Source organism: Neotabrizicola sp. VNH66, from assembly GCF_049445895.1.
Classification (GTDB): Bacteria; Pseudomonadota; Alphaproteobacteria; order Rhodobacterales; family Rhodobacteraceae; genus Pseudogemmobacter.
In genome coordinates this window covers 273,302-328,271 of sequence record NZ_JBMSDW010000002.1, presented here as the reverse complement: position 1 = coordinate 328,271, position 54,970 = coordinate 273,302, and the positions used below count along the sequence as shown (strand labels likewise).

54 protein-coding genes and 1 tRNA gene (2 of these 55 cut by a window edge) are annotated in these 54,970 nt (G+C 64.7%); 23 read left to right on the top strand and 32 right to left on the bottom strand.

Annotated elements, in window-relative coordinates; all coding sequences use genetic code 11:
- Both ACO2Q5_RS04125 and ACO2Q5_RS04120 read left to right on the top strand, forming a co-directional pair.
- Positions 1-375 carry the 3' end of an amidohydrolase family protein gene (locus ACO2Q5_RS04125; RefSeq protein ID WP_423288334.1) on the top strand. Its footprint begins 636 nt before the window's first position, so only the last 375 of its 1,011 coding nucleotides appear in the window; its start codon lies beyond the left edge, outside the window; its stop codon occupies positions 373-375.
- On the top strand, positions 372-1,430 hold the full coding sequence (locus tag ACO2Q5_RS04120; protein WP_423288333.1) for an Ldh family oxidoreductase: 1,059 nt from the start codon (positions 372-374) through the stop codon (positions 1,428-1,430). The genes ACO2Q5_RS04125 and ACO2Q5_RS04120 overlap by 4 nt, the downstream gene beginning before the upstream one ends.
- Here the strand turns inward: ACO2Q5_RS04120 and ACO2Q5_RS04115 are convergent.
- From ACO2Q5_RS04115 to ACO2Q5_RS04085, 7 genes are all read right to left on the bottom strand, one after another.
- Positions 1,427-2,044 (bottom strand): chloramphenicol acetyltransferase, encoded by a 618-nt coding sequence (locus tag ACO2Q5_RS04115; protein ID WP_423288332.1) that lies wholly within the window; start codon positions 2,042-2,044, stop codon positions 1,427-1,429. The genes ACO2Q5_RS04120 and ACO2Q5_RS04115 overlap by 4 nt on opposite strands.
- Positions 2,044-3,378, bottom strand: a complete 1,335-nt coding sequence (gene phnE, locus ACO2Q5_RS04110; protein WP_423288331.1) for a phosphonate ABC transporter, permease protein PhnE — start codon at positions 3,376-3,378, stop codon at positions 2,044-2,046. Before phnE (ACO2Q5_RS04110) ends, ACO2Q5_RS04115 begins: the two co-directional genes overlap by 1 nt.
- 4 nt (positions 3,379-3,382) lie before the next feature.
- Positions 3,383-4,258 carry a phosphonate ABC transporter, permease protein PhnE gene (phnE, locus tag ACO2Q5_RS04105; protein WP_423288330.1) on the bottom strand — a complete coding sequence of 292 codons (876 nt, stop codon included), beginning with the start codon at positions 4,256-4,258 and terminating at the stop codon, positions 3,383-3,385.
- A gap of 65 nt (positions 4,259-4,323) precedes the next feature.
- Entirely contained in the window at positions 4,324-5,223 is a 900-nt protein-coding gene (phnD, locus tag ACO2Q5_RS04100; RefSeq protein WP_423288329.1) for a phosphonate ABC transporter substrate-binding protein, read from the bottom strand.
- 30 nt (positions 5,224-5,253) lie between these two features.
- Positions 5,254-6,072 (bottom strand): phosphonate ABC transporter ATP-binding protein, encoded by an 819-nt coding sequence (gene phnC, locus ACO2Q5_RS04095; RefSeq protein WP_423288328.1) that lies wholly within the window; start codon positions 6,070-6,072, stop codon positions 5,254-5,256.
- Positions 6,073-6,238: 166 nt separating this feature from the next.
- On the bottom strand, positions 6,239-7,474 hold the full coding sequence (locus tag ACO2Q5_RS04090) for a saccharopine dehydrogenase NADP-binding domain-containing protein (RefSeq protein WP_423288327.1): 1,236 nt from the start codon (positions 7,472-7,474) through the stop codon (positions 6,239-6,241).
- A 40-nt stretch (positions 7,475-7,514) separates the two neighbouring features.
- On the bottom strand, positions 7,515-8,609 hold the full coding sequence (locus tag ACO2Q5_RS04085) for a carboxynorspermidine decarboxylase (protein WP_423288326.1): 1,095 nt from the start codon (positions 8,607-8,609) through the stop codon (positions 7,515-7,517).
- 216 nt (positions 8,610-8,825) lie between these two features.
- Between ACO2Q5_RS04085 and ACO2Q5_RS04080 the strand changes: the two genes are divergently transcribed.
- The gene (locus ACO2Q5_RS04080; RefSeq protein WP_423288325.1) at positions 8,826-10,037 is read left to right on the top strand and encodes a flavin-containing monooxygenase; all 1,212 of its coding nucleotides are present in this window, start codon (positions 8,826-8,828) and stop codon (positions 10,035-10,037) included.
- On the opposite strand, the gene ACO2Q5_RS04075 is transcribed toward ACO2Q5_RS04080, so the two are convergent.
- Both ACO2Q5_RS04075 and ACO2Q5_RS04070 read right to left on the bottom strand, forming a co-directional pair.
- A complete protein-coding gene (locus tag ACO2Q5_RS04075; protein WP_423288459.1) occupies positions 10,034-10,687 on the bottom strand; it encodes a winged helix-turn-helix domain-containing protein in 654 nt (217 codons plus the stop codon). The genes ACO2Q5_RS04080 and ACO2Q5_RS04075 overlap by 4 nt on opposite strands.
- A 22-nt stretch (positions 10,688-10,709) precedes the next feature.
- Entirely contained in the window at positions 10,710-10,994 is a 285-nt protein-coding gene (locus tag ACO2Q5_RS04070) for a hypothetical protein (protein ID WP_423288324.1), read from the bottom strand.
- Positions 10,995-11,237: 243 nt separating this feature from the next.
- Here ACO2Q5_RS04070 and ACO2Q5_RS04065 point away from each other — a divergent pair, with 243 nt between their 5' ends.
- A complete protein-coding gene (locus tag ACO2Q5_RS04065; RefSeq protein WP_423288323.1) occupies positions 11,238-11,726 on the top strand; it encodes a hypothetical protein in 489 nt (162 codons plus the stop codon).
- A 111-nt stretch (positions 11,727-11,837) separates the two neighbouring features.
- On the opposite strand, the gene gph is transcribed toward ACO2Q5_RS04065, so the two are convergent.
- Together gph and rpe are read right to left on the bottom strand one after the other, a co-directional pair.
- A complete protein-coding gene (gene gph, locus ACO2Q5_RS04060; protein ID WP_423288322.1) occupies positions 11,838-12,482 on the bottom strand; it encodes a phosphoglycolate phosphatase in 645 nt (214 codons plus the stop codon).
- Complete coding sequence (rpe, locus tag ACO2Q5_RS04055) at positions 12,479-13,168, bottom strand: ribulose-phosphate 3-epimerase (protein WP_423288321.1); 690 nt, start codon at positions 13,166-13,168, stop codon at positions 12,479-12,481. The genes gph and rpe overlap by 4 nt, the downstream gene beginning before the upstream one ends.
- Positions 13,169-13,273: 105 nt before the next feature.
- On the opposite strand from rpe, the gene ACO2Q5_RS04050 reads away from it, so the two are divergent.
- Together ACO2Q5_RS04050 and ACO2Q5_RS04045 are read left to right on the top strand one after the other, a co-directional pair.
- Positions 13,274-13,906, top strand: a complete 633-nt coding sequence (locus ACO2Q5_RS04050; protein ID WP_423288320.1) for a ribonuclease HII — start codon at positions 13,274-13,276, stop codon at positions 13,904-13,906.
- Between the two features lie 87 nt (positions 13,907-13,993).
- Positions 13,994-15,115 (top strand): site-specific DNA-methyltransferase, encoded by a 1,122-nt coding sequence (locus ACO2Q5_RS04045; RefSeq protein WP_423288319.1) that lies wholly within the window; start codon positions 13,994-13,996, stop codon positions 15,113-15,115.
- Positions 15,116-15,258: 143 nt separating this feature from the next.
- Here ACO2Q5_RS04045 and ACO2Q5_RS04040 read toward each other — a convergent pair whose 3' ends face one another.
- The 5 genes from ACO2Q5_RS04040 to ACO2Q5_RS04020 all read right to left on the bottom strand — a co-directional run bounded on the left by ACO2Q5_RS04040 (position 15,259) and on the right by ACO2Q5_RS04020 (position 18,744).
- Entirely contained in the window at positions 15,259-15,426 is a 168-nt protein-coding gene (locus tag ACO2Q5_RS04040; RefSeq protein WP_423288318.1) for a hypothetical protein, read from the bottom strand.
- Positions 15,427-15,459: 33 nt separating this feature from the next.
- Positions 15,460-16,539 carry a tRNA epoxyqueuosine(34) reductase QueG gene (gene queG / locus ACO2Q5_RS04035; protein WP_423288317.1) on the bottom strand — a complete coding sequence of 360 codons (1,080 nt, stop codon included), beginning with the start codon at positions 16,537-16,539 and terminating at the stop codon, positions 15,460-15,462.
- Positions 16,540-16,597: 58 nt separating this feature from the next.
- Positions 16,598-17,263 carry a glutathione S-transferase family protein gene (locus ACO2Q5_RS04030; RefSeq protein ID WP_423288316.1) on the bottom strand — a complete coding sequence of 222 codons (666 nt, stop codon included), beginning with the start codon at positions 17,261-17,263 and terminating at the stop codon, positions 16,598-16,600.
- A 66-nt stretch (positions 17,264-17,329) separates the two neighbouring features.
- Positions 17,330-18,139, bottom strand: coding sequence for a monofunctional biosynthetic peptidoglycan transglycosylase (gene mtgA, locus ACO2Q5_RS04025; RefSeq protein WP_423288315.1), 810 nt, complete (start codon positions 18,137-18,139; stop codon positions 17,330-17,332).
- Positions 18,140-18,204: 65 nt separating this feature from the next.
- Complete coding sequence (locus ACO2Q5_RS04020) at positions 18,205-18,744, bottom strand: DUF1269 domain-containing protein (RefSeq protein ID WP_423288314.1); 540 nt, start codon at positions 18,742-18,744, stop codon at positions 18,205-18,207.
- 179 nt (positions 18,745-18,923) lie between these two features.
- Between ACO2Q5_RS04020 and ACO2Q5_RS04015 the strand changes: the two genes are divergently transcribed.
- Positions 18,924-19,325 carry a hypothetical protein gene (locus ACO2Q5_RS04015; RefSeq protein ID WP_423288313.1) on the top strand — a complete coding sequence of 134 codons (402 nt, stop codon included), beginning with the start codon at positions 18,924-18,926 and terminating at the stop codon, positions 19,323-19,325.
- 49 nt (positions 19,326-19,374) lie between these two features.
- Here the strand turns inward: ACO2Q5_RS04015 and gltB are convergent, their stop codons facing one another.
- The 6 genes from gltB to ACO2Q5_RS03985 all read right to left on the bottom strand — a co-directional run bounded on the left by gltB (position 19,375) and on the right by ACO2Q5_RS03985 (position 28,570).
- Positions 19,375-23,913: a glutamate synthase large subunit gene (gltB, locus tag ACO2Q5_RS04010; RefSeq protein ID WP_423288312.1), complete on the bottom strand. Its 4,539-nt coding sequence runs from the start codon at positions 23,911-23,913 to the stop codon at positions 19,375-19,377.
- 3 nt (positions 23,914-23,916) lie between these two features.
- Complete coding sequence (locus ACO2Q5_RS04005) at positions 23,917-24,357, bottom strand: GFA family protein (protein WP_423288311.1); 441 nt, start codon at positions 24,355-24,357, stop codon at positions 23,917-23,919.
- Positions 24,347-25,105, bottom strand: coding sequence for a hypothetical protein (locus tag ACO2Q5_RS04000; protein ID WP_423288310.1), 759 nt, complete (start codon positions 25,103-25,105; stop codon positions 24,347-24,349). The genes ACO2Q5_RS04005 and ACO2Q5_RS04000 overlap by 11 nt, the downstream gene beginning before the upstream one ends.
- Before the next feature lie 74 nt (positions 25,106-25,179).
- Complete coding sequence (locus ACO2Q5_RS03995) at positions 25,180-26,616, bottom strand: NAD(P)-dependent oxidoreductase (RefSeq protein WP_423288309.1); 1,437 nt, start codon at positions 26,614-26,616, stop codon at positions 25,180-25,182.
- Positions 26,617-26,776: 160 nt separating this feature from the next.
- The gene (locus ACO2Q5_RS03990) at positions 26,777-27,580 is read right to left on the bottom strand and encodes an undecaprenyl-diphosphate phosphatase (RefSeq protein ID WP_423288308.1); all 804 of its coding nucleotides are present in this window, start codon (positions 27,578-27,580) and stop codon (positions 26,777-26,779) included.
- 3 nt (positions 27,581-27,583) lie between these two features.
- Complete coding sequence (locus ACO2Q5_RS03985; RefSeq protein WP_423288307.1) at positions 27,584-28,570, bottom strand: complex I NDUFA9 subunit family protein; 987 nt, start codon at positions 28,568-28,570, stop codon at positions 27,584-27,586.
- A 160-nt stretch (positions 28,571-28,730) separates the two neighbouring features.
- On the opposite strand from ACO2Q5_RS03985, the gene ACO2Q5_RS03980 reads away from it, so the two are divergent.
- A tRNA-Leu gene (locus ACO2Q5_RS03980) sits at positions 28,731-28,815 on the top strand.
- Positions 28,816-28,909: 94 nt separating this feature from the next.
- On the opposite strand, the gene ACO2Q5_RS03975 is transcribed toward ACO2Q5_RS03980, so the two are convergent.
- Positions 28,910-29,137 (bottom strand): helix-turn-helix domain-containing protein, encoded by a 228-nt coding sequence (locus ACO2Q5_RS03975; protein ID WP_423288306.1) that lies wholly within the window; start codon positions 29,135-29,137, stop codon positions 28,910-28,912.
- 94 nt (positions 29,138-29,231) lie between these two features.
- Here ACO2Q5_RS03975 and ACO2Q5_RS03970 point away from each other — a divergent pair, with 94 nt between their 5' ends.
- The 4 genes from ACO2Q5_RS03970 to ACO2Q5_RS03955 all read left to right on the top strand — a co-directional run bounded on the left by ACO2Q5_RS03970 (position 29,232) and on the right by ACO2Q5_RS03955 (position 32,784).
- Positions 29,232-29,603, top strand: coding sequence for a hypothetical protein (locus tag ACO2Q5_RS03970; RefSeq protein WP_423288305.1), 372 nt, complete (start codon positions 29,232-29,234; stop codon positions 29,601-29,603).
- A gap of 173 nt (positions 29,604-29,776) precedes the next feature.
- Entirely contained in the window at positions 29,777-31,000 is a 1,224-nt protein-coding gene (gene dcm / locus ACO2Q5_RS03965; protein ID WP_423288304.1) for a DNA (cytosine-5-)-methyltransferase, read from the top strand.
- Positions 30,993-31,475 (top strand): very short patch repair endonuclease, encoded by a 483-nt coding sequence (locus ACO2Q5_RS03960; RefSeq protein ID WP_423288303.1) that lies wholly within the window; start codon positions 30,993-30,995, stop codon positions 31,473-31,475. Before dcm ends, ACO2Q5_RS03960 begins: the two co-directional genes overlap by 8 nt.
- 4 nt (positions 31,476-31,479) lie before the next feature.
- Positions 31,480-32,784, top strand: coding sequence for an MvaI/BcnI family restriction endonuclease (locus tag ACO2Q5_RS03955; protein WP_423288302.1), 1,305 nt, complete (start codon positions 31,480-31,482; stop codon positions 32,782-32,784).
- A gap of 249 nt (positions 32,785-33,033) precedes the next feature.
- Here the strand turns inward: ACO2Q5_RS03955 and ACO2Q5_RS03950 are convergent, their stop codons facing one another.
- On the bottom strand, positions 33,034-33,906 hold the full coding sequence (locus ACO2Q5_RS03950) for a LysR family transcriptional regulator (protein ID WP_423288301.1): 873 nt from the start codon (positions 33,904-33,906) through the stop codon (positions 33,034-33,036).
- Positions 33,907-34,066: 160 nt separating this feature from the next.
- On the opposite strand from ACO2Q5_RS03950, the gene ACO2Q5_RS03945 reads away from it, so the two are divergent.
- The 4 genes from ACO2Q5_RS03945 to ACO2Q5_RS03930 all read left to right on the top strand — a co-directional run bounded on the left by ACO2Q5_RS03945 (position 34,067) and on the right by ACO2Q5_RS03930 (position 38,815).
- Positions 34,067-34,786 (top strand): hypothetical protein, encoded by a 720-nt coding sequence (locus ACO2Q5_RS03945; protein WP_423288300.1) that lies wholly within the window; start codon positions 34,067-34,069, stop codon positions 34,784-34,786.
- Positions 34,787-35,055: 269 nt separating this feature from the next.
- The gene (locus ACO2Q5_RS03940) at positions 35,056-36,411 is read left to right on the top strand and encodes an IS1380-like element ISKpn23 family transposase (RefSeq protein WP_423288299.1); all 1,356 of its coding nucleotides are present in this window, start codon (positions 35,056-35,058) and stop codon (positions 36,409-36,411) included.
- Between the two features lie 237 nt (positions 36,412-36,648).
- The gene (locus ACO2Q5_RS03935) at positions 36,649-38,418 is read left to right on the top strand and encodes an oleate hydratase (protein ID WP_003168742.1); all 1,770 of its coding nucleotides are present in this window, start codon (positions 36,649-36,651) and stop codon (positions 38,416-38,418) included.
- Positions 38,419-38,608: 190 nt separating this feature from the next.
- Positions 38,609-38,815 carry a hypothetical protein gene (locus ACO2Q5_RS03930; protein ID WP_082166383.1) on the top strand — a complete coding sequence of 69 codons (207 nt, stop codon included), beginning with the start codon at positions 38,609-38,611 and terminating at the stop codon, positions 38,813-38,815.
- Between the two features lie 125 nt (positions 38,816-38,940).
- Here the strand turns inward: ACO2Q5_RS03930 and ACO2Q5_RS03925 are convergent, their stop codons facing one another.
- The 5 genes from ACO2Q5_RS03925 to ACO2Q5_RS03905 form a co-directional block, all read right to left on the bottom strand.
- Positions 38,941-40,209: a reverse transcriptase domain-containing protein gene (locus tag ACO2Q5_RS03925; protein WP_423288298.1), complete on the bottom strand. Its 1,269-nt coding sequence runs from the start codon at positions 40,207-40,209 to the stop codon at positions 38,941-38,943.
- Positions 40,206-40,403: a helix-turn-helix transcriptional regulator gene (locus ACO2Q5_RS03920; RefSeq protein ID WP_423288297.1), complete on the bottom strand. Its 198-nt coding sequence runs from the start codon at positions 40,401-40,403 to the stop codon at positions 40,206-40,208. Before ACO2Q5_RS03920 ends, ACO2Q5_RS03925 begins: the two co-directional genes overlap by 4 nt.
- Before the next feature lie 102 nt (positions 40,404-40,505).
- Positions 40,506-41,123 (bottom strand): hypothetical protein, encoded by a 618-nt coding sequence (locus ACO2Q5_RS03915; RefSeq protein ID WP_423288296.1) that lies wholly within the window; start codon positions 41,121-41,123, stop codon positions 40,506-40,508.
- 155 nt (positions 41,124-41,278) lie between these two features.
- A complete protein-coding gene (locus tag ACO2Q5_RS03910) occupies positions 41,279-42,490 on the bottom strand; it encodes a tyrosine-type recombinase/integrase (RefSeq protein ID WP_423288295.1) in 1,212 nt (403 codons plus the stop codon).
- Between the two features lie 522 nt (positions 42,491-43,012).
- Positions 43,013-43,903, bottom strand: coding sequence for a LysR substrate-binding domain-containing protein (locus ACO2Q5_RS03905; RefSeq protein WP_423288294.1), 891 nt, complete (start codon positions 43,901-43,903; stop codon positions 43,013-43,015).
- Positions 43,904-43,996: 93 nt separating this feature from the next.
- On the opposite strand from ACO2Q5_RS03905, the gene ACO2Q5_RS03900 reads away from it, so the two are divergent.
- From ACO2Q5_RS03900 to ACO2Q5_RS03870, 7 genes are read left to right on the top strand one after another with little or no spacing between them, the layout of a single operon-like run.
- Positions 43,997-45,187: a trans-sulfuration enzyme family protein gene (locus ACO2Q5_RS03900; protein WP_423288293.1), complete on the top strand. Its 1,191-nt coding sequence runs from the start codon at positions 43,997-43,999 to the stop codon at positions 45,185-45,187.
- A 32-nt stretch (positions 45,188-45,219) separates the two neighbouring features.
- The gene (locus ACO2Q5_RS03895) at positions 45,220-46,785 is read left to right on the top strand and encodes an ABC transporter substrate-binding protein (RefSeq protein ID WP_423288292.1); all 1,566 of its coding nucleotides are present in this window, start codon (positions 45,220-45,222) and stop codon (positions 46,783-46,785) included.
- Between the two features lie 4 nt (positions 46,786-46,789).
- Complete coding sequence (locus ACO2Q5_RS03890) at positions 46,790-47,731, top strand: ABC transporter permease (RefSeq protein WP_423288291.1); 942 nt, start codon at positions 46,790-46,792, stop codon at positions 47,729-47,731.
- Positions 47,731-48,645 carry an ABC transporter permease gene (locus ACO2Q5_RS03885; RefSeq protein ID WP_423288290.1) on the top strand — a complete coding sequence of 305 codons (915 nt, stop codon included), beginning with the start codon at positions 47,731-47,733 and terminating at the stop codon, positions 48,643-48,645. The genes ACO2Q5_RS03890 and ACO2Q5_RS03885 overlap by 1 nt, the downstream gene beginning before the upstream one ends.
- Positions 48,642-49,646, top strand: coding sequence for an ABC transporter ATP-binding protein (locus ACO2Q5_RS03880; protein WP_423288289.1), 1,005 nt, complete (start codon positions 48,642-48,644; stop codon positions 49,644-49,646). The genes ACO2Q5_RS03885 and ACO2Q5_RS03880 overlap by 4 nt, the downstream gene beginning before the upstream one ends.
- Positions 49,643-50,605 (top strand): ABC transporter ATP-binding protein, encoded by a 963-nt coding sequence (locus ACO2Q5_RS03875; RefSeq protein ID WP_423288288.1) that lies wholly within the window; start codon positions 49,643-49,645, stop codon positions 50,603-50,605. The genes ACO2Q5_RS03880 and ACO2Q5_RS03875 overlap by 4 nt, the downstream gene beginning before the upstream one ends.
- A complete protein-coding gene (locus ACO2Q5_RS03870) occupies positions 50,602-51,921 on the top strand; it encodes an amidase (protein WP_423288287.1) in 1,320 nt (439 codons plus the stop codon). The genes ACO2Q5_RS03875 and ACO2Q5_RS03870 overlap by 4 nt, the downstream gene beginning before the upstream one ends.
- A 273-nt stretch (positions 51,922-52,194) precedes the next feature.
- Here ACO2Q5_RS03870 and ACO2Q5_RS03865 read toward each other — a convergent pair whose 3' ends face one another.
- The 3 genes in view from ACO2Q5_RS03865 to ACO2Q5_RS03855 are tightly spaced (at most 9 nt apart) and all read right to left on the bottom strand, a layout consistent with a single transcriptional unit that may run on beyond the window.
- Positions 52,195-53,454, bottom strand: coding sequence for a TRAP transporter large permease (locus ACO2Q5_RS03865; RefSeq protein ID WP_423288286.1), 1,260 nt, complete (start codon positions 53,452-53,454; stop codon positions 52,195-52,197).
- A gap of 1 nt (position 53,455) precedes the next feature.
- Positions 53,456-54,046: a TRAP transporter small permease gene (locus ACO2Q5_RS03860; RefSeq protein WP_423288285.1), complete on the bottom strand. Its 591-nt coding sequence runs from the start codon at positions 54,044-54,046 to the stop codon at positions 53,456-53,458.
- Between the two features lie 9 nt (positions 54,047-54,055).
- Positions 54,056-54,970: the 3' portion of a TRAP transporter substrate-binding protein gene (locus ACO2Q5_RS03855; protein ID WP_423288284.1), read on the bottom strand. The gene runs 84 nt beyond the window's last position; the window shows 915 of its 999 coding nt (coding positions 85-999); its start codon lies off the right edge, out of view; it ends in the stop codon at positions 54,056-54,058.

Sequence of the window (54,970 nt, the reverse complement as noted above, 5' to 3'; positions counted from 1 at the left end):
TTCGGCGGCGTGCTGGAGCGGTTTCCCGGCCTGAAGATCGTGCTCAGCCACGGCGGCGGCTTTACCCCCTATCAGGCGGCCCGCTGGATTCACGGCTGGGCCGAACGGGACGAGGCGAAGCTGCAGCTGAAGGGTGACCCCGGGCCCTCGCTGGACCGGCTGATCTATGACGCCATCCTGCATGACGGCCTGCCGCTGCAATTCCTTGTGGATTATGCCGGGTCGAAGCGCGTTCTGCTCGGGTCGGATTATCCGTTCGACATGGGGCAGTATGACCAGATCGAGGTGATCAACGGGTTGCGCCTGACCGATGCCGAACGCCGCGACCTGCTGGCTGTTGCGGCTGAGGCGCTGGTTCCGGGCGCTGCCGGATGACGGGTGACCCGTGCATTCCGGCCCCGGTGCTGCGCGGTTTCCTTGCCGCGGCGCTGGTCTCCGGCGGCCTGCCCGAAGGGGATGCCGCAACCGTGGCCCGGCTGATGGTCGAGGCGGATCTTCTGGGCGCTGAAGGTCACGGCACCTTTCGCCTGCCGCGCTATATGGCGCGGCTCCGGGCGGGCGGGTTCAACACCCTCCCCGACATCCGCCCCGTCGCGCAAAAAGGGGGTCTGGCGCTTCTGGACGGCGACAATGCCATGGGCCATCTGGTGATGGAGCGGGCGGCGCATCTGGCGGTGGATCTGGCCCGCAGCCATGGCATCGGCTGGGTCGGCACCCGCCGGTCGAACCACGCCGGCGCCGCGGGGGTCTATGCGACGATGGTGGCCGAGGCCGGGATGGCGGGTCTTTACCTGGCCGTGGGCAACGCCAACCACATGGCGCCCTGGGGCGGGACAGAGCTTCTTCTGTCCACCAACCCGATCGCCATCGCCCTTCCCGCGCCGGGCCATCCGGTGCTTCTGGACATGGCCACCACCGTTGCCGCCTATGGCAAGGTGAAACTGGCGGCGCAGCGCGGGCAGCAGATGCCCGAAGGCTGGATGATCGACGCTTCGGGCAACCCTCTGACCGATCCGGCACAGGCCGCGGGCGGGTCGCTCCTGCCCATCGGCGGGCCAAAGGGGTTCGGCCTGTCGCTGATGTTCGGCCTTCTGGCGGGAACGCTGAACGGGGCCGCCTTCGGGCGCGACGTGATCGACTTCAACGCCGATGACCGGACCGAGACCAACACCGGGCAGGCGGTCCTTGCGCTGGATCTGTCGGTGCTGGGCGATCCGGCGGTGCTGGCCGCACAGGTGGGCGCCGTCTGCGACGACATCCGCGCCTCGGCCCTGCGGCCCGGATTTGACGCGATCCGCCTGCCGGGGGACCGCTCTCTGGGCGGGCGGGAGGATCGGCTTGCCCGGGGCATTCCGCTGTCACCGGCGCTTCTCGCACAGCTGGATCAGCTGGCCGCGGAACAGGGGATCGCGCCGCTTAACCGAAGCTAGCCGCCGTATTTCTCCAGAAACGCCTCGGCCTTCATGCGGCGGAAGTCGGGCAGGGCCTCGCGCAGTGTGGCGTGGTCCCAGTCCCACCAGGCCAGCGCCAGCAGGCGTTCCCCAATCTCAGGCGGAAAGCGGCCGCGGACGGGCAGGGCAGGGCAGCCCGCCACGATCAGGAACGGCGCCACATCCTTGGTCACCACCGCCCCCGCCGCGACGATGGCGCCGGGGCCGATGGTCACGTCCGGCTTGATGATCGCACCATGGCCAATCCAGCAATCATGCCCCAAGAGCGTGCGTCGCGCCTGCCGGGCGGCGAAGAAGGCGGCATCGTCGGCCTCCTCCTCCCAGTAATAGCTGCTGCGATAGTGGAAATGGTGCAGCGCGGCATGGCCGATCGGGTGATCGGTCGGCCCGATCCGGGTCATGGCGGCGATGTTCACGAACTTACCCACCGTGGTGTTGGCGATATCCGACAGCCGGTCGCAATAGGAATAATCGCCAAAGCTGGAATGGGCGATGCGGGCACCCTGTCCCACCTCGCACCAGGCGCCGAAGGTGGAGGCGGTGATCTGCGCGCCGTCATGCAGATAAGGCGCATCGGCAGAAAGTTTCGGCATCATTCCCCCCGGATCAGCCGGCGGCGCAGCCAGCCCGAGAAGCTGTCCATCGCCATGATCGTCAGCACGATCAGCACCATGTAATAGGCCACGTCCTCCCAGTCGCGTTGGGTCTGGATGGCCTGGGTCAGCAAAAGCCCGATCCCCCCGCCCACGATGGCGCCGATCACCGTGGCGCTGCGGGTGTTGGATTCGAAGAAATACAGCACCTGGCTGAGGAGAATGGGCATCACCTGCGGCAACACACCGAACCGCGCCCGTTGCGCGGTATTGGCCCCGGTGGACCGGATGCCCTCGACCTGCTTTTCGTCGATATTCTCCAGCGCCTCGGAAAAGGTTTTGCCAAAGCTGCCGGTGTCGGTCAGCGCCATGGCCAGCGCGCCGGTCATCGGGCCGGGGCCGAAGGCGCGCGCCAGAACGATGGTCCAGATCAGCCCGTCGACCCCGCGGATGAAATCGAACACCCGGCGCATGGCAAAACGCACGGGGCCCACCGGGTTGGTGTTGCGCGCCGCCACGAAGGCCAGCGGCAGTGCCACGATGGCCGCGCCGAACGTGCCAAGGAAGGCCATCAGAATCGTCTCGAATATGGCCCAGAACACGTCCGAATGCCGCCACATCGGATTGGTCCAGAAGTCCTGTGCCACGGCAGAGATGTTCGCCTGATCCGGACGCACCCGATCCCCCCACAGCACGGCGGCGCCGATCTCAGGCCAGCTCATCCAGGCGAAGGGGCTGTCGGGCGTGAAGAAGAACAGCGGCCAGCCCGGAAAATAGCGGAAGGTTTCCAGCTTGGACCGGGTGTAGGTCACGCGGCCGGCATCGGTGGTCACAGTCACCCGGGTGTCCGAGGCATTGATCCAGTCCGGTACCGCGCCGGGCGTGGTCAGGATCAGCTTTCCGTCCGCATCGGGGCGGATGTCCAGCGTGCCATAGCCCGGAACGTCATAGCGCGCGCCAGTGGCGTCATAGGTCACAAGGTGGCCGCCGCCCAGATCGACCGTCGTCACATCGCCGGTCTGCGTCACCCAATCCGGCAGGCGTCCCGCGGGATAGCGGCCCTTGTTCTCTCCCTCGACCGCGACGGAGAGGTCGCCCGTGCGGTTGTCGCGGCTGACATGGGTCTTGTAGCTGACGAAATCAGCCAGAAGGATGCGGGCATTGTCCATCCGCGCCCGTTCGGCCAGTCCGGCCAGATCGAAGGCCACGGCGGCGTAGAGCAGATAGGCCAGAATCGCGGCAGGCACCGCAAAGGAGAACAGGCGGCGGCGGGAGAACCGGGCCAGAACCTCCTCTTGCAGGGACACAGGGGCAGAGGTGGCAAACGCGGTCATGGCATCAGCCCTTTACAAGGCGGTGGCGGGCATGATCGGACAGCCGGTCGATCGCCACGATGGTCAGGAACAGGATCAGGAAGATGGCGACGACCAGATCGAACCGGCCCTGTCCCCATTGCATGGCAATCTTCAGGTCATAGCCAATGCCGCCCGCCCCCACGAAGCCAAGGATGGCGCTGGCCCGCACATTGATTTCAAACCGCATCAGCGCATAGCTCAGCCAGTTGGGCGCCACCTGCGGCAGGACGCCCAGCCACATCTTCTGCACCCAGCCCGCGCCGACCGAGGTCAGCCCCTCGACCGGCTTCAGATCGGCGTTTTCCGCCACTTCTGAGAAGAGCTTTCCCAAGGCGCCCGCCGTATGCAGCGCGATGGCAGCCACCGCAGGCACCGGGCCGCCGCCCAGAATATAGATCAGCACCAGCGCGATCACGATTTCCGGGATGGCACGGGCGGCGTCCATCATGCGGCGGAACGTTCCGGTCAGCCGGGGCCACCGCGCCAGACCGCGGGTGGAGAGCAGCGCCAGCACCATGGCGACAAGCCCGCCCAGCAGGGTGGAGACGGCGGCGATATTGATCGTCTCGATCAGCGAGGGCAGATGCGCCAGCATATGGCCGGGCAAAGCGGCGCGTTTCTCCCACGCTTCCGCGATCATCTCGGACGGGAAGTCGAACACCCGGTGCAGCCCGTCCAGAAAACCGCCCGCGTTGCGGCTTTCGGCCAGCCGGAAGCCCGAGGCCATGAGGACGCAGAACAGGACCAGCAGGATGCCGCCATAGAGCCGCCGCCGCCGCACCAGCTCCAGATAGGCGCTGCTCCGGTCGGCCGGGTCCGGGCGGGGCCCGCGTTCCGGTCCGAATGCGATATCCACCATGTGCTGACCCCGTCAGAATGAAATTGCCCGGCCCCTGGGGGACCGGGCAGAGCGTGATGAAAGGCTTATTGGCTGGCTTCCTGCAGCTTGCGCGCGGCGACCACGCCCAGATAGGCGTCATGGGTCACCGGAACGAAGTCCTTCGCCTCGCCGGCGGCCACGCCATAGGCGCAGGCCTTGTCGGTTTCGTGCAGGTCGGCGGTCAGCTGGATGACCTTGTCCTTCACGTCCTGCGGCAGCGCCTTGCGGACGACCATCGGGCCTTCGGGGATCAGCTTCGACTTCCAGATTTCGACCAGATCGTTCATGTCGACCAGACCGGCATCGGCCGCACGGCGGAAGGCGCCGGAATTGTAGCCGTCTTCCCAGTTGCCCAGACCATCCGCCCACGAGACACCTGCCGCGAAATCGCCATTGGCGACGCCGACGATGGTCTGCTCATGCCCGCCCGAAAATTTCACTTCGCCGAAATACTGGTCCAGCGGGCCAAAGGCTTCGGTCAGCTCGGCGCCGGGAACGAGATAGCCCGAGGTCGAATTCGGCTCTGCAAAGGCGAAAACCTTGCCTTTGGCGTCTTCCATCTTGGTGATGCCCGAGTCCTTGCGCGCAAAGCCGATGGAGTAATAGCCGGTCGATCCGTCCACATTCTGCTTGGTCAGCGCGACCTCAACCGCTTCCGGGTCGGTCAGATAGGCCTTGGCATAGCCCGAGGCGCCCAGCCATGCCATGTCGATGGTCCCGCCCAGAAGGCCCTGGATCACGCCGTCGTAATCGGCCGGGGTGAAGACCTTCACCGGCACGCCGAGAGCGGATTCGATGGCGGCGCGGTAGCATTCCTGATTGGTCAGCCGGTCCTGGGCGTTTTCGCCGCCCAGAATGCCGATGTTGAAGCCGGTGATCTCTTGCGCCGAAGCGGCAGAGGCAAGCGCGGTGGTGGCAGCAAGGGCCAGAGCAAGCGTCTTCATGGACTACTCCAGGGGTAAGGGTTGGAAAGGTCAGGCCATCAGCCGGTCGGCATAGGCCGCATCGGCAGAGGTATCCGCGGGGATTGCGGTCGAGGTCGCGGCCTCGTTGAAGGTTTCATCCGCGCCATAGATGTCGCGGGCGACCCCGGTCGAAAGCTGTTCGGGCGTGCCGTCAAACACGATCCGCCCGTCGCGCATGCCGATCACCCGGTCGCAATACCGCCGCGCGGTGTCCAGCGTGTGCAGGTTGGCAATCACCATCCGCCCGTCTTCGACATTGATCCGCTTCAGCGTATCCATGACGATCTGGGCATTCATCGGGTCAAGGCTGGCGATGGGTTCGTCGGCCAGAATGATCTTCGGGTCCTGCATCAGCGCGCGGGCGATGGCGACGCGCTGCTGCTGGCCGCCCGACAGCGCCTCGGCCCGTTTCGGGGCCTGTTCGGCGATGCCAAGCCGGTCAAGGATCTCCAGCGCACGCAGGATATCGGCGCGGGACCAGAGGTTGAACATCGTGGTGAGGGTAGATCGGCGGTTCAGGATGCCGTGCAGCACGTTCGATGCCACATCCAGCCGCGGCACCAGATTGAACTGCTGAAAGATCATCGCGCATTGGCTTTGCCATTCGCGGCGGGCGGCGCCCTGCAGGGACAGGATATCGCGGCCATCAACCCGGATTTCCCCCGTGCTGGCGTCGCTCAGCCGGTTCATCATCCGCAGGAAGGTGGATTTCCCCGCGCCGGACCGGCCGATGATGCCGACAAAGGCCGGGCAGTCCACGGCAAAGCTGATGTTGTCCACGGCGGCGCGCTTGCCGAAGATCTTGGTCACGTTCTGGACAACCAGCATGCGGCCCCCGTTTCATTGCCTTCGCGGGGGTCTTAGGCGGCCTCTGTGACAGTCAGGAAACGCCGGGCTGAAACTTTTGCGGCGGAGCGCAGATTCTGCCGTCTGAGAACGGGCAAAGAAAAACGCCCGACCAATGGCCGGGCGTCTGGTCAGTTTTGCGGCAGGATCAGAAGGACAATTCGCGGTCGCCCGCGGTGTCAATGATCCGGCTGGGCAGGCCCATGGTGTTCAGAAGGTTGATGAAGGGCTTCGGGTCCAGCTCTTCGGCATTGACCATGGTGCCCACATCCCACGTCCCGTCCGCAATCAGCAGGGCCGCGGCAACGGGGGGCACACCGGCGGTATAGCTGATGCCCTGCGCGCCGACCTCTTCGTACGCCTCACGATGGTCAGCGACGTTGTAGATCGTCAGTTCGACCGGCTGGCCGTCCTTCTGGCCGCGCACCACATCTGCGATGCAGGTCTTGCCGGAATAGCCGGGCGCAAGGCTGGCCGGATCGGGCAGCACCGCCTTGACCACCTTCAGCGGCACGACCGTCTGCCCCTCGGCCGTGGTGACGGGCTTTTCGGACAGGAGGCCAAGGTTCTTCAGCACGGTGAAGACGTTGATATAGTGATCGCCAAAGCCCATCCAGAACCGCACATCCGCCTGAGGATAGCGCGCGGACAGAGAATGCACCTCGTCATGTCCGGTCAGATAGGCCTTCTGGTCGCCCACCACGGGCAGGGTCCAGGTCTGGCCCACCTCGAACATGCGGTTTTCCTGCCAGCCACCGTTCTGCCAGCTGTAGACCGTGCCGGTGAATTCGCGGAAATTGATCTCGGGGTCGAAGTTGGTGGCGAAATACTTGCCGTGGCTGCCGGCGTTGATGTCCACGATGTCGATACTGTCGATTCGGTCCAGCATCCCTTCGGCCACCCGGGCCCAGACGTTCACCACGCCGGGGTCGAACCCGATGCCAAGCACCGCCGTCACGCCCGCCGCGGCGCAACGCTCGCGCCGCTTCCATTCGTAATTGCCATACCACGGCGGCGTTTCGCAGATCTTGGCCGGGTCTTCGTGAATGGCGGTGTCCATATAGGCGGCGCCCGTCTCGATACAGGCCTCCAGCACATACATGTTCACGAAGGCCGACCCGACGTTGATCACGATCTGCGCGCCGGTCTGCCGGATCAGCGCGGCCACCTCGCTGGTGGAGGTCGCATCCACCGCATGCGCCTCGAACACGCCCTCGGTCTTCATCGCGCCTTTGGCATGCACCGATGCGATAATCGCCTCGGCCTTGGTCTTGGTGCGGCTGGCGATATGCAGATCGCCCAAGGCGTCATTGTGCTGGGCGGCCTTGTGCGCCACGACCTGCGCCACGCCGCCAGCGCCAATGATCAGAACATTGCGTTTCATGGAACCGCCTCCTCAGAATTGCGGGGAAGGGGGGACTGCCTCAGCCAAGGCTGTCCCGGTAATCGGCATAGCCGAATTCGCGCGCGACGGTCAGGCTGCCGTCCAGCTCTTTCACCACGATCGACGGCATTTTCACGCCGTTGAACCAGTTCTTCTTGACCATCGTATAGCCCGCGGCATCGGCAATCGACAGCCGGTCGCCGATCTGCAGCGGCGCGGGGAAGCTGAATTCCCCGAACACATCGCCCGCAAGACAGGATTTGCCGCAGATCATATAGGGATGATCGCCCGCGGTTTCGATCTTGCCGGGTTGGCGGTAGATCAGCAGGTCCAGCATATGCGCCTCGACGCTGCTGTCGACGATGGCCAGATCCTTGCCGTTCGACAGCACGTCCAGCACGGTCACCTCAAGGCTGGCCGCATTCGTGATCGCGGCCTCGCCCGGTTCCAGATAGACCTGCACGCCGAAGCGGTCCTGAAACGCCCGCAGGCGCCGGGCCAGATCCTGCACCGGATAGCCTTCGCCGGTGAAATGGATGCCGCCGCCAAGGCTGACCCATTTCAGCCGGCGCAGAAGCCCGCCGAATTCCTCTTCGATCCGGCTCAACTGCCGGTCGAACAGGCCGAAATCGGCGTTTTCGCAATTGTAATGGATCATGAAGCCGGAAATCCGGTCCATGACACGCTCTATCTTCGCCTGATCCCATTCGCCCAGCCGGCTGAACGGGCGGGCGGGGTCGGCCAGATCAAAGCCGCTGGTCGAAAACCGCGGGTTCAGCCGCAGCCCGCGCGCGATATGGGCGCTGGCATTGTCGAACCGCTCCAGCTGGCTGATCGAGTTGAAGATGATCTTGTCGGCATAGCCCACGGCCTCTTCGATCTCATGATCGGCCCAGCCTACCGAATAGGCGTGGGTCTCCTTGCCGAACTTTTCACGGCCGAGGCGGAGTTCGTAGAGGCTGGAAGAGGTCGTGCCGTCCATATGGTCGGCCATCTGGCCGAAGACCGGCCATGTGGCAAAGCACTTCAGGGCCAGCAGCACCTTCGCGCCCGAAGCCTCGCGCAGCTCATCCATGATGGCCATGTTGCGGGCCAGTTTGGCACGGTCGATCAGGTAGAACGGCGTCTGGATCATCGAAAATCCCCCCAAGGGCGGCAAAGGGACAGGAACGCGGGTATTTAGGACCCCCACCCCCCCTGTGCAAGCGGGAATGCGGGCAAAGCGCAACAGGGGTGTGACAGTCGGGATCTGGTTAGCCTTGGACTAATCCTGTCGCAGGAAGAAATACATTTCTCCAAAGCTCGGTCTTCCATAAATCTTGGCAGGCATCACAACGGAGGCGTTCAGGCCATGCAGGATGTGGAAACCCTGATCATCGGTGGCGGACAGGCCGGGCTGGCCATGTCGGCCCATCTGAAAAAGCACGGCCGCCCGCATCTGGTGCTGGAACGCGACCGGATCGCCGAAAAGTGGCGCACCGGCCGCTGGGATTCGCTGGTGGCGAATGGCCCGGCCTGGCACGACCGCTTTCCCGATCAAACCTTTGAAGGGGTGGATCCTTTCGCCTTTGCGACCAAGGACCGGATCGTTCAGTATTTCGAGGACTTCGCCCGCCGGATCGACGCACCTATCCGCACCGGCGTGACGGTGACCCGGCTGGTGCAGGATGGCGCGGGGTTTCTGGCGGAAACCACCGATGGCCCGATCCGCGCGCGGAATGTGGTCTCGGCCACCGGCCCGTTCCAGAAGCCGGTGATCCCTGCGGTGATTCCCGCCGATGCCGGGGTGATGCAGATCCACTCCGCCGCCTATCGCAACCCGGACCAGATGCCCGAAGGCGGCGTTCTGGTGGTGGGGGCCGGGTCGTCCGGCGTGCAGATCGCGGATGAGCTTTTGCGCGCGGGCCGCAAGGTCTGGCTGTCGGTCGGGCCGCATGACCGGCCGCCGATCCGCTATCGCGGACGGGATTTCGTCTGGTGGCTGGGCGTTTTGGGCAAATGGGATGCCAAGGCCCCGAACCCGGGGACTGAGCATATCACCATCGCCGTCTCTGGCGCGCATGGCGGGCGGACAGTGGATTTCCGCGAGCTCGCAACGCGGGGGATGCAGCTGGTCGGGCGCACGGAAAGCTGGGACAGCGGCACGTTGCGCTTTGCACCCGATCTGGAGGCCAATATCGCCGCGGGGGATGCGAATTACCTGTCGGTGCTGGATGAAGCCGACGCATACCTTGCAGCCAACGGGATCGACCTGCCCGAGGAGCCTTCGGCGCGGCAGATTGGCCCGATGCCGGATGCGGCGCTGAATCCGGTGTTGTCGCTGGACCTGAAGGCAGCGGGGATCGGATCGGTCATCTGGGCCACCGGCTATGCGCTGGATTATGGCTGGCTGCAGATCGACACCTTCGACGACCGTGGCCGCCCGCGGCATGACAGGGGCGTGTCACAGGTGCCGGGCCTGTATTTCGTCGGCCAGTCCTATCTGTCCTGCCGCGCCTCCGCCTTCATCTGGGGGGTATGGCGCGATGCGGCCCATCTGGCGGGTCACATCGCCGGGCGCTAGATCATGCGGATGGTTTCCTTGCCCACGGCCAGCATATAGCCGCGGCGGGCAATGGTCTTGACCAGCAACTCGCTGACCAGCTGGTTGCCAAGGGCGTCGCGCAGCCGTTTCACGCGCGTGGCGCCCGCGGCCTCATCACAATCCGCCTCGTTCCGGCCGGAGATCACCGCCTCGATCTGGGCGCCGGTCAGCACGTCGTCATCCATCCGCGCCTCGGCCAGAACGGCCAGGGTTTCCAGCGCCGCCTCGGTCAGCTGGAATTCCAGATCGTTGATATAGACCGCCCGCGCCTCGCGGCTGATCATCAGGCTGGCCACCTGAATGCCGCTGCGCTGGATGGCCGAGATGCGCTTGTTCAGCACGATGATGGTGACAAGGAACACCAGCGCGGCAATCAGCAACGCGCTGGAAAACACCAGAAGCACGAAGATCACCATGCGGTAGCTGGTCAGCACCTCTGAGAAAGAGGTGCCGGATTGCGCCAGAATCTCCAGCAATTTGATGTCCGTGCCGGATCGCAGATCGTTGTTTTCAACGAATATGCGTTCCACCCGCGCATTGAACGCATTGGCGTCCGGCAGGTTCAGGAACAAAAGCAGCGCCGCCAAGAACAGGATCACCACGATGGCGGCGATCCCGAAGGCCACCACGCGGTTGCCCTGCTTCAGACTGTCAGAAACGGAGGAAATAGGCCCCGGCACTTCCCTTCCTTTCTTCAAGTCCCTCGGGCCCGAAAGTGGACAGGACATTCAACAATGTCCAGCCCTGCGCCTGAAGACGCGGCGCCAGCTCGCCCGCGGCCGCACCGGGGCTGCAATTGCCGTCCGAGATCTGCGCCACACCATAATGTAGCTGCAGGGGATTGTCCTTCTTGGCCTTGTAGTCCGCATAGCATTCCGCCGCTGCCGGTCCTGCAAGAACCAGCGCCAGCACGGCGGCAAGGGTCGTCCTGATCATTTCCGTCTCCTCTGGGGGAGGCTGCCCGATGCACCCAATCTGCGCTGGCTTCCGCCGATATTCAATAACGCAGGGGGCGGCAGGCCGCTGCTATCGCATAGCAGCCGGGGGCTGCGGCTTGGCTATGGGCTGACGCGGCCGCGATATTGCCTGTCCTGCCGGACCGGGCCGAGGCTGGTCCCACAGCGCCGCCAGTGCCCGGGACCGGGTGGGTGGCTGTCCACAGAACAACAGGAGGCATCCATGCAAAACCCGCGCATCCTTCCCGCCGCCCGTATCCTCCGGGCCGAGACCGCCACCACTGGCCGCCGCTTTGCCGCAGGTCTGACCGCGGGCGCCGCGGCGCTGGCGCTGGTTCTGGCGGCGGCGATTCCCGCCCCCGCCCGTGCCGACAGCGATGATCTGGCCAAGGCGCTGATCGGGGCGCTGGTGGTGGGCGCGATCATCCATGAGACGAAGAAGAAGGACAAACCCGCCCCCGCCCCGGCGCCCGAGCCGGTGAAGAAGCCGCGCGGCCAGCGCATTCCGGCCTATTGCGCCATCTCGATCGACGGGGCGCGCAACAATGTGACGCTCTATCCCGAAAGCTGCCTGCGCGACGAAGGCGTCCGGGGTGAGCTGCCGCGTGATTGCGCCAGCCGGGCCACGATCTTTGGTGAGCGGGACCGGGTGTATGGCGAGGATTGTCTGGCCCGGGCGGGATTCATCCTGCCGGGGGACCGCCGGTACTGAACCCTATTGCCCGGGTGGCTTGGTGCCCGGGCAGTGGCGCGCGGCCGGAACCGGCGCGTGCCGCAGACTGGGGCGGGGGGATCGAGCAGCCCCCGCCCCTTTTTCTTTGGGTTATTGCCCGGCCACCAGCCCCGCCAGTGCGTCGTAATGGCTGAAGGCGGCCTGCTGCGGCAGCGCCTCCACCGGGGTTTTGCGATAGCCTTCGGTATAGAGCAGGAACGGCACCCCGGCGGCGACGGCGGTTTCGGCATCCACCTCGCTGTCACCCACATAGATGGCGGGGCCGCCGCCAAGTTCCGCGATCACATGGTGCAGCGGGGCGGGATCGGGCTTCAGCACCGGCAGGCGCCCGCCGCCCAGAACCGCACCGAACAGCCCGGTCAGACCCAGCTGGTCCAAGATGACCCGCGCGGCCGATTCGGGCTTGTTGGTGCAGAGGCCCAGCGGATGCCCTGCCGCCCGCAGCGCCTGCAAGGCCGCCACCACGCCGGGATAAATCACCGTGCGGGAGGAACTGTCGGCGGTATAGGCCGCCAGCACGTCCGCGGTCAGCCGTTCGTGCTGCGATTCTTCCACCCCCCGCGCGGCCATGGCGCGCGTCACCAGCGTGGGCAGGCCGTTCCCCACGAAAGAGGTGACGGTGGGCAGATCGAAGGCCGCCAGCCCCTCGGCCGTGAAGACGCCGTTCAGCGCGGCCTGAATATCGGGAACCGAATCGATCAGCGTTCCGTCCAGATCGAAAATGACCGGCTTCAAAGTGCTCCCTCCGCCGCGGCACGGATCGCGCGAATATTGGCGCCATAAGGCGCGGGGTTCGTGACCGAGCCGCCCTTGAACACCGCCGATCCCGCCACCAGAACATCGGCCCCCGCCGCGGCGACCAGAGGTGCGGTTTCCACCGTCACGCCGCCGTCAATCTCGATATGGATGGGCCGGTCCCCGATCAAAGCGCGCAGGCGGCGCACCTTGTCCACCTGGCTTTCAATGAACTTCTGCCCGCCGAAGCCCGGGTTCACCGTCATCACGCAGACCAGATCCAGCATATCCAGCAGATTTTCCACCCCGTCCAGCCCGGTGCCGGGGTTGATGGCCAGCCCCGCCTTGGCCCCCGCGCCGCGGATGGCCTGCAAGGTGCGGTGGATATGCGGCCCCGCCTCCAGATGGGCGGTGATGACATCGGCCCCCGCCTTGGCAAAGGCGTCGATATAGGGATCGACCGGCGCAATCATCAGATGCACATCCATCACCCCCTTGATATGCGGCCGGATCGCCGCGCAGGTGGCCGGGCCGAAGGTGATGTTCGGCACGAAATGCCCGTCCATCACATCGACATGCACCCAATCGGCGCCCTCTGCCTCGATCGCGCGGCATTCGGCCCCGAAATTGGCGAAATCCGCCGACAGGATCGACGGGGCAATCTTGATCGCGCGTGAGAAGCTCATGGCTCGGGCCTTTCCGGGCTGGAATGATGTATCTGTTCCGCCCTGTTTTGCATCGGTTGCGCGCAAAAGTCTTGCCCCTTGGCGATCCGTGCGCCATCTGGCCGCATGATGCGCCCGGTTCCCGATTTCAGCTTTGAAGCCGCCGCCCTGTTGCAGGGCGCCACCTTTGTCGTCGGGGTGGATGAGGTGGGGCGCGGACCGCTGGCCGGGCCGGTCACCGCTGCCGCCGTCCGGCTGGACCCCGACAACATTCCGCCCGGGCTGGCCGACAGCAAGACCCTGACCGCCGCCCGGCGCGAAGCCCTGTCCGCGTGGCTGCTGGCCCATGCGCAGGTGGCCATCGCCCATGCCTCGGTGCAGGAGATTGACGAGCTGAACATCCTGCGCGCCAGCCATCTGGCGATGGAGCGGGCCGTGGCCGCGCTTGGCGCCGATCATGCGCTGATCGACGGCAATCTGATTCCCCGCAGCCTGACCTGCCGGGCCGAGGCTTTGGTGAAGGGTGACGCGCGCTGCCTGTCCATCGCGGCGGCCTCGATCGTGGCGAAAGTGGCACGTGATCGGCTCATGGTGGATTTGGCGCAACAGCACCCCGGCTACGGCTGGGAGAAGAACGCCGGATACCCGACCAAGGCCCATCTGGAGGCGCTTCTAAATCTTGGGGTGACCCCCGCGCATAGGCGTTCCTTCGCCCCCGTCCACAACATCTTGTATCAAGATAAATCCTTAACACGTTGATTCAAAAAAGAAATTGACGACGAATCGCCTCTGACTCATCTTATTCGCACATGACGGCACACAAGAGGCCGCGGGGCAGAGGCAAAGATGACGACAAAAAAGACCGCGGAGGCACCGGCGCTTCCGCTGAACCAGATCCTTTCGGGTGACTGCATCGAAGCGATGGAAAGCCTGCCTGCGGGCTCGGTCGACCTGATTTTCGCCGACCCTCCCTATAATCTGCAACTGAAGGGCGAGCTGCACCGCCCGGACAATTCCCGCGTCGATGCGGTGGATGATCACTGGGACCAGTTCTCCAGCTTTGCCTCCTACGACGAATTCACCCGCCGCTGGCTGGCCGCCGCCCGCCGCCTGCTGAAACCGAATGGCGCGATCTGGGTGATCGGCTCCTATCACAACGTGTTCCGGCTGGGGGCTGAGCTGCAGAATCAGGGCTACTGGATCCTGAACGATGTGGTCTGGCGCAAATCGAACCCGATGCCCAACTTCCGCGGCAAGCGCCTGACCAATGCGCATGAAACGCTGATCTGGGCCTCGCGCGGGGAAGGTGCCAAATACACCTTCAACTATGAGGCGCTGAAGGCGCTGAATGACGGCGTTCAGATGCGGTCGGACTGGGTGATCCCGATCTGCACCGGGCATGAGCGGCTGAAGGACGATCAGGGCGACAAGGCCCATCCGACCCAAAAGCCCGAGGCGCTGCTGCACCGGGTGATCGTCGCCACCACCAATCCGGGCGATGTGGTCCTTGACCCGTTCTTCGGCACCGGCACCACCGGCGCGGTGGCCAAGATGCTGGGCCGCGATTTCATCGGGATCGAGCGCGAGGAAAGCTACCGCAAGGCCGCGACCGAGCGGCTGGCCCGCATCCGCAAATATGATGCCTCCGCGCTGGAGGTCACCGGATCGAAGCGCGCCGAGCCCCGCGTGCCCTTCGGTCAGGTCGTGGAACGCGGCATGCTGCGCCCGGGGGAAGAGCTGTTCTCCGTCGGCAACCGCTTCAAGGCCAAGGTGCGCGCCGATGGCACGCTGATCGGCAATGATGTGAAAGGCTCCATCCATCAGGTCGGCGCCGCCTATGAAGGCGCGCCTTCCTGCAACGGCTGGACCTACTGGCACTTCAGGCGCGACGGCAAAATGATCCCGATCGACATCCTGCGCCAGCAGATCCGTGCCGAGATGGAGGCCGAGGCCGCGCGCCCGAACTGAGGCCGCGCCCTGTTCCGAACCCCGTAATCGCACGCCTGCGCCCCGGACCGCCCGGGGTGCCACTGCCCCGCCATGTTCGCATGGCGGGGCCTTTTGCGTTCCGCCCAGTCTGGACGCTCAGCCCGGATTCCGTCTGGCCGCGCTCAGACCGTCCGCCCGCGGGCAATCCGCAGGAACTGGGCCAGCCGCGACGCGCCCGCCGCCTTGCGCGGACGGTGCCATGTCTCGCGCCCTTCGCGGGCGATGCGCAGGAAGGCCTTGACCCTTCCGCCGCTGGTGGTCTGCCGCTTGTCCGCCAGATGTCTGCTCATGTCATCCTCCTTCGGTTGCGAGGGAGGGTCAGACTACCACGCCGCGCCGTCCGGCCCCACCCCGTTGTCCTGCACCTGCGAAAGACGGCCGATGGCCCAGGCCGCGGCTTCGGCCACGGTGGAATCGTCATCGCCCAGCAGGGCCGCGGCCGAAGGCAGCAATGCCGGCAGGCCGGAGTTGCCGATGGCATAAAGCACATTGCGCACCAGACGGTTGCGGCCGATCCGCTTGATCGGGCTGCCCGCGAACCGCGCGCGAAAGGCCGCGTCATCCAGCGCCGCCAGATCGGCCAGTTCCGGCGCACCGACGCGCGGCTGATAGCCGATCTCCTTCGCAGCCGCGGCAAACTTGTTCCACGGACAGGCGGCCAGACAATCGTCGCAGCCATAGATGCGATTCCCCATCAGGGCGCGCAGTTCCGGCTCCACCGGCCCGTGATGCTCGATCGTCAGATAGGAAATGCAGCGCCGCGCATCCAGCTGGTAAGGCGCCGGAAAAGCCCCGGTGGGGCAGGCGTCCAGACAGGCGGTGCAACTGCCGCAATGGCTGATCTCCGGCGCGTCCTTCGGCAGGTCCAAAGTGGTGAAGATCGCGCCCAGAAAGAACCAGCTGCCCAGATCCCGCGCCAGCAGGTTGGTGTGCTTGCCCTGCCAGCCCAGGCCCGCCGCCTCGGCCAGCGGTTTTTCCATCACCGGGGCGGTATCGACGAAGACCTTGATCCCGGCGCCTTCAGGGGCCTGATCCAGAAGCCAGCGCCCCAGCCGCTTCAGCCGCCGCTTCACCAGATCGTGGTAATCCTTGCCCTGGGCATAGACGCTGATCGCCGCCCGGTCCGGGCAGGCCAGCACGTCGCGCGGGTCGGCTTCGGGCGTATAGACCTCGGCCAGCATGATGACCGACCGCGCCTCGGGCCACAGCGCGGCCGCATTGCCGCGCCAGTGCTCCCGCTCCGCCATCCAGCCCATCTGGCCGTGATGCCCCGCTGCCAGAAACGCCCGCAGCCGTTCCGCCGTGCCCGGCACCGCATCGGGCGCGCAGATGCCCAGCTTGGAGAAGCCTTCCTCCAGTGCCCGCGCGGTCAGCCGGTCCTTCAGCACCCCTGCCCCATTCATACTGGCACAAATATCCTCTGGGGGTCCGGGGGGCGAAGCGCCCCCGGCGCAACCGTCCTCAGAAATCAAGGTCCGCATAATGCGCCGGCGGCGGCAGGCCCGGCACCTGATCGGCCAGCAGCGGCCGGAAACTGGGCCGCGACTTGATCTTGGCATACCAGTCCTTGATCACCCCGTGGCGGTTCCAGTCGACATCCGAGGTGTAATCCAGACAGGACAGGTGCGAGGCGGCGGTGAAATCGGCCAGCGTCATGTCGTTCCCGGCCAGCCAGCGCCGCTGGTCCAGAAGCCAGGCCATGTAATCCAGATGATATTTGATCTTCTGCGCCCCGGACTTGACGTTTCGGCTGTCGGGATAGCCTTCCTTGGTGACCTTCTTGTTCACCCTTTCATACAGCAGCTTGGTCGTCACCTCATGGTGGAACTTGTCGTCGAACCATGAACACAGGCGGCGCACCTCATAGCGGCCGTCGATGTCGCGCGGCATCAGGGGCGGGGTGGGGGCCACCTCTTCCAGAAACTCGCAGATGGCCTGGCTCTCGCTCATCAGCCGGCCCTCCATCCGCAGGACGGGCACCTTGCCCGCCGGGTTGCGGCGCAGGAAGTCGGGCGACTGTTCCCAATAGCGTTCCTCGACCAGCTCGACCTCGATCTTCTTTTCCGCCAGCGTCAGGCGGACCTTGCGGCAAAAGGGAGAGAGGGGAACGTGATACAGTCGGTTCATGGCCATGTCCGTCGGGATAACCCTGCTTACCGCCTGCACCGCCCCGGATTCAATCCCCGCCCGGCTCTAACGGTCGAAACAAGCCGATCGGCCGTCGGCCCGGATCGTCTCGGCCCCGCCGATGATCGACTGCGCCCGCTTGCGCACGAAGTCCGAGGGTTTCGAGGCGCTGCGCCTTTTCGGGTCCGGCAGGATCGCGGCCAGACGTGCGGCCTGCGTGGCGGTCAGATCCTTGGCATCGACGCCAAAGTAATGCTGCGCCGCGGCCTGCACGCCGAAGACGCCCTCGGCGAATTCGGCCACGTTCAGATAGACTTCCAGAATGCGCTGCTTGGACCAGACCAGTTCCACCGCCGGGGTCAGCGCCGCCTCCATCGCCTTGCGCAGCCAGTTGCGGTCCTGCCAGAGGAAGACGTTTTTCACCACCTGCTGGCTGATGGTAGATGCCCCCCGGTTGCCGCCCTGCTCAATGGCCTGCCGGATGGCGGCCATGTCAAAGCCCCAGTGGTTGCAGAAATTCGCATCTTCCGCCGCCACGGCCGACCGGCCCATGACCGGCGCGATCTCATCCCAGGATACCCAGTCCTTGTCGATGCTGCCCAGACGGATGCTTTCCGACAGCTGATACAGGTTGATCGGTGGCGGCACGAAGCTGAACAGCAGGATCAACGCGGCATAGAAGGCCACCATAGCCATAAAGGCGCGGAACACCCACCGGCGTAGCCGGGACAGAAGGGAGGCTCGCCGCGGCACAGGTTTTCCCCCCGGTTTGGCTGCCGTTTTGCCCGCCACCGCCCGCGGCTTTGCCGCCGCCGGTTTGGCAGCGGTCTTGCGGGCCGGTTTCGGCCCCTCGGTCAGGTCGGCATCCTCGAGCATGGGCTGAGCTTAGGCCCCAATCGGGGCCGCCGGTCAAGTGCCGGGCTCATGTGCGGCGCGGTGCCCTATCGGTGCGTGTTGCCGCCCAGTTGCGGCTCTGCCGTGCCCATGGGGGCGGTCCGCTCCAGCACGGCACGCAGCTTCGCCTCGGCCTCGCCCGTCAGCGAGGTCTGGATGATCCGCCCCTTGGCGCGGAAGCCCTCCATCCGGGCCAGAACCTTGTCGGCGGTCATCTTGCGGATGAGCACGGCCACGGCGGACTGTCCGCGGTCCAGTGCCTTTCCGACATCTTTCAGGAAATCGTCGTCGATCCCCACATCGGTCAGCGCGCCGGAAATCGCGCCCGCGCCGGCCCCGGCAGCGGCACCCAGAAGCGGGTTCAGGAAGATCAGCCCGATCAGCGCACCCCAGAATGTGCCGCCCGCCGCGCCCGCCAGCGTCAGGTTGACGGGCTGGTGCAGCTTCACATGGCCGGACTCGTCGCGGGTGATGACGACGGCATCTTCCATCTCGATCAGATAGTCCTTCTGCAACCGCACCAGTTCGGCACGGGCCTCGAAGGCGGTGGCTTCGTCGGCGAAGGCGACGATCACAAGGTCTGACATCTGGACACTCCTGAACATCCGGCCTTCGGGGGCCGGGTTTCCCACAGAATGCCACGGGGTCGATGACGGTTCCCGTGGCCATCGCAAAAGCGTGACCGGCCCGTGTGCCGCCTGTGCGACGGAAGCTCCGATGCCGGCCGTGTCATCCGCGTTGCAGAGGAAAACAAGGAGCAACCCGAATGGCAAGACTTCGTATCGTTCCCGTCACGCTTGTTGCGGCTCTGGCCGCTGCCACCGCTCTGCCCGCGCTGGCACAGGACAGTGCTCCGCCCGCGCCCCGGGCCAAGACGGCCGAGCTGCGGGTGGATTTCGGCGGCGGGCGCAAGGTCGCCATCGACTGCGGCGATGCCGCGCTGGAGGCCTGTATCGCCGCGGCGACACCGCTGATCGACAAAGTGGCCGCCACCCCGGTGGTGGAGGGGAAGGGCGGTTTCCACGGCAAGGGAGAGCGGGGCCACGGCAAAGGGCACGGCAAGGGCGACGGCAAGCGCGGTGGCATGGACACCCCGCCGCCGCCCGCCCCGCCCGCGGAAGAGGGCGCCGTGCCCCCCGTTCCGCCGGAAGGCACTCCGGCCCCCTAATGTCCGGCAGCCCCGGACAGCAAAAGGGCCCCGCGAGGGGCCCTTTTCTTTACTCCGCCGGCACCTTGGCCACGTCGTCCGACAAGGGATGCGCCAGATGCGGCAGCATCTCTTTCGGGCAGACCTGCAGGAAGTTCCGCTTCTCGACCGGCCAGTCGTTCAGGATCTTCGCCGCGACGCGCGATCCGGTCTCGGCCAGGTGCCGTTCGATCAGACCCTTCACCTGTGCCTCCCAATGGGCGTGGCCCAGACCGCAGACCAGCAGGCTTTCGGGGTTGATCATGTCTTCGGCGGTGGCGTCGGGGTCGTAGACATAGGCCATGCCGCCCGTCATCCCCGCGCCGAAGTTCGCGCCGATCTTGCCAAGGATCACCGCCACGCCGCCGGTCATGTATTCGCAGCCGTTCGACCCGCAGCCTTCGACCACCACCGTCGCGCCCGAGTTGCGGACGGCAAAGCGTTCGCCCGCCCGGCCGCTGGCGAACAGGAACCCGTCGGTCGCACCATAAAGCACGGTGTTGCCGATGATCGTGTTCTCTTCCGCCTTCAGCGGCGAGGACATCAGCGGGCGCACCGTGATGGTGCCGCCCGACAGGCCCTTGCCGACATAGTCGTTGGCGTCGCCCTGCACTTCGATCTTCAGGCCGTTGACCGCAAAGGCGCCCAGCGACTGCCCGGCGTTGCCGGTCAGTTTCACCGTCAGATGGTCGGGCTGAAGGTTGTTCTTCATCCCGAACTTCTTGACGATATGGCTGGCCGACCGCGTGCCGATGGTCCGGCTGGTGTTCCGCACGGCATAGCTGAGCTGCATCTTCTCGCCATCTTCAAAGAAGCGGTGGCCGTCCTTGATGATCTCGGCGTCCAGCGTGTCCGGCACGGCGTTGCGTGGCTTCGACCGGTCATAGGTGATGCGGTGCATCCCGTCGACGGTGATCAGCAGCGGGTTCAGGTCCAGATCGTCCAGATCGGCATGGCCGCGGCTGATCTGGGTCAGGAGATCGGCCCGCCCGATGATCTCATCCAAGCTGCGCGCGCCGATGGAGGCGAGGATTTCCCGCACTTCCTGCGCGTAGAAGGTGATCAGGTTCACCACCTTGTCGGCGCTGCCGGTGAACTTGGCCCGCAGCGCGGTGTCCTGCGTGCAGACGCCCACCGGGCAGGTGTTCGACTGGCACTGGCGCACCATGATGCAGCCCATGGCGATCAGCGCCGCGGTACCGATGCCGTATTCTTCGGCCCCGAACATCGCCGCCATGACGATATCCCGGCCCGTGCGCAGCCCGCCGTCGGTGCGCAGGGTCACCCGCTCGCGCAGGTTGTTCATCGCCAGAACCTGATGCGCCTCGGTCAGGCCCATCTCCCACGGCAGACCCGCGTATTTGATCGAGGTGCCGGGGCTGGCCCCGGTGCCGCCATTGTGGCCCGAGATCAGGATGATGTCGGCCTTGGCCTTGGCCACGCCCGCCGCGATGGTGCCGACCCCGCTGGCCGAGACCAGCTTGACCGTCACCTTGCAGCGCGGGTTGATCTGCTTCAGGTCATAGATCAGCTGGGCAAGGTCTTCGATCGAATAGATGTCGTGGTGCGGCGGGGGGCTGATAAGCGTCACGCCCTTGGTCGAATGCCGCAGCCGCGCGATCAGATCGGTGACCTTCATGCCGGGCAGCTGGCCGCCTTCGCCGGGCTTGGCGCCCTGGGCGACCTTGATCTCCAGCTCCTCGCAGGCGTTCAGATATTCCGCCGTCACGCCGAACCGGCCCGAGGCCACTTGCTTGATCTTGGCGCAGGGGTTGTCGCCGTTCGGGAACGGGTGCTGGTGGACCGGGTCTTCACCGCCCTCGCCCGAGTCGGATTTGGCGCCGATCCGGTTCATGGCGATGTTCAGCGTCATATGCGCCTCGGGCGACAGCGCGCCCAGAGACATGCCCGGCGTCACGAACCGCTTGCGGATCGAGGTGATCGACTCGACCTCTTCAATCGGGACCGGCTTGCCCAGAGGCTTGATGTCCAGCAGGTCGCGCAGATGGATCGGAGGGTTGGCCCGCATCGCCGCGGAATAGGTCTTCCACAGGTCATAGGACGCCCGGTCACAGGCCGCCTGCAGCATGTGCATCGTCTGCGCTTCCCAGGCGTGCTTTTCGCCGGACCGCCGCGCCTTGTAGAAGCCGCCGATGGGCAGCACATCTGCGCCGCCGCGCCAGCCGCGGGCGTGGACTTCCTCCAGCTTCGCCTCGATCCCGTGCAGGCCGATGCCGGAAATCCGGCTGTGCATGCCCGGGAAGAATTCGGCCACCATGGCGCGCGACAGGCCGACCGCTTCGAAGTTCAGGCCGCCGCGATAGGACGAGATGACGGAAATCCCCATCTTCGCCATGATCTTCAGCAGACCCGCGTCGATGGCGTCGCGGTAGCGGCGCATCGCATCGGTCAGGCTGCCGTCCAGCAGGCCGCGGTTGATCCGGTCGGCGATGGAATCCTGCGCCAGATAGGGGTTCACCGTGGTCGCGCCGCAGCCGATCAACACCGCAAAGTAATGCGGGTCGATGCATTCCGCGGAACGCACGTTGATCGAGCAGAAGGTCCGCAGCCCCTTGCGCGTCAGCCACGAATGGACCGCCGAGGTGGCAAGGATCATCGGCATGCCGACCTTTTCGGCGCCCTGATGTTCGTCGGTCAGGATCAGCTGGCCCGCGCCGGAACGCACGGCATCCTCAGCCTCTGCCCGGATGCGCTCCAGCGCCTGACGCAGATCGTCATGGCTGGGTCCCACCGGGAAGGTGCAGTCGATGAAGGCGACCTGTTCGCCGAACCGCTTCACCAGTGCGTCGAATTCGGCATTGGCCAGGAACGGGCTTTCCAGAACGAGGATCTCGGTCTGGTTGGAGCTTTCGTCCAGCACGTTCTTCAGGTTGCCGAAGCGCGTCTTCAGCGACATCACCCGGCCTTCGCGCAAGGAGTCGATGGGCGGGTTCGTCACCTGGCTGAAGTTCTGGCGGAAGTAATGCGACAGCGGACGATAGACCTTGGACAGCACCGCAGGCGGCGTGTCGTCGCCCATCGAGGCGATCATTTCCTTGCCGTCCTCGGCCATGGGGGCCAGAACCTGCTCCAGCTCCTCGACCGTGTAGCCGGCGGCAATCTGCCGCTTGCGCAGTTCGGCCCCCGTATGGACGGCGCGTTCCGGCACATCGCGCAGAAGCGCGTTCAGATCGGTGACCTTCTCGATCCATTCGCCATAGGGGTTGGCGGCGGCGAGTTTGTCCTTGATCTCGGTGTCGTGGTACAGCTTGCCGTTCGCCATATCGACGGCGATCAGCTGCCCCGGCCCAAGCGCGCCCTTTTCGCGCACGGTCATCTCATCGACCGGCACCATGCCCGCTTCAGAGCCTGCGATCAGCATGCCGTCGCCGGTGACGACATAGCGCATCGGGCGCAACCCGTTGCGGTCCAGCCCGCCGCAGACCCAGCGGCCGTCGGTCATCGCCAGCGCGGCCGGGCCGTCCCACGGCTCCATGACCGAGTTGCAGTAGGAATACATGTCTGCCCAGGCCTTGGGCATATTGGCCGTCTGCTTCGACCAGGCTTCGGGCACCAGCATGGTCTTGGCCATGGGCGCGCTGCGGCCAGACCGCACCAGCGCCTCGAACACGGCGTCCAGCGCGCCCGAGTCCGACGTGCCACCCGGGATGATCGGCTTGATATCCTCGGCCATCTCGCCGAACGCGGACGAGGCCATGCGGATCTCATGGCTCTTCATCCAGTTGACGTTGCCCTTCAGCGTGTTGATCTCGCCGTTGTGGGCCAGCATGCGGAAGGGCTGCGCCAGCCACCATTGCGGGAAGGTGTTGGTGGAATAGCGCTGGTGATAGATGGCGAAGGCGCTTTCGAACCGTTCATCCTGCAGGTCGGGGTAGAAGACGCTGACCTGCTCGGCCAGCATCATGCCCTTGTAGATGATGGACCGGCAGGACAGGCTGCACAGATAGCAGCCCGAGATTCCGGCCGCGGTCACCGCCTTCTCGATCCGGCGGCGGATGATGTAGAGCTCGCGCTCGAACTGCTCCTGATCGATGTCCTTTTCGCAACGGATCAGGATCTGCTCGATCTCGGGACGGGTGGCATTGGCCTTCTCGCCCAGCACGGAAATGTCCACCGGGACGTGCCGCCAGCCATAGATGTAATGGCCCATGCGCAGCACTTCGGATTCCACGATGGTCCGGCAGCGCTCCTGCGCGGCGAAATCTGTCCGCGGCAGGAAGACCTGTCCCACGGCGATCAGCTTGTTCGGGTCCGGCTCGTGCCCGGTGCGGCGCACCACGTCATAGAAAAAGCGGACGGGAATCTGGATATGGATGCCGGCACCGTCGCCGGTCTTGCCATCGGCATCCACCGCGCCCCGGTGCCAGATGGCGCGCAGGGCGTTGATGCCGTTCTCCACCACCTTGCGCGAGGGCTTGCCCGAGATCGACACGACCAGACCCACGCCGCAGGACGAATGTTCGTCCTCCTGCTTGTACAGCCCGTTCGCATCCAGCCAGGCGCGCTTTTCTTCTTCGGCCCTTGCCCAGGCTTCATCATACTTGGTCATGGCTCACTCCTCTTGGGCTGGCGCAGGAAGCATCGCAAGAAACTCGGCTTCCGTAATCTGTTTGGTGGGACCGGCGAAGGCGAATGCCTCGGGTTTGCAGTCGATGTAGATTTCATTGGCAAGCGTGATGCCGGACAGGTCATCCAGCAGGCCCGCGGCCATGTAATAATCGGTCGGCGCGCCGGGCGCGGTCAGCCGATACCAGAGCGTGGTGCCGCAGGTGCCGCAGAAACACCGCTCCGCCCAGTCGGACGAGGTATAGGCGCGCACGGCGTCACCGCCGGTGATGGTCATATCCGCCTCTGGCACGTCCAGCGTGACGAAGGCCACGCCGGTCCAGCGGCGGCACATGCTGCAATGGCAGGCGTTCAGATGCGGGGCCGGATTGGCGACGGTCACCTGCACCGCGCCGCACAGGCATTGGCCGTGACGTTCAGTTGCCATGGGACACCTGAGGGGCAGATACGGGCCGGGCAGATGCAGGCCAGACCGACATGGGAAGCTCCGCCGAGGCGGTCAGCGCGTCACAATCATAAAGCGGCTGCGTCGCGGCAAAGCCCTTTTCACCCGGAAATGCGAAATCCACCGGGCTGCCGTCGATGGGCAGCCACTGGCCATCGCCCAGATCGGTCTGGCCCGGTCCGGCAAAGAACAGGCGCATGTCGCGGCTGATGTATTCATGCCCGCGCGCGCGGCGCAGCACGATGCCGAAATCGTCGGTTTCGGTAAAGTCGAACTCGGTCTCTTCCAGCGCCACCCCGTCGATGGTGACCTTGCGCCCGGTCAGCCGGTCGAACCCGTTCACCTTGGTGTGCGATCCGTCGTCCGAGGACAGTTCGAAGACGAAAGTATCCAGCCCGGTGGCCAGCAGTTCACTGAACGAGGCCGGATCTTCCGGATTGGCATCCAGCGTCTGGCGCACGGTGGGGTTCAGGTTGAAACTCTCGATCCATTCGGTTTCCGAATTGATGCGGGACCGGAAGTAGATGCCTTCCTGATCGAAATCCGCGCGCCACTGATCGCCCGCGGCATCGGCGGTGCAGGTGTAATGGTTCGACACCCGGCACCCGCGCGACTGCACGGTCAGGAACACCTCGCAGCCTTCGGGCGCGGTCCAGGTGCCCGAAAGGGCAGGGGCGGCCAGCGCCGGAAGCGCCAGTATTGCGGCGGAAAGGGCAAGACCAGTGCGCATCTTCATTCATCCTTCAGCCAAAGTCGGCGGAGAAGCCGGTCCAGCGGGACCGGCCATCCGGTGGGGGTGCGGACCTATTCCGCCGCAACCGCGCCCGATTGGGCAAGGTAGTCCATGATCGCATCGGCGGCTTCGCGCCCGTCGCGGATGGCCCAGACCACAAGGCTGGCGCCGCGCACGATGTCGCCCGCGGCATAGACGCCGGGAAGGCTGGTCGCATGGGTGCGGAAATCGGCCTTGATCGTGCCCCAGCGGGTGACGGATAGTTCTTCCACACCCCAGAGCTTGGGCAGGTCTTCCGGTTCGAAGCCAAGGGCCTGCACCACCAGATCGGCCGGCTCGACATAGTCCGCGCCCTCGATCACTTCGGGCGACTGACGGCCGCTGGAATCGGGCGCGCCAAGGCGCATCTTCTGCACCATCACGCCTTCGACCGCAGTGCCGCCCGAGAACCCTTTGGGCGCCGACAGCCAGACGAATTCCACGCCCTCTTCCTCGGCGTTCTGCACCTCGCGCTGCGAGCCGGGCATGTTGGCGCGGTCGCGGCGGTAGAGGCATTTCACCGAGGTGGCGCCCTGACGGATGGCGGTGCGGACGCAGTCCATCGCCGTATCGCCACCGCCGATGACGACGACGCGCTTGCCTTCGGCATTCAGCGTGCCGTTCTGAAACTCCTCGACCTCATCCCCGAACGAGAGCTTGTTCGAGACGGTCAGATAGTCCAGCGCACGAACGATGCCCGCAGCGCCAGAGCCGGGGGCCTCGATCTCGCGGATCTTGTAGACGCCGGTGGCGATCAGAACGGCATCATGACGGCCGCGGATCGCGTCAAAGGTCAGGTCTTCGCCCACGGTGCAGTTCAGTACGAACTGAACGCCCGCCGCTTCCAGCTGTTCGATCCGGCGCATGACCACGGGCTTTTCCAGCTTGAAGCCGGGGATGCCATAGGTCAGCAGGCCGCCTGCGCGGTCATAGCGGTCATAGACCGTGACCTGCACGCCCGCGCGGCGCAGACGGTCCGCGGCGGCCAGCCCGCCGGGGCCCGCGCCGATGATGCCGACCGATTCTGCACGTTCGATGGCGGGGGTGCCGGGCTTGACCCAACCCTCTTCCCACGCCGTATCGGTGATGTATTTTTCGACCGCGCCGATGGTCACGGTGCCGTGGCCGGATTGTTCGATCACGCAATTGCCTTCGCACAGGCGGTCCTGCGGGCAGATGCGGCCGCAGATTTCCGGGAAGGTGTTGGTGGCCTGGCTGATCTCCCACGCTTCCTGCAACCGGCCCTCGGCCGTCAGGCGGAGCCAGTCCGGGATGTTGTTGTGCAGCGGGCAATGCGCCTGGCAATAGGGCACGCCGCATTGGCTGCAGCGGCTGGATTGCTCGGCCGCTTTCTGCGCCGCGAATTCACGGTAGATCTCGTCGAAATCCTGCTTGCGCGAGGAGGCGTCCCGCTTTTCGGGCATCTGCTTCCCGACGGTGACGAATTTCAGCATCTTTTGCGTGGCCATGGCTGCGCGCCCCTTTGCAGGTCCCGGGTGCGTCTTCCTAGCGTTGAACGCTGCGGATGAAAAGTCAATTGTGCTGACCTAATTATCGGTTTCTGAGCCGCCGTTGCAGAAAATCCGACGGCTTTCATGAAAATTAGGTCAGCACAGGTTCCGTATCATCTCAGAACCCCAGCAAAAGCGCGGTCAGAGCGGCGGTGCCCACGATGATTCGCCACCAGCCGAATACGGCATAGCCATGGCGGCCAACGTAACCCAGCACCCACCGCACCACCAGAATCGCGGTCAGGAAGGCCACGGCAAAGCCCACGGCAATCTCGGTCATTGCCCCGAAATCAAGCAGATCGCGGTTCTTGAACAGATCATAGGCAACCGCGGCCATCATGGTGGGCAGGGAAAGCAGGAAGGAAAACTCGGCCGCGGCGCGCTTTTCCACGCCCATCAGCAGGGCACCCACGATGGTGGCGCCCGACCGCGACACGCCCGGCACCATGGCCAGACACTGACAGAAGCCAATGGCCAGCGATTTCCCCAGGGGCAGGGCCAGCGCATCGGTGTGCTTGGGCTGTTTGGGCGCGATCCGGTCCACGAAAAGCAGGATGATGCCGCCCAGAATCAGCATGACCGCAATCAGCATCGGGGTTTCGAACAGCACATTCTTGATGAAGCCGTGCAGGGCCAGCCCGATAAAGACCGCGGGCAGGAAGGCCAGCGTCACCGAAACGATGGCCCGCCGGGCCCAGTCTTCGGTGCGCGCCGCCAGAAACAGCCGCGTCACCTTCACCGCATAGACCGAGATCAGCGCAAGGATGGCACCCAGCTGGATCACCACCTCAAAGGTGCGGCCGGCCGAGTTGAAGCCAAGGAAATGCCCCGCCAGCAAAAGGTGCCCGGTCGAGGAGACGGGGATGAACTCGGTCAGCCCCTCCAGAAGTCCGAGAAGGGCCGCCGTGATCGTCGTGTCCAAGGGTTACGCCTTCTTCAGGTTCTTGGCCGAATCCTTGATGGCCGCGAACTGGCCCGACGGGCGGTAGGGCCACAGATACTCCGGCAGCACCGCTTCGATCGTGGTGGGCGTGATGCCCAGATCGGTCAGACCCTTCGCACCGCGGGCCACGGTGTTGTCATCGGCCAGCATGGTGATCTGATCGCGGGTGATCAGCTTGTTCTTCAGAAGGCCCATCGTGACCGCTTCGGCCATGTCCAGCAGAAAGGCCGGAATGCGCATCAGGAAGGCCGGCACGCCCAGCACCAGCCGGCGGCGCTGGATCGTGGACAGCATGCGGTGCATGGCCTCCTTCAGGCTCAGCACCTCGGGACCGCCCAGCTCATAGATCCCGGGGCTGGCCGTGCCGGTGATCGCGGCAACAGCGGCCTCGGCCACGTCATCGACATAGACCGGCTGCAGCTTGGTTCCGGCATGCGGCAGCGGCAGAACCGGGAACAGACGGGCCAGCGAGGCGAATTTGTTGAAGAACCCGTCGCCCGATCCGAAGATGACCGAAGGGCGCAGGATCACTGCCGCGGGGAAGGCTGCCAGAACCGCGGCCTCGCCCTCGCCCTTGGTGCGGGCGTAATTGGCCGGGCTTTCGGCATTGGCGCCGATGGCCGACAGATGGACCAGCGTTTCCACGCCCTCGGCCGCGGCCAGCCGGGCGACGCGGCCCGCGCCTTCGGCCTGCACGGCATCGAAATTGTTCTTGCCGAAACGGTCGAAGGTGCCCACGCAGTTCACCACCGCATCGGCCCCGCGCAGGGCCGCGCGCACGCTGGCGTCATCCCGGATGTTGCACAGCACCGGCTCCACCTGGCCCGGGGCGCCGTAGGGCTTGACGAACAGCGCCTCATTCGGGCGGCGGACGGCGACACGGACGCGCCAGCCGAGTTTGGCCATGCGGCGGGCGATGTAGCGGCCGACAAAGCCCGAACCGCCGTAGATTGTGACCAGCTTGCTCATGCGGAAAACCCCTTCGCGGGCCAAAGTCTCTTGTTGCTTCAATAGCCCCGGCACCGCGGTGCAGCAAGACCAAAGGGCAGTGCGGAAATTTCGCCGCAACCTGTTTTCGGCGTGTTGACTTCCCCATTTGCCCCCGCTAAACCCCGCCGCACTGAAGCGTGCCCAGATGGCGGAATTGGTAGACGCACTGGTTTCAGGTACCAGCGCTGCAAGGCGTGGAGGTTCGAGTCCTCTTCTGGGCACCATTACTTCAAGAAAAGCCGCGTGATCCCAACGGATTACGCGGCTTTCTTCTTTGCCAATCCCCCTTTGTATCCCCCTTCCGGCCCGAGCCTGCCCTCAAGGGCTGTCTATCAACCTGCTCGCCGGGACGCCGAAGGCGCGGGCGATCTTCCAGATGTTGTCCAGCGAGATGTTCTGCTCGGACCGCTCCACTGCGCTGAGGTAGGTCCGGTTCAGCCCGGCCTCCGCCGCGAGGTGCTCTTGCGACCAGCCCCGTTCAGCCCGCATCAGCCGCATGTTGCGGGCGAGGGTGTCGCGGAGGGGGCTTTTTTCGGTGCGCTTCACACCTCAGTCTATTGAGGCTTGCCGGTTTTAAGGCGACCTGTTTTAACATACATTCCGCAGCGCACCGGGTGCGCAAAGCCTGAACGAGGAACGAATGTCCAAACCTGAGCTAAGTCTGGTCGCAGTTTTCTTCTGCGCCTTTGTCGCTACGTCTGCCGGAGGGCAAACCACGCCTGCGGACGACAAAGCCTTGTGGAATGCCGCCTGTGCGCAGGTAGGTGAAGTCGCCCTGAGTATCATCCGGCTCCGGCAGGATGATGTGCCAATGTCCACCATGATGAAGCGCCTGGATGAAACAGTCGGCGCGAAGCAGGACGAGCATTCAAAACGTTACGCGGAGTTCCTTCGCGGATTGGTTATGAAGGCTTACGCCGGACCGGTCTACAGAACGGAGGAGCTTCGGAAGGCGACCATTGCGGAGTTCCGCAACGAGGCCGAACTGGCCTGCTATGCAGGCGGTATCTGAGGCGGTGATCGCTGCGGGAAAAGTCCCTCACAGTTGAAGCAATAACACCGCTGCTTCTCGCGGCACGCCGGGAACCACTCTTTAACCATTTCCATCCGATATTCCGTCTATGTTCTTGCGCGTGGTGACTCCTGACATCATAGTGTCAGGAAAATTCCCAGAGGGGCGGCGTAATGCAGACCGAGTTTTCTATCCTGCTGGCAAAGGCTGGCTACACCGTTCCCGAGGCTGCCGCCGCTCTGGGCTACTCGGAGGGCCACATCTACCGCTGGAAGCGAGGCGACGAGACGCCCCGCGAGGGCGTGCTGCGTCTTCTGTCGATGGAGGCAGACCGGCGCAAGGGGCCGGAGGGCAATGCCTTCACGTTTGTCGACCTCTTCGCGGGGATCGGCGGGCTGCGGCGGGCGATGGAGTCGGCGGGCGGGCGCTGCGTCTTCACCTCGGAATGGGACAAGTATGCCCAGCAGACCTATCTGGCGAACTTCCCCGACAACCGGCCGATTGCCGGGGATATCCGGCAGGTCAATGAAGCGGAGATTCCGGCCCATGACGTGCTGGTGGCCGGGTTCCCCTGCCAGCCCTTCTCTATCGCCGGGGTGTCCAAGAAGAATGCGCTGGGCCGCGCCCACGGCTTCGATGACGAAACGCAGGGCACGCTGTTCTTCGACGTGCTGCGGGTTCTGATGCACCACCGCCCGGCGGCCTTCATGCTGGAGAACGTGAAGAACCTGAAAAGCCATGACAAGGGCCGCACCTTCGACGTGATCCGGCGCAAGCTGACCGAGACGCTGGGCTATACGCTGGCCGAACCCCGGATTATCGACGCCGGGCACTTCGTGCCGCAGCACCGGGAGCGGATTGTTCTCGTCGGCTTCCGGGAGCCGACCGGCTTCACCTGGAATGATCTTCAGCTGCCTGCCTATGGTCAGCGCCGTTTGCGCCACATTCTGCACCCTGAGAACGGAACCGAGCGGCCCGAAGGCCATTTCACGACCGGGCCGGATGCGATGGTGAGCGGGAAGTACACCCTGACCGATAAGCTCTGGGCCTATCTGCAAGCCTATGCCGAAAAGCACCGCTCCCAGGGGAACGGCTTCGGCTTTGGACTGGTCAACGGCGACAGCATATCGCGCACGCTTTCAGCCCGCTATTACAAGGACGGCTCCGAGATTCTGGTCAGCCGTGGTGCGGGGCAGAACCCCCGCCGTCTGACCCCCCGCGAATGCGCGCGCCTGATGGGGTATGATGACAGCTTCCGTATCCCCGTGTCGGATACGCAGGCTTACAAGCAGTTCGGCAATTCGGTGGCTGTGCCGGTCTTCGCCGAAGTGGCCCGGATCATGACGCCGCATATTCTGGCGATCACCGGCGCGGAAGCGCTCCGCAAGGTTGGCTGACGTCCACGACACCGAGACGCGCCGCCGGAACATGGCGGCGATCCGGGGCAAAGACACCCGGCCCGAGCTGACCCTGCGCAAGGCGCTGCACGCACGCGGCTACCGCTACCGACTGCATGTCAGCGGCCTGCCGGGGAGGCCTGACCTTGTTCTGCCCCGCTGGCGGGCGGTGATCTTCGTCAATGGCTGCTTCTGGCACGGTCATACCTGCCCGGCCTTCGTCTGGCCGAGATCGCGCGAAGAGTTCTGGCGGGACAAGATCAGCCGCAACATGGCGCGTGACGCATTTAACTTACACAGGCTGAAAGTGACAGGCTGGCGGGTGGCCCTTGTCTGGGAATGCGCGATGAAGGGGAAAGGCAGAGTGCCGCTGCCCGAAGTGATTGACTCCCTTGCTGCATGGCTGTCCTCTGAGGGGGAGTTCCTTTCCGTCGAAGGCCGTTTCCTTGAGCGATCCCCTCCTTCGCCTGCTTGACCTCATGGCCGCGCATGGCGCGACGGCCTTCTACGCCAAGCGGCTGGCCCCCAACGACAATTCCAAGAATCAGGTTTACCTGGGCGGCGGCTTCTCAGCCCTGAACATTATTCCGCACGGCGGGATTGAGGAGGACGACAGCCGGATTGCCGGTTCGGTGCGCGACCGGGCCAAGGCTTCCGTCACGTTCTTCTGGATGACCACCGGGCAACCCGTCAGCGCACCGGGTGCGCAACTCATCCTTTATCCGAAGTACCCGGAAGTCCGCATGTCGGGCTTTCTGCGGGGCGCGGAACATGCTCCTGCCGATCTGATGGCAAGCCGGGCCGATGGCAGGGTGCTGATCCTTGGCATCTGCCCGGACGGAAGGGTTCTCGGTGAAGTCCGGGCCGCTGACGATTCTCTGACCACCAGTCTGGATGCCCGTGCCGCCGACCTGCCGGTGACCGGCGTGTTCATCGACCTTCTGCCGCTGCGGTCAGGCGATACACGCGCTGCCCTGCTGGCGGCCCTGCGCGCCATCCACCTCAAGGGCTGGATACCCTCCTGCAAAATCGGGCGGTCCGGCCTGCCCGAACCCTATTCCGCCCGCAACGGCGGCGGCTACACCCTTGAGGCACAGCTTGGCATCTCGCCGAACGGCTATGCGGAGCCCGACTATCTGGGCTGGGAGATCAAGCAATACGGCGTCGGCGACTTCACCCGCTACATGCCCAAGTCCCCTGTCACCCTCATGACGCCCGAGCCGACCGGCGGCTATTACCGCGAAGCCGGGGTGGAGGCCTTCCTGCGCCGCTACGGCTACCCGGACAAATCCGGCAAGGAGGGCCGCATTAACTTCGGCGGCATCTATGCCGTCGGGCGCGACTTCCATCCCCACACGGGCCTCTCAATGACGCTCACGGGCTTTGACGCGGCCACCGGCAGGATGACCGACATTGACGGCAACATGGCCCTGCTGGACCGCGCTGGCAATGCCGCCGCAACCTGGACCTTCCGCGACCTGATGGCCCACTGGACCCGCAAGCACGCGAAGGCGGCCTATGTGCCCTCCCTCATGCGGACCCCGCCACCGGAATACAGCTACGGCGGCAAGGCGCTTTTGTGCGAGGGTACAGACGTCCTCCTCCTGCTCAGCGCACTGGCGCAGGGCCGCGCCTACTACGACCCCGGTATCAAGCTGGAAGGCGACGGAACCGCCGCCCCGAAGATCAAGCGCCGGAGCCAGTTCAGGATCGGCCATGGTGATCTGCCGGGGGTGTATGCGAAGGCAGGTACTGTTCCCCTTGATGGCGCAGCAACACCCTGAAGATTGCGCCGCTAAGGATGCGAAGGGCGGATTGCCGACTTTCGCTGCGAGTGCAAAAGCACACTGTCTGAGACATGGAAACGGCAATTATGGTTTCAGCCTCTGTGCCCTGCCATGCTGCACGAAGTACGACGTGACCTGCCCCCGTTTACAGGGTCACTCGTAATTCTCGCCTGATGTTACGAAAGCCTAGTCTGAGCCCTAAGTGCAGAATGATACACGATGGGCGACTGTCGATTGCCGAACTCACTACGCTTGCGTCCGCATCATCTCACCGATCAGATCATTTGTCTCTGGTCTCGACGTTTGATGCCGATATCGGAGGGCCAGAACAGTTCTCGATAATTGAAGGCCCTCGATGGGCTTCGACACCAGTCCCATGTCCGCAGGAATAGCAGTGGCCGGCAAGATCAGCGCACCTGACCCTTGCCGAGCAAGTTCAACTAACCAATCCACGCGGTTGGACCGATACGCCGCGTAAAGTTCATGACCATGATCTGCGCAAGTCCCATGCAAAGCGTCCCGCATTTCGCAATTTAGTCGGTCGAGCATGTCAGTTTTTGCGAGAGCCGAAAGAGAAATTGCATCTTGTTCAGACAACGGATGCGACTTTGACATTACGACCTTGTAGTCCTCTTCATAGAGAGGGTCTATGCGATAGAGGTCTTCACTGACCTTCTCTGCGGTGACTACAACGTCGAGTTTGCCGTCTCGCAACCCGGAAAGAAGCTCGGAGGATGATGCAACGATCAATTCGATTTCGGCTTGCGGTAATCGCTTACGCGTACGCTCCATAGCTGCCGAAATCAGGTTGTGGCCAATCGTTTCGCCGACACCGACAGAGATTGGAACCCGCTCCAAACGCATGTGACGGACCGCCTCAGCCTTCGCCTGGCGCGTCTCATCGTAAATCCTCTGCAACCTTGGCAGTATGAGTTTCCCGAGGGCTGTAAGCCTGCATCCTGCACGGTCCCTGACAAAGAGCTCACCTCCAAACTCGTCTTCAAGCTTCTTGATCGCAGTCGTCAAGGAAGGTTGGGAGACATTGGAGGCACTGGCTGCGTGGGTGAAGTTTCGGTGCTCGCAGACAGCGAGAAAATACCTGATCTGGTTCATTTCCATCGCCGCATTCTCCGCCAGATTTCAACGCAGGCCATCAAAGCAACTTCCATAGTCCATGTCTATCAAAAAATAGAACTTCGGAATTGGAGTCCGACCCATCCGCCATGGGACAAGAGTGCATCGAAACCAAACACGACGACCTTCAAGTCAGGGGACGACCATGAACATGAAAATCCTTCCGATATTCGCCGCACTGGCTCTGATCACAACTTCTGCAACTGCACAGGACAATCCAATGGAAAATCATACTGCCAGCTACATCGCCATGCCGGCCGCCGAAGGCCAGACCGGAGCCTTCGCGGAGTTTTTGGCTGGTGCTGCACCTATCGTGCGAGAAACAGAGCCGGGCACTGTACTGTGGTTTGCTCTGCAAGCCGATGATACGCTCGCAATCTTTGACATCTTCGTAGACGAAGACGCACGCGATGCTCACTTTTCAGGAGCGGTTGCTGCGGCTTTGAACCAAAATGCCGACACGTTGGTCAACGGAGGATGGGAAGACGGTGTTGTCGCGAATATCAACAACTCCGATGTCCTGTCGGTAAAGGCGCCGGCTGATCTCTACACGGCAACGACCGCAACGTACATCAAGCTCGAAGCTGCTCCAGGTAAAGGTCCCGAATTGGCAGCTTTGCTGACCGCCGCCGGCCCCATCGTCGCAGATACCGAACCCAAGACATTGTTCTGGGCGGCGCTGCAAATTGACGAGAGCAACTTTGCCATCTTCGACATCTTTGCCGACAACTCTGGCCGCGAAGCGCACTTTGCCGGACAGGTCGCCGGACTCCTGAATGCAAAGGCTTCAGAATTGGTCTCAGGCGGATGGGACGATGGTGTGGTGGCAAACGTCCGCAATTTCGACATCCTCGCTGCCAAGTAATCTTGAGTTGCTTTGAGAAAGAAGTGCCCGGTGCAACCCATCGGGCGCTTCGCTGTTTTCATTGAGATCATGCCAAAGCGGCCGACTAACCGCAGCGAATTCGCATTTTGTCCCACTCTGCCGACGCTCACCCACCGAAAATGCTGCCGCCAAAGCAAATTACCGGTCTTGTGAACCCACATTCCCCAAGTAAATCGCTGATTTTGCTGTCAGGATCTCAATATTTCCGATATAAATCATGGTGTTGATGGCCGTGAGGGGCGCGTTTGATGGGTCACCCAGAGGGTGCGGGTTCGAAGCGGGCAGATCGGGTCGAGTTCGACCGCCGGGTGCATGTGGAGTTCCGAGGTGCGCAGCTCAGTTCCGACGGCGGCCTGCTGGTGATGCGCGAGCTGGATGACGCGCTCGGGCTGTCCGATCTGGCGGCAAAAGCATTGCGCGACACCCGGCGCGGCAAGAACACGGTCCACCGGCTTGACGGGTTGTTCCGGCAATCGGTGTTCGGGCGACTGGCCGGATACGAGGATGTGAACGACGCCGACCGCCTGGCCCTCGATCCGGTGATGCGCCAGGTCGTGGGTGGAAGGGCTGTCGATGCGCAAGCGGCCTCGGCCTCGCAGATGGGACGGTTCGAGACCGAGACACTGGCACAGCCCGAGAACCGTGCCGCGCTGGCCGACCTGAATGGCCAATGGATCGACCGGTTCCATGACCGTAACGGGCTGAAGTACATCGTTCTGGACATGGACAGTTCGGTCAGCCCCACCCATGGCGATCAGGAGGGCGCGGCCTGGAACGGGCATTTCGACTGCACCTGCTATCACCCGAACTTTTTGTTCAACCAGTTCGGCATGCTGGAGCGCTGCGCCTTGCGCCATGGCAACGTCCACAGCGCCGATGGCTGGCGGGACGTTCTCGACCCCGTCATCGCCCGCTACGCGGAGCGCGACCTTTGCGGCCGGTTCTTCCGGGCTGACGCCGCCTACGCGATCCCCGCGATCTATGAGCGGCTGGAAGAAGCCCGATTCTTCTACGCCATCCGGCTGCCTGCGAACAACGTCCTGCGCGAGAAGATCGCGCATCGGCTGACGCGCCCGGTCGGGCGACCTTCGCTGACCAAGGTCAAGCGCTTCTACGAAGACTTCGAGTATCAGGCGGCATCCTGGGACAAGGAACGCCGGGTGATCGCCAAGATCGAATGGCATCCGGGCGAACTGTTCCCGCGTGTCGGCTTCATCGTCACCAACCTGCCGATGGAGCCCGACTGGGTGTTGCGGTTCTATAACCAGCGCGGCACCGCCGAGCAGCACATCAAGGAAGGTAAATATGCCTTCCACTGGACGCGGCTGTCATGCCGGAAGTTCCGCGACAATGAGGTGCGACTGCAACTGCATGCGCTGGCCTACAACCTGGCCATCTTCTTGCGCTGCATCGAGTTGCCCGAGACGATGGCCGACTGGTCGTTGACCAGCCTGCAACTGAAGCTGATCAAGATCGGGGCACGTGTCGTCCGCCATGCCCGCGCCATCACCTTCCAGCTGGCCGAGGTGGCCGTCACCGGTCCGATGGTCCGCGCCATCCTCGCCGCCATCCGCCGATTGCGAGCGCCTCCGCTATGCGCATGACCGCCATCCACGCCCAAACTGAACGAAAACGGCAGGATGGGTCTGTCCGCTGCGCTGAAAAACACCGCCACCAGGGCACAACACGGCGGCTTCGCGGGCCGATCTGCCCTGTCTCAGCGCCTTGCGCGCCCGACGACGCCGCTCGGGACGGAAAATGATTGTCCTGCGGTCGGATTCAGGCGAAACTCACGTCAGACGGCATGCGACTTGGGGAATGTATGCTCAAAGGAGATTCGCATGGAATACAACAGCGGCAATTTCTACGCCTTCGCCCGCCCCCGCAAACCCGCAGGGGTGGATGGCAAGACCGCCTGGTTCGTCGGCTCGGGCCTTGCGGCGCTTTCGGGCGCGGCCTTCCTGATCCGCGACGGCCACATGGCCGGCGAGAGGATCACCATCCTCGAGCGGCTGGCGCTGCCGGGCGGCGCGCTGGACGGCATCGAGGAGCCGGAAAAGGGCTTCGTGATCCGCGGCGGGCGCGAGATGGAGGACCATTTCGAATGCCTCTGGGACCTTTACCGCTCCATCCCCTCGCTGGAGATCGAAGGGGCCAGCGTGCTCGACGAGTTTTTCTGGCTCAACAAGGACGACCCCAACTATTCGCTGCAACGCGCCACCGTGAACCGGGGGCAGGACGCGCAGACCAACGGCCTTTTCACCCTGACCGAGAAGGCCCAGAAAGAGGTCATCAAGGTCTTCTTCGCCACCCGGGAGGAGATGGAGAACAAGCGCATCGACGAGGTCTTCGGCAAGGAATTCCTCGACAGCAACTTCTGGCTCTACTGGCGGACGATGTTCGCCTTCGAGGAGTGGCATTCAGCGCTGGAGATGAAGCTCTACCTGCACCGCTTCATCCACCATATCGGCGGGCTGCCGGATTTCTCGGCGCTGAAATTCACCAAGTACAACCAGTATGAATCGCTGGTCCTGCCGCTGGTGAAATGGCTGCAGGACCACGGCGTCAACTTCCGCTACGGGATCGAGGTGACGGATGTCGATTTCGACATCCAGCCGGGCCGCAAACAGGCGACCCGCATCCACTGGCTGGAGAACGGCAGCGCGGGCGGCGTGGATCTCGGCCCCGACGATCTGGTGTTCATGACCATCGGCTCGCTGACCGAGAACTCGGACAGCGGCGACCATCACACGCCTGCGCGGCTGGACGAAGGCCCCGCCCCGGCCTGGGATCTGTGGCGCCGCATCGCGGCGAAGGATCCGGCTTTCGGGCGGCCCGACGTCTTCGGCGCGCACATCCCCGAAACGAAGTGGGAGTCGGCGACGGTCACCACGCTCGACGCGCGCATCCCTGAATACATCCGCAAGATCGCCAGGCGCGATCCGTTCAGCGGCAGGGTGGTCACCGGCGGCATCGTCACCGCGAAAGATTCGAGCTGGCTGCTGAGCTGGACCGTCAACCGCCAGCCGCATTTCAAGAAACAGCCGAAAGACCAGATCGTTGCCTGGGTCTATTCGCTGTTCGTCGACGTGCCGGGCGACTATGTGAAAAAGCCGATGCAGGACTGCACCGGCGAGGAAATCACGCAGGAATGGCTCTACCACATGGGCGTTCCGGTAGAGGACATTCCCGAACTCGCCGCGACCGGGGCGAAGACCGTGCCGGTGATGATGCCCTACGTGACCTCCTTCTTCATGCCGCGCCAGGCGGGCGACCGGCCCGACGTGGTGCCGGAGGGCGCCGTCAACTTCGCCTTCATCGGCCAGTTCGCCGAATCCAGGCAGCGCGACTGCATCTTCACCACCGAATACTCGGTGCGCACGCCGATGGAGGCGGTCTATACCCTGCTGGACATCGAGCGCGCCGTGCCGGAGGTGTACAACTCGACCTACGACATCCGCAAGCTGCTGGCCGCCACCGGCCGCCTGCGCGACGGCAAGGAACTGGACCTGCCCGGCCCGGCCTTCATCCAGAAGCTGCTGCTGCGCCGGATCGAGGGCACGCAGATCGGCGAATTGCTGAAGGAATTCCATCTGGTTTCCGGCGAGTGAGCAAAGCCGCTCGCCCCCTCGCGCCATGCTGCCGGCACCCTCTCGGCCCCTTGATCGTGGGCACCTCCCGCCGTTTGGAGGCCGGGCGTAGCGCGCCCGCCCTGTGGGCACAAACCCACACAACGGCCCGATTGGGGCCCACGTCGTACACTGGAGGGTGCCCACGCCCCGCCAAAGCCGCCAGAGCCCCATGAATGCCCCCGTCGATGTCTCCTTCTTCCCGCGCGCTGCCAAGCCGCTGACCAGCTACCGGCCGTACTGGGCCAGGCGCTTCGGCACGGCGCCGTTCCTGCCGATGAGCCGCGCGGAAATGGACTTCAATACAAGATCACCGAAGACGGCAAGCAGGCGTGGTCTGCCGCGTCCTGAAAATGCACATCCGGGTAAAACCGGGTGAAGCTGCACCGGAGCGCCGGCCACCTTGCCGAGCGGCTGCAAAGGGCCGAAAGCTTCGTCAGAACTGCCTCGCAGACACTTCGAGCGGGGGCGCCAAAAGGTCCTGCACGCCCCCACGCTCCAGCGTCAGCTGCGCCGCCGGGATGGTGTTCCCTCCGGCCCGCCCCTCGGGAACAGGACCCGCCGCAGCTTCGCAAGTTTCTCATCGTTGAAGTCCAGCCGCCCCGGCCAGGCGCCGAAGTTCCGCGTGAAGGCCGTGTGTTCCCGCTCGACGCGGGCGAGAACTTCTAGCTTCCTGTGCCCCGGCATGTCCGAACGCAGTAGCTTGTAGGCTTCCCGGCGCAGGCGGCGGGCGTGTTCTTCGTGTTTGGCCGCCCATGTCACCTCCAGTTGGCCCCAACGGGGCGTCAGGCGGTATCCAAGGAAGTCGAACGGCTCGTCGGGACGCCGGACCGCAAAGTCATCTCGCACCGTTACAGGCCCGGCCGGGTGCCGGGCAAGCCGGTCCTGAAGGTTCCCGATCATCCAGTGAAGACGGGCTTCACTGGTTGCCGACAGAAAGAAGTTGTCGGCATAGGTCAGTACCCGCCCCTGCCGTGACGCGCCAAGCGCACGCACGACGGGGGTGAGCAGAAGCTCCGCCAGAACGGGCGAGAGCCTCGAACCTTCAGGGAGGCCCAGCCGGGCCTGCTCCCACTCAGCCCCGAGAAGCGCCTGAAAAAGAACCTCGGGCGTCTCGGGATCATCGGGGAGATGGTGCAACACGTCTCTGCGACATGTGCGGGATGGTACAGGTACCAGGCTATGGATGCTGATAACATGTTCCACCACGCTTTCCGGCAGGCGGAGCAACCCCGAAAGGTTCTCCGTGCGGAAACTTTTGAAGCAACGGCGGACATCCAGTTCGGCGTTGTGCCGAGACCCCGCTGCAAAATTCATCTGGACCTTCCTGATCGCCGCGTCGCGCCCGCCGTTCAGAACGGTCTGGGCGTGCGGCAACGCTTCCCGCCAACGAAGCAGGTTCACGATCAGCTGCTGGCGGGCCTGCGCCAGTTCGCCGTAAGCGCAGGTCAGGCGGTACTCGCCTTCCCCTTTGTTGACCGCCTCGATGTATACCGCCTCCCCGCAGGGCCGGGTCACATCAATTTCCAGCGCGAGCTGTGCCGCCGCCGCCGCCTGGGTCTCCTTTGACGGAATACCATAGCGCGCCTTCCGCGCCCGGTCCTTTCGCACCCGGTGCGCTGCGATGTACCGGGCTGCGAGAGAGGCAAAGTATGCGTTCTGGGCGGCGTTCAGGTCATCCTCAGAGCCATCGCGCGCCGCTGCTCTGACCTGCATCCCGAGGTGGTCCTCTTCTGCCCGGAGTTCTACATAGGTCGGGAATTGACAGGTCATGCTTCCCCCCGGGCTTTTTCCGCGTCGCGGATGGCCTGCGTGACATCCTCAGTCCGCCAGCGGGAGATACGGCCGAACTTGAGAGGGCCGGGCAGGGTGCCGTCTGCAACGCGCCGCCAGACGGTAGAACGGGAACAGGCGAGCATGGCGGCAACGTCTGTATCGCGGATCAGTTTCGGGATGGTGGTCTGCATGGGTCTCACCGGCATTTCGTGGATGCCATTGGGATGCCATGCGACTCGCCGCGCCGGTACTGCCGATAATCCCGGCGATAACCCGCAGGTCTGGGCGGTTCCTTAAAGCTCTTTGATGTCGGCGCGAAAGCTGTTGAGCCCGAACAGTTCCTTGGTTTCCGGCAGCAGGGCGCTCCATTCGTGCCGCCAGAAGTTTACCTCGGCCTGATCCTGCCGCGACAACCGTTCCATACCGCCTTTCGGGGGCAGGAAGCGGATATGGTCATCCCTGATAAGGCGGCGGCTGCCATGCGCCCAGGTGTTGACCAGCATGTTGAAGGCGACATCGACTGCATAAGTGATCGTGCGCCGTGCAGGGTTTCCGCACATCGCACGCAGCGCAGGCCGCGACTGAAGCTCTTCTTCCGTCATGTGCCACTGGGTCAGCTTCTCCCGCAGGGAGGTCTGGGGGTCGTCCCGCAGCCACAGCAGGACATTGTTCAGCGTGTGTGCCCGTCGCAGTATCTTGAGCCACTCGTAGGTCTGACCCCACCGCGAGTTGTTACGGCCCGGGGCAGCGTCAGATGCTTTGCGCAGGAGTCGTTCGCGCAGCATGGCCTCCGAGGCGCTGACCAGCCAGTCCGGCGGCGGGCAACCCAGCTTTCCGCAAAGCCTCATCGCGTCCAGCAGGGCAAGCTGATTGCCCGCATCAAAGCGAATCTTCGTCTCTTCCAGTCGCATCCACAGCACCCTGTCCAATCCGGGCGGTGCGGGAACAGGCTGCGCGGGTTGTTTCATGCGGTACCTGAGTAAGCCGCGCAGGGCGGGCAACTGGTCCCGCCAAGGGTCTTGTTCCATGCTTCAGGTGCCCCCGTCGTCTTCGTATAGCGCAGGCATCACTGGACAGACGCCAGTTGCACAACGGCCCCGCTCGTCTTCCCCGTTACAAACTGCGCCCAGCGCGCGAGCAAGGCGGAGCGTTGTTCCAGAAAGTCCGTCCGGCGGTAGGCTTTCACAACATCGCTGCCCGTCGCGTGGGCCAGCATCATCTCCGCCACTTCATGCGGGGCATCTGTTGCTTCTGCGAGCCACACCCGCAGGCTGGTGCGGAAACCATGCGGGCAGGCCTCCATCTCGCGGCGCTCCATCAGTCGGGCCATGGTGGCATCCGAGATCACTCCCTTCCGGACGCTCGGGAACAGGTATCCGTCGCGGGAGAACTTTCGGGCTTCATCAACGACGCCCAACGCCTCCGCCGACAGCGGCACCCGGAAGTCGGGCGTCTTGTCCTTGCGGCCCTTCATCTTCTCCCCGAGAATCGTCCACACCCCGTCTTCAAGCTGGCTTTCGTGCAGGTTGCGTACCGGGCCGGAGCGAACGCCGGTCAGAATGAGGAAGCGGAGCGCCAGATGGGTGATGCTGCCGTCGTCAAGACTGGCGTAGAAGCCCGGAACCTCCTGCCACGGAAGCGCGGGGATGTTTTCCGCCTTGTGACGGGGCTTGCCCAGAAGTGCACGCGCCTTGTCGGGGGCCTGCAAGTCAACTGTCAGGCCCAGCGCTGCGGCATGGCTGAGGCAAATACCGATGCGGTTTATGGCCTTGCGGGCGGTTTCTGACTTGCTGTGCCAGATCGGGGCCAGAGTGTCGCGTATGTCGATCTGGTCAATGTCGGATACCGGCACCTTGCCGAGCTTCGGCAGAACGTGAAGTTCAAGCGGGCTGAACCAGCGCCCGGCTTTTCCGTCCCCCTTCAGTTCCGCCTTGCGGCTTTCAAAAGCATCCTGCGCGATATCCTTGAACAGGTGCAGATTGCGGGCAGCTTCCCGTTTCAGCCGCACGCGGTCCTTGATCGGATCAACATTGTTGCGCGTCTTGGCCCGGGCTTCCTCAGCAGCCCGGCGCGCCTCGGCCAGCGAGACAGCAGGATAGGCCCCGAGCCCCATTTCCCTGCGACGCCCGTGGATCGTCACCCGCAAGACCCACTGCGCCCCGCCGTCGTCACGCTTAATGAACCAAAGCCCGCCTCCGTCCCCATGTTTTCCGGGTGCGGCGGCAGCGATGCCTTTGGCATTTAGCCGGTTCAGTGCGCGCATAGCAGGCTTTTCCATCCACCCTTCTATCCCCCTAACTCTATAGGAAAGCATGACACAAGGCGAGACAAATTCAGACAAGTTTACCCTGTTAAGGCTATGATTTTACTCACACCCGATAGTTCCTGAGCCTGCGGGAAACAGCGTGATAATTCAATTCCCTGCCTCTTCTGGGCACCATTTAGACAAGAAAGCCGCGTCATCCTTACGGGATGCGCGGCTTTTCTTATACCCCCCGACATCCACCTTTCGGCCGTGGCTGGGCTGCTTAGCGCCGCCCCTCAGAGAACCATGCCGGCGCTTTGTCTGAGTAAGCCGAGTCGCTTCCGCGGTGATCAGTTTGGTCCCGGGTTGGCGCCGGGTCAGGGGTCACCTCCTCATCGACAACAAAAGCCTGTCAGCCGAGCTTGCCTCAAACTGGATCAGACGCGAAGGGCAACATCAGCCCCCAAAGTTAGAACCGTCGCCGGCGCGCCGCTCAGCCGATCCCCGGGCGCATCGTGCAATGGCGGGAGGATCCCCGACTCGAGGCCTAGCCCTTTACCCGCCGGTCAGTTCGGCGCGTGCGACTGACAGGCTCTTGGCCATTTCCACCGCCAGAAGCGACGGCTTCTTCGGTGGCATCAGCAGCAGCGTCCGGAACCGGACGGTCGGGCGCATGGGGCGCAGGATCATGCCGCGTTCCAGAAAGCCCGGCGCTGTCAGCGGGTCCACGATGCCGCAGCCAAGGCCCGACAGCACCAGCGCGCAGACCGTGCTGGAATAGGCGGTTTCCACCGCCACGCGGGGGGCCACGCCATGGCTGGCAAAGATCTGCTCGGCCTCATGGCGGGTGGTGTCTTCCGCCGCCAGCGCGACAAAGGGCTGGCCATCCAGATCGGCGGGGAGGATTTCTTCCCGTGAGGACAGCGGATGCCCGGGCGGCAGGGCGATCATCGCGTCGATCTCGGCGAAGGGTGTGGCATCCACCCCGGTCTGAACAATCTCATCCGCCGTCACGGCAAGGTCCAGATGGTTCGCCGCCACCTGATCGCGCAGCACCGACGATCCCGCAACCACCAGTGTCACGCTGACTTCGGGATGGCTGCGGCGAAAGCGGGCAATGGCATAGGGCACGAGGTTGGTGCTGAAGGCCGACAGGCAGCCAAGCCGCACCTCGCCGGTGCCATAGTCGCGGATCCGGGCCGCGGCGCTGCGCAGGCGCGCGATGCCGGCAAAGGAGATTTCCACTTCGCGGTAGAACAGCTGACCCTCGGCGGTCGGGACCAGCCGGCCCTTCTCGCGGTCGAAGATGCGAAAGCCCACGGCACGCTCCAGCGCCATGATCGCCTTGCTGACGGCGGGCTGCGAGATGCGCAGCACCTCTGCCGCGCGGGCGGTGGTGCCCCATGTCATCACTGCATGAAAGGCTTCGATCTGGCGGACATCCAAGGCTATAACCAATCGGAATAGAAATACCCTTTCTCTATATTGGACGGAATGTGCTGTGTCGGTCAACCTGTCACCGAAGCACAGGAGTTCCGTATGCGTGAGGAAACGCGTTCCCTTCGGCAGGTGCCGGTCAGCATCGAGGGCTATGACAGCCTGACGGTGCCGGTTCACCGGGCCTCGACCATCCTATACGCCGACGCCGACAGCTTTGCCCGCCGGTCCGACCGTGGGGCGGATGGCTATGTCTACGGGCTTTATGGCACGCCCACGCACCGGCATCTGGAAGGCCGGATCACCGACATGCAGCGGGGGGTGCGGACGGTGCTTTTGCCCTCGGGGCAGGCGGCCAATGCCTTTGCGATGCTCGCTGTGCTGAAGACGGGCGACCGGGTGCTTTTGCCCGACACCTGCTATGGCCCGACACGGGATTTTTCGCAGACCGACCTGCCCGCGCTTGGCATTACCGCGGAATTCTACGATCCGACCGACCTTGCCGCGCTGGAGCGCCGCGCGGCGGGCGCCCGGCTGATCTGGGCGGAAAGCCCCGGTTCCCTGACGCTGGAGATGCAGGATATTCCGGCCATCGTCGCCATCGCCCGGCGCCATGGCGCGATGACCGGCTGCGACAACACCTGGGCCTCGCCCCTGAACTTCCGCCCGTTGGATCATGGCGTCGATCTGGTGGCCGAGGCGCTGAGCAAGCATTTCGGCGGCCATTCCGATCTGCTGATGGGGTCGGTGACGGTGGCAGAGCCCGATCTGGGCCTGCGGATCAAGGCGCAGATGGGCCGCTATGGCATCGGCGTCTCGCCCGACGATGTGGCGCTGGTGATGCGCGGGATCGAGACGATGGCCGTGCGCATGGCCCGCGCCTCGGCCTCGGCCCTCAGGCTGGCGGGCTGGCTGCAGGAACAGCCGCATGTGACGCGGGTGCTGTATCCGCCGCTTCCCGGCGCAGAGGGGCATGCGATCTGGGCGCGCGACTTCCAAGGCGCGGCGGGGCTGTTTTCGGTCGTTTTCGATGAGGCCGCCGCGCCTCATGTCATGGCCGCGCTGGATGCCTTGCGGGTCATTTCCATCGGGGCCTCCTTCGGTGGCACCCGCAGTCTGGCCGCCCCGTCGGCCGTCGGCCCCCTGCGCAGCGCCACACGCTGGAGCGGCCCCGAATTCGTGCTGCGCCTGTCTGTCGGGCTGGAGGCGCCCGAAGACCTGGAGGACGACCTGACCCGGTTCCTTGCCGCGATCGAGACCTGCATCGCGGCCGGAAAAATCAAGAAAAGCTGATAAAGTCAAAAACCAACAGGAGAGAAGAACAGATGAAACGCCGCAACCTCCTCAAGGGTCTGGCCGCCGCGGGCGCGCTGCCCTTTGCGTCGGCTTTTGCCACAGGTGCCCTTGCCGCCACGGGTGACACGCTGCGCTTTGCCATCGCCAAGCCCGCGGGCGACATGAACCCCCATGCCTACAAGGGCCTCTGGGGCGCGCAGGATCTGATCTATGAACCGCTGGTGAAATATGGCCCGGGCGGAGAGATCCAGCCCTGCCTTGCCGCATCCTGGAACCTGTCCGAAGACGGCAAAACCCTGGCGCTGGAGCTGCAGCAGGGCGTGACATTCCAGGACGGCACGCCGTGGAACGCCGAGGCGATGAAGTGGAACCTCGACCGCTGGATGCCGACCGGCGACCACGATTGGATCAACCATGTCCGCCTGTTCGACCATCTGGAGATCAAGGGCGAGCATTCGGTGGTGATGCATTTCAAGGAAGCCCCGCTGAGCCTGTTCTTCGAACTCAGCTACACCCGGCCGACGCGCTATCTCAGCCCCGCCTCGGTCGCGGCCGACGGCAGCTTTGACAAAGCCATCGGAACCGGCCCGTGGAAGCTGGTCTCCGCCTCGGACAGCCTTTCCGCCTTTGAACGGTATGAAGGTTATTGGGGCACCGCGCCGGGGTTCGACAAGCTGGAACTGGTGGTCCTGCCGGATTCGCGGGGCCGGATGGCGGCGCTGCGGGCTGGCGATATCGACGTGACCGGCGGCGATTTCATGGCGCCCATCACCGCGAACGAGGCAACCACGCTGAAGGATGCGGGCATCGCGGTGGAGGTGCATTCCGGCATCGCCATGCTTTTGGGTTTCAACCCCGACCGCAATCCGGCCCTGGCCGACAAAAGGGTGCGCAAGGCGATCAGTCAGGGCTTTGACCGCGTGGCCATCGCGCAGGTGCTGTATAATGGTCTGGCCCAGCCTGCGGGCAGCATGTTCCCGCCCTCAGTTCCGCTGTCGGGCACGCAATTCGCGCCCGATGCGCATGACCCGGATGGCGCCCGCGCCCTTCTGGACGCGGCGGGCTGGACCGGCGACGGCACGCGCAGCAAGGATGGCGCCGCGCTGCGGGTGGAATTCGTCGTGTCGAACGACCAGATCGCCGGATCGCGCAGCATGGCCGAGGTGATGCAGGCGCAGCTGGCCGAAATCGGTGTCGAACTGACCATCCGCTCGGTCGACCACGCCTCGCGTCACAGCGACATTCCGGCGCGCAACTATGACATGGCGCTGTTCCTGACCTTCGGCGCGCCTTACGAGCCCTTCGGCACGATGATGGGTTACCTCTACTCGCCCTATGACAATGGCGTGGACGGCAAGATGGTGATCGACGCCGCGACCCTTGACCCGATGATGGAGGCTGCCACCGCTGCCAGCGCGGCCACCGTGCAAGAGAAGGTGCAGGCGGTCTATGACTGGATCCACGCCGAAACCGCGCTGGCGCCGATGCTTTATACGCCGTCGATCTGGGCGCATGGGCCGCGCGTCGAGGGGTTCGCCGCCCCTGCCACCGAATATGACACGCCCTATGAAGGGCTGAGCGTCAAGGCGGGCTAGGGTCATGCTGGCCTATATCACCGGCCGCTTCCGCAACGCGGCCATCCTCCTCGTGCTGGCCTCGATGCTGTGTTTCGGCCTCGTCGTCTCGGCACCGGGCAATGTGGCGGTGCTGATCGCCGAATTGCGGACACCGGGTGCCACTTTCGCCCAGATCGCCGCGATTGAAGAGGAGCTGGGTCTGAACGACCCGCTCCCCACCCGCTACTGGAACTGGCTTTCGGGGGTGCCGGAGGGGGATTTCGGCATCTCCTACAAGACCGGCGAAGAGGTGGGCGCTGCCATGGCACGCCGCCTGTCGGTCACGGCCACGCTTCTGGGCGGGGCCGCGGTCTTCGCCTGTCTCTTCAGTCTGATCATGGGGTTCCTTGGCGCTTTGCGTCCGCATGGAATTGTGGACGGGCTGACGCGGGCGGGGGCGCTGATCGGCGCCTCGACCCCGCAGTTCTTTCTGGGTGCGATGCTGATCTACGGCTTCGCGCTGAAGCTGGGCTGGTTTCCGACCTTCGGCGACAATCTGGGCCTGCGCAGTTACATCCTGCCGTGGATCACCCTTGGCATGCTGCCGGGCTGCGTCCTCAGCCGGCTAGTGCGGGTGGGGCTTGAGGAAGAGATGACCCGTCCCTTCGCGCTGACCGCACGCGCCAAGGGGCTGCGGCGCACCGCGATCCTGTTCCGCGATGCCCTGCCGAACATCGCGCCCGCCTGGCTGACGGCACTTGGCGCGCAATGCACCGCCATGACGGTGGGCAGCGTGGTGGTCGAACCCCTGTTCGCTTGGCAGGGGGTGGGCGCCATGTTCCTGCAGGGCGTGCAGTTCCGCGACTTCATGGTCGTGCAGGCTGGCCTGCTGATCTTCATCTCGTTCTTCATCCTGCTGAATCTGGCCGTGGACATCGCCGTGATGATGCTTGACCCGAAACTTCGCCGGCAGGGGGGCCGCTGATGAGTGTTTTGCTGAAACTCCGCCTGGCCCTTGCGGGATTTCCCCGGCTGGCTTTGTGGATCGTGGCGGGGTTCCTGTTCCTTGGTCTGTTCGGGCCTTGGCTGGTGCCGCATGATCCCCTGAAGCAGAACCTGCTGGCGGCCGGGCAAGGCCCGGGGCTGACGCATTGGCTGGGCACCGACCATCTGGGGCGCGACACGTTTTCCCGGCTGATTGCGGCGGCCAATACCTCGCTGGTGGGGATCACGCTGGTTCTGGGCATTGCGCTGGTCATCGGCATCGGGCTTGGCACGCTGGCGGGCTACCGCCGGGGCTGGACCGAAGAGGCCATCATGCGCGTCACCGACGTGGGCCTTGCCATGCCGTCGCTGATCATCGCGCTGGCCATGATCGGCATCTTCGGCACCGGCTACTGGAACATGGTCATCGCGCTGGCGCTGGCATGGTGGCCCAGCTTCTGCCGGGTCAGCCGCGGCGTGGCCGTGGGGGTGATGAACAAGCCCCATATCGAGGCGCTGCGCGTTATGGGGGCCAGTCCGGCGCGGATCTTCTTCCGCCATCTGCTGCCCTCGACCACCGGGTCGGTCCTTGTCTATGCCACGGCCGATGCGGGCGGGCTGGCGCTGTCGATTGCCACATTGTCCTTCCTTGGGCTGGGCATCCAGCCGCCGACCCCGGAATGGGGCCAGATGCTGGTCGACAGCCTGCCCTATCTTGAGGGAGACCCGCGGCAGGTGATCCTGCCGGGCCTTGCGCTGACGCTTGTTGTCGTCGCGTTCAACTTCCTGGGTGAATCCATCGCGCTGAACCGGGTGCCGCGCCCGCTTGGCCGCCGCCTTCTGGCCCGCCGCCGGGCGGAGGCTGCCGCCTGGGACACGCCGCCCACGGGCCTTGTGACCGGAGAGAACGCATGACCGCCCTCTATGACATCCGCGATCTGACCGTGGACCTTTACACCCGCAGCGCCGCCGTGCGCGTCGTCGATGGCGTTAACCTGTCGGTCGCGGCCGGGGAATGCCTTGCCATCGTCGGCGAAAGCGGCAGCGGCAAGACGGTGATGAGCTTTGCTCCCATCGGCCTGATGCCCGAAGGCGTCTCGGTCGGGCTGACGGGCGGGGTGCGGCTGGCCGGGGCTGACCTGCTCGCCGGGGGCGAGGCCGCGCTGGCCCGGCTGCGGGGACGCGAAGTGGCGGTGATCTTTCAGGATCCGATGACCGCGCTGAACCCCGCCCGCCGCATCGGCCGCCAGATTGCCGAGGTCTGCACCCTGCACCTCGGCCTGAAAGGTGCCGCTGCCGAGGCCCGCGCGCTGGAGCTGATGCGGCTGGTCGGCATTTCCGATCCCGAGGCGCGGATGCGGCAATATCCGCACGAACTGTCCGGCGGGTTGTGCCAGCGCGTGGTGATCGCCATGGCCATCGCCGCCGAGCCGAAGCTCCTGATTGCGGATGAGCCGACGACCGCCTTGGATGTGACCGTGCAGGCGCAGATCCTTGACCTGCTGCGCGACCTGCGCGCGCGGATGGGCATGGCGATGATCCTCATCACCCATGACATCGGCGTGGTGGCCAATGCGGCCGACCGCGTGGCGGTGATGTATGCCGGCCGGCTGGCCGAAGTGGGGCCGGTGGATCAGGTGCTGCGACAGCCCACCCACCCCTATACCCGCGCGCTGATCGACGCGATCCCCCGGCCGGAGGATCCGGTGGGCAGCCCGTTCCGCGGCCTGCCCGGCATGCCGCCGCAGCTGGCCGGGCCGATCCGTGGCTGCGCTTTCGCCCCGCGCTGCCCGCGCGCCACCCCCGGCTGCACCGCGCTGCGTCCGCCGATGCGCGGCATTGCGGGTGGCGCGGGCTGGCAGGCGGCGTGCCACCACCTGACGACTGCCACCGTTCCGAAGGGAGCCGCTGCATGACCCCGCCCGTTCTGGAAGTCCGCAACCTTGTCACCCACTTCCGCAGCGTCGAACGCGGCAAGACCATCAAGGCCGTCGATGGCGTCAGCCTGCATCTGAACGCGGGCGAGATCGTGGGGCTGATCGGCGAATCCGGCTGCGGCAAATCCACCCTCAGCCGGTCCATCGTCGGGCTGGCCACGCCGAATGCGGGGCAGATCATCCTGGACGGCACCGACCTTTCCACCCTGAAGGGCGGCGCGCTCCGCAAGGCGCGGTCGGCCATCCAATATGTGTTCCAGGACCCCTATTCCTCGCTGAACAATCGCCAGACCATCGGCGAGGCGCTGGAAGAGGCGCTGGTGATCGCGGGCCTGCCCGCGGCGCGCCGGTCGGCCCGGATTGCCGAACTGCTGGACCATGTAGGCCTGCCCGCCGCGATTGCCCCCCGCTATGGGCGCGAGCTTTCGGGCGGCCAGCGGCAGCGGGTCGCCATCGCGCGGGCGCTGGCGATGAACCCGCGCGTCCTGATCGCGGATGAGCCGGTCAGCGCATTGGACCTGTCGGTGCGGGCGCAGGTGATGAACCTGTTCTTCGACCTCAGCCGTGATCTGGGGGTGGCCTGCCTTCTGGTCGCGCATGACCTTGCGCTGGTGCGGCAGGCGGCCAGCCGGAATTATGTGATGTATCTGGGCAAGATCGTGGAAGAGGGCACCTCGGCCCAGCTTTATGGTGATCCCCGGCATCCCTATTCGCGGGCGCTTCTCGCCTCGGCCCCCAGCCCCGATCCGGTGGCCGAACGGGCGCGGCCCCGGGTGCCGCTGACCGGCGAGATTCCCAGCCCGACGAACCCGCCTTCGGGCTGCCGCTTCCGCACCCGCTGCCCGGTGGTGCAAGAGGCCTGCGCGGCCATCCTGCCGCCGCCGGTCGAGGTGGCGCCCGGCCATCGCGCGGCCTGCCTGTTCGTGAGCGCGGGATGACGGATCCCTGCGGCCTGACGATCGCGGAGCTCTCGGTTCTGATCCGCGGGGGGGACCTGTCCCCGCCTGTGCTGCTGGAGGCCTGCCTTGAGCGGATCGCGACGCTGGACCCCCGGCTGCATGCGGTGAACAGCCTGCGCGCCGAGGCCGCCTTGCAGGAGGCGCGGGCCGCGGCAGAGGAGATTGCGCGGGGCGGATGGCGCGGCCCGCTGCATGGCATCCCCATCGGCATCAAGGACCTGATCGACGTTGCAGGCCTGCCCACCACGGCCCAGGCGGCGCATCGTCGCGACCATCTGGCGACAGAGGACGCCGCCGTGGTTCACCGGCTGAAGGCGGCCGGGGCGATCATTCTGGGCAAGCTTGCCACGCACGAATATGCAGTTGGCAACAACGGCGACGGCGGCTTTCCGGTGGTCTGCAACCCTTGGGACCTGACCCGCGATCCCTGCGGTTCGTCCTCAGGCTCTGCCGTGGCGGTTGCGGCAGGGCTTTGCCCCGGTGCGCTTGGCACAGATACGGCGGGTTCCATCCGCGATCCGGCGGCATGGTGCGGCGTGACCGGGCTGAAACCCACCGATGGTCTGATCGACACCGCGGGCCTTCTGCCGCTGTCCCGCAGCATGGATTGCATCGGCCCGATGGCCCGGACGGCGCGGGACTGCGCGCTGATGCTGGAGGCCATGGGGGGGCCGCCCGTCACTGCGGACCTTCCCGATCTGACGGGCATCCGCATCGGCCTGCCCCGGGCGGTCTGGCAGGATCACCCTGCACTGGACCCCCATGTCGCGGCGGTGACCGAAGCGGCCATCGCCCGGTTCCGCGATCTCGGCGCGGTGCTGGAGGATGTGTGGCTGAGTGACTTCAGCGAAATGGGCCGGATTGCGCGCAATATCTCATGGCCCGAAGAAACGGCGGAACACGGGGCAGAGCTGGATGGCTTCCCGGACAGATTTTCACGAAATGCCCGGGCAAGATTGGCCGATGGCCGTGCCATCCCCGCTCCTGAATACATCACCGCACTACGCCGCAGAGCGCAGATGCAGGCGGCGCTGCAGCATGTGATGGCCGGGTTCGATTGCCTGTTCCTGCCCACGATGCTGACCGCGGCTCAGCCGCTTGGCTATGAAACCGGGCCGATGGGTGATGTGGACCTGTCGCTCGCCCGTCCTTTCAACCTGACCGGCAGCCCGGCCCTGTCGTTCTGCACCGGCAGGACGCCGGAAGGCCTGCCGGTTGGAGGCCAGCTTGTCGGCCACAGACAGCAGGACGCCAGCCTTCTGACGGTTGCGGGGGTGATTGAACGTCACATCTAGAGGACTGAAAAGCCGCCGTTTTTGCGGATCGGGCGTTCTTTGGAGGTGGTTGCCAAGATCCGGAGGGCAGGGGCCATCAGGGACGCAGATGCGGTTGACCCGAAACACCCGGACCGTTTCCACAGAAACGCGGATCACCAGCGCTATTTTCGGGATCACTCTGCAGGAAGGCCTGTGGCGGAGGATGATCCGTCACAGACCCGTTTCGCAGTCGGCAGGCCGGTCAGCAGGGCTACGATCTGGGGCCCGGCTGCCGGGTGTTAATGCCCGCCCCTAGTAGACTGTCAGGGCGGGGACATATGTCACCATGAGCAGCACCACCATCGCCATCGCAAAGAAGGGCCAGAGTTCCCGGGTCGTTTCGGCCAGACTGGCCCGCGCGATCGAGGAGGAGATGAAAAGCGTGGTGCCGATCGGCGGGGTATAAAGCCCGATACCGAGGTTGATCACCATGATCAGGCCAAGCTGCACCGGGTCCAGTCCGATGGAGGCGGCCAGCGGCACGAAGATCGGACCCAGCAGAAGGATGGCCGGGGGCAGGTCCAGCGGCATACCGACGATCAGCATCAGGATGTTCAGCACGATCAGGATGACGATCTTGTTGTCGAACGTCTCGACCACCCAGTTCGCAAACATCACCGGCACCTGATCGAAGGTCAGCAGCCAGCCGATCACCGCACTGCCCATGATCACCAGCATCACCACGCCGGTCGCAACGCCCGCGCCCACCATCGCATCGTAGAAGCGGCGCCAGCTCAGGTCACGGTAAAGCGTCAGGCTCAGGATGAGCGAGTAGATGACGGACAGGACAGCCATTTCCGTGGGTGTGGCAAAGCCCATGCGCAGGCCGATGATGATCAGCACCGGCAGCGCGATGGCCGGACTGGAGCGCATCATCAGCCGCAGGAATGCCTTGCGGTCGGTTTTTTCGGTGGAAACCGGATAGCCGCGTTTGCGGGCGATGGCCCAGCAGACGAAGATGAAGCCTGCCGCCATGACCAGCCCCGGCAGGATGCCTGCCACGAACAGATCGGCCACGCTGACGCCGCTGACCAGCGCATAAAGGATCATCGGAATGGAGGGCGGGATCAGGATGTCGATCACGGCCGAGGTCGCATTGTTCGCTGCGCAAAGCCCGCCCGGATAGCCGCGCTTTTTCTGCCACGGGATCAGGATCGAGCCGAGGGCAGAGGCATTGGCCACGGCGCTGCCCGACACGCCGCCGAAGGCGACCGAGGCCACAACCGTGGTCGAAAGCTCACCGCCGCGAAAGCGCTTCATCCCTGCGGCGGCGAAGTCCAGCAGCTCCTGCCCAAGGCGCCCGCCCATCATCAGCGTACCCGCCAGCATGAAGAACGGCAGGGCCAGCATCGGGAAGGATTGGGTCTGGTCGAACATCTGCTGCCCGACGACCATCAGCGGCACGATGCCTTCGTAAAGGATTGCAACGCCCCCGGCGATGACGAGGGCATGGCCCACGGGCACGGCAAGGATCATCAGAACGACGAAGGTCAGAACGAGGATCAGGGTCATGTCAGATCTCCTCGAAACGGGTGTGATAGGCGGCTTCGGTGCCGCGCACGGCGGTGCGCAGGCAGGAGCAGATGGTGACAATGGCGGTCAGGCCGAAGCCCGCGGCCATTGCCCAGTGCCCGTGCGCCCCGGATAGACCCAGAACGGGGCTGCGCTCGATGCTGGCAATCTCAGCCAGACGCAAAGCCTCACGCGTCAGGACGGCATAGGCCACGATCACGATGGCATTCGAGGCGATGAACAGGTTGCGGCGTCCGCGGGGGCCAAGCTTTCCGGGCAGCCATTCGACGGACATATGCCCGCCCGCCTGCGCTGCCAGCACGATACCGGCGACGATGAACCACGGGAACAGCCGCTCGGGCAGTTCCTGCACAGCGGCCAGCCCGCCGGAGACAAGGACATAACGTCCCACGACCCCGATGGTCAGCACGATGGTGAGGGCGGCCCCCGTCAGCAGCACGGCCGTCCGGCACAGGACGGCAACAAGATGATCGACCCGGTCGGTCAGCGTGACCAGCCAATGCGGTTTTTCGACCAGAGGCGCATTCAGTTCGGTGCCGAAAGGCGGCGCGTGATGATGTTCGGGGGCCATGGGAAATCCTCAGTTCGGCTGTGCTGCGGCCAGCAGATCGGTGACGAAGGCGCCGATCGGGCCGGACTTCCACTTTTCGATCACGGGCTGGGTTGCCGCGCGAAAGGCCTCGGTCTCGACGGTGTTCACCGCGATGGCGGGGTTCGCTTCAAACTCGGCCAGAACCTTTGCATCCGATTCCGCGAAAAGCTTGCGCTGAAGATCGCCCGCATCCTTTGCCGCGGTGCGGATGATCTCCAGCTGTTCGGGCGTCAGTTGTGCGGCGGTCATCGCCGACATCAGGAAGGGCGCGGATTGCCAGTCATGCCCGGTCAGCGACACGAAGCCGTTCACTTCGTAAAGCTTGTTGCTGGAGATATTGGCCAGCGGGTTCTCCTGCCCGTCCACCACGCCCTGTTGCAGCGCGATATAAAGTTCGCCAAAGGCGATCTGCTGGGTCGAGGCGCCGAAGGATTCGAAGATGTCCACCAGCATCGGGTCAGCCGGGGTGCGGATCTTCATGCCGGCCAGATCGGCAGGGGTGGTGATCGGTTTTTTCGAATTGGTGGTGTGACGCATCCCGTTATCCCACCAATCCAGCACCTCGATCCCGAGAGCCGAGAACTTTTCGGACAGCTGGTCGCCAATCGGGCCATCAAGCACTTTGAAGGCTGCGGCGGAGTCTTCGAAGACATAGGGAAGGCCAAGGGCGGCCATCTCGGGCACAAGGCCGGACGAGGCGCCCTGGCTGTTCACCGTGAAGTTCAGCGCGCCGGTGCGCAGGCTGGTCAGCATCGACGTATCGCCGCCCAGCTGTTCGGCCCCGATGACCTTGATGGTCATTTCGCCGTTCGACCGTTCATGCACCAGACGGGCGAATTCGTCGGCCCCAAGGGTGCGCGGATTGCCCGGCGCCCCGCCGTGGCCCAGCGTCAGCGTGATTTC

What these genes read in the sequence shown, in the direction of transcription:
- ACO2Q5_RS04120 (WP_423288333.1), top strand. Translation starts at nt 372, where the DNA reads ATGACGGGTGACCCGTGCATTCCGGCCCCGGTGCTGCGCGGTTTCCTT.
- ACO2Q5_RS04115 (WP_423288332.1), bottom strand. Translation starts at nt 2,044, where the DNA reads ATGCCGAAACTTTCTGCCGATGCGCCTTATCTGCATGACGGCGCGCAG.
- phnE (WP_423288331.1), bottom strand. Translation starts at nt 3,378, where the DNA reads ATGACCGCGTTTGCCACCTCTGCCCCTGTGTCCCTGCAAGAGGAGGTT.
- phnE (WP_423288330.1), bottom strand. Translation starts at nt 4,258, where the DNA reads ATGGTGGATATCGCATTCGGACCGGAACGCGGGCCCCGCCCGGACCCG.
- phnD (WP_423288329.1), bottom strand. Translation starts at nt 5,223, where the DNA reads ATGAAGACGCTTGCTCTGGCCCTTGCTGCCACCACCGCGCTTGCCTCT.
- phnC (WP_423288328.1), bottom strand. Translation starts at nt 6,072, where the DNA reads ATGCTGGTTGTCCAGAACGTGACCAAGATCTTCGGCAAGCGCGCCGCC.
- ACO2Q5_RS04090 (WP_423288327.1), bottom strand. Translation starts at nt 7,474, where the DNA reads ATGAAACGCAATGTTCTGATCATTGGCGCTGGCGGCGTGGCGCAGGTC.
- ACO2Q5_RS04085 (WP_423288326.1), bottom strand. Translation starts at nt 8,609, where the DNA reads ATGATCCAGACGCCGTTCTACCTGATCGACCGTGCCAAACTGGCCCGC.
- ACO2Q5_RS04080 (WP_423288325.1), top strand. Translation starts at nt 8,826, where the DNA reads ATGCAGGATGTGGAAACCCTGATCATCGGTGGCGGACAGGCCGGGCTG.
- ACO2Q5_RS04070 (WP_423288324.1), bottom strand. Translation starts at nt 10,994, where the DNA reads ATGATCAGGACGACCCTTGCCGCCGTGCTGGCGCTGGTTCTTGCAGGA.
- ACO2Q5_RS04065 (WP_423288323.1), top strand. Translation starts at nt 11,238, where the DNA reads ATGCAAAACCCGCGCATCCTTCCCGCCGCCCGTATCCTCCGGGCCGAG.
- rpe (WP_423288321.1), bottom strand. Translation starts at nt 13,168, where the DNA reads ATGAGCTTCTCACGCGCGATCAAGATTGCCCCGTCGATCCTGTCGGCG.
- ACO2Q5_RS04050 (WP_423288320.1), top strand. Translation starts at nt 13,274, where the DNA reads ATGATGCGCCCGGTTCCCGATTTCAGCTTTGAAGCCGCCGCCCTGTTG.
- ACO2Q5_RS04045 (WP_423288319.1), top strand. Translation starts at nt 13,994, where the DNA reads ATGACGACAAAAAAGACCGCGGAGGCACCGGCGCTTCCGCTGAACCAG.
- ACO2Q5_RS04040 (WP_423288318.1), bottom strand. Translation starts at nt 15,426, where the DNA reads ATGAGCAGACATCTGGCGGACAAGCGGCAGACCACCAGCGGCGGAAGG.
- queG (WP_423288317.1), bottom strand. Translation starts at nt 16,539, where the DNA reads ATGAATGGGGCAGGGGTGCTGAAGGACCGGCTGACCGCGCGGGCACTG.
- ACO2Q5_RS04030 (WP_423288316.1), bottom strand. Translation starts at nt 17,263, where the DNA reads ATGAACCGACTGTATCACGTTCCCCTCTCTCCCTTTTGCCGCAAGGTC.
- mtgA (WP_423288315.1), bottom strand. Translation starts at nt 18,139, where the DNA reads ATGCTCGAGGATGCCGACCTGACCGAGGGGCCGAAACCGGCCCGCAAG.
- ACO2Q5_RS04020 (WP_423288314.1), bottom strand. Translation starts at nt 18,744, where the DNA reads ATGTCAGACCTTGTGATCGTCGCCTTCGCCGACGAAGCCACCGCCTTC.
- ACO2Q5_RS04015 (WP_423288313.1), top strand. Translation starts at nt 18,924, where the DNA reads ATGGCAAGACTTCGTATCGTTCCCGTCACGCTTGTTGCGGCTCTGGCC.
- gltB (WP_423288312.1), bottom strand. Translation starts at nt 23,913, where the DNA reads ATGACCAAGTATGATGAAGCCTGGGCAAGGGCCGAAGAAGAAAAGCGC.
- ACO2Q5_RS04005 (WP_423288311.1), bottom strand. Translation starts at nt 24,357, where the DNA reads ATGGCAACTGAACGTCACGGCCAATGCCTGTGCGGCGCGGTGCAGGTG.
- ACO2Q5_RS04000 (WP_423288310.1), bottom strand. Translation starts at nt 25,105, where the DNA reads ATGCGCACTGGTCTTGCCCTTTCCGCCGCAATACTGGCGCTTCCGGCG.
- ACO2Q5_RS03995 (WP_423288309.1), bottom strand. Translation starts at nt 26,616, where the DNA reads ATGGCCACGCAAAAGATGCTGAAATTCGTCACCGTCGGGAAGCAGATG.
- ACO2Q5_RS03985 (WP_423288307.1), bottom strand. Translation starts at nt 28,570, where the DNA reads ATGAGCAAGCTGGTCACAATCTACGGCGGTTCGGGCTTTGTCGGCCGC.
- ACO2Q5_RS03970 (WP_423288305.1), top strand. Translation starts at nt 29,232, where the DNA reads ATGTCCAAACCTGAGCTAAGTCTGGTCGCAGTTTTCTTCTGCGCCTTT.
- dcm (WP_423288304.1), top strand. Translation starts at nt 29,777, where the DNA reads ATGCAGACCGAGTTTTCTATCCTGCTGGCAAAGGCTGGCTACACCGTT.
- ACO2Q5_RS03955 (WP_423288302.1), top strand. Translation starts at nt 31,480, where the DNA reads ATGGCCGCGCATGGCGCGACGGCCTTCTACGCCAAGCGGCTGGCCCCC.
- ACO2Q5_RS03950 (WP_423288301.1), bottom strand. Translation starts at nt 33,906, where the DNA reads ATGGAAATGAACCAGATCAGGTATTTTCTCGCTGTCTGCGAGCACCGA.
- ACO2Q5_RS03945 (WP_423288300.1), top strand. Translation starts at nt 34,067, where the DNA reads ATGAACATGAAAATCCTTCCGATATTCGCCGCACTGGCTCTGATCACA.
- ACO2Q5_RS03940 (WP_423288299.1), top strand. Translation starts at nt 35,056, where the DNA reads ATGGGTCACCCAGAGGGTGCGGGTTCGAAGCGGGCAGATCGGGTCGAG.
- ACO2Q5_RS03935 (WP_003168742.1), top strand. Translation starts at nt 36,649, where the DNA reads ATGGAATACAACAGCGGCAATTTCTACGCCTTCGCCCGCCCCCGCAAA.
- ACO2Q5_RS03930 (WP_082166383.1), top strand. Translation starts at nt 38,609, where the DNA reads ATGAATGCCCCCGTCGATGTCTCCTTCTTCCCGCGCGCTGCCAAGCCG.
- ACO2Q5_RS03925 (WP_423288298.1), bottom strand. Translation starts at nt 40,209, where the DNA reads ATGACCTGTCAATTCCCGACCTATGTAGAACTCCGGGCAGAAGAGGAC.
- ACO2Q5_RS03920 (WP_423288297.1), bottom strand. Translation starts at nt 40,403, where the DNA reads ATGCAGACCACCATCCCGAAACTGATCCGCGATACAGACGTTGCCGCC.
- ACO2Q5_RS03915 (WP_423288296.1), bottom strand. Translation starts at nt 41,123, where the DNA reads ATGCGACTGGAAGAGACGAAGATTCGCTTTGATGCGGGCAATCAGCTT.
- ACO2Q5_RS03910 (WP_423288295.1), bottom strand. Translation starts at nt 42,490, where the DNA reads ATGGAAAAGCCTGCTATGCGCGCACTGAACCGGCTAAATGCCAAAGGC.
- ACO2Q5_RS03900 (WP_423288293.1), top strand. Translation starts at nt 43,997, where the DNA reads ATGCGTGAGGAAACGCGTTCCCTTCGGCAGGTGCCGGTCAGCATCGAG.
- ACO2Q5_RS03895 (WP_423288292.1), top strand. Translation starts at nt 45,220, where the DNA reads ATGAAACGCCGCAACCTCCTCAAGGGTCTGGCCGCCGCGGGCGCGCTG.
- ACO2Q5_RS03890 (WP_423288291.1), top strand. Translation starts at nt 46,790, where the DNA reads ATGCTGGCCTATATCACCGGCCGCTTCCGCAACGCGGCCATCCTCCTC.
- ACO2Q5_RS03885 (WP_423288290.1), top strand. Translation starts at nt 47,731, where the DNA reads ATGAGTGTTTTGCTGAAACTCCGCCTGGCCCTTGCGGGATTTCCCCGG.
- ACO2Q5_RS03880 (WP_423288289.1), top strand. Translation starts at nt 48,642, where the DNA reads ATGACCGCCCTCTATGACATCCGCGATCTGACCGTGGACCTTTACACC.
- ACO2Q5_RS03875 (WP_423288288.1), top strand. Translation starts at nt 49,643, where the DNA reads ATGACCCCGCCCGTTCTGGAAGTCCGCAACCTTGTCACCCACTTCCGC.
- ACO2Q5_RS03870 (WP_423288287.1), top strand. Translation starts at nt 50,602, where the DNA reads ATGACGGATCCCTGCGGCCTGACGATCGCGGAGCTCTCGGTTCTGATC.
- ACO2Q5_RS03865 (WP_423288286.1), bottom strand. Translation starts at nt 53,454, where the DNA reads ATGACCCTGATCCTCGTTCTGACCTTCGTCGTTCTGATGATCCTTGCC.
- ACO2Q5_RS03860 (WP_423288285.1), bottom strand. Translation starts at nt 54,046, where the DNA reads ATGGCCCCCGAACATCATCACGCGCCGCCTTTCGGCACCGAACTGAAT.